General features: G+C 65.0%; 49 protein-coding genes and 1 pseudogene (1 of these 50 running past the window's edge). 21 read left to right on the top strand and 29 right to left on the bottom strand.

Going from position 1 to position 57,041, the window contains the following annotated elements; genetic code table 11:
* A protein-coding gene (locus ACDA63_RS14700) for a M3 family metallopeptidase (protein ID WP_373664022.1) crosses the window boundary here: on the top strand, nt 1-1,838 show its 3' portion. Its footprint begins 235 nt before the window's first position; the window shows 1,838 of its 2,073 coding nt (coding positions 236-2,073); its start codon lies off the left edge, out of view; it ends in the stop codon at nt 1,836-1,838.
* A 67-nt stretch (nt 1,839-1,905) separates the two neighbouring features.
* On the top strand, nt 1,906-2,373 hold the full coding sequence (locus tag ACDA63_RS14695) for a glutaredoxin family protein (protein ID WP_373664021.1): 468 nt from the start codon (nt 1,906-1,908) through the stop codon (nt 2,371-2,373).
* Between the two features lie 120 nt (nt 2,374-2,493).
* On the opposite strand, the gene ACDA63_RS14690 is transcribed toward ACDA63_RS14695, so the two are convergent.
* Both ACDA63_RS14690 and ACDA63_RS14685 read right to left on the bottom strand, forming a co-directional pair.
* Nucleotides 2,494-3,423, bottom strand: coding sequence for a PP2C family serine/threonine-protein phosphatase (locus ACDA63_RS14690; RefSeq protein ID WP_373664020.1), 930 nt, complete (start codon nt 3,421-3,423; stop codon nt 2,494-2,496).
* Entirely contained in the window at nt 3,420-4,373 is a 954-nt protein-coding gene (locus tag ACDA63_RS14685) for a serine/threonine protein kinase (protein WP_373664019.1), read from the bottom strand. The genes ACDA63_RS14690 and ACDA63_RS14685 overlap by 4 nt, the downstream gene beginning before the upstream one ends.
* 111 nt (nt 4,374-4,484) lie before the next feature.
* On the opposite strand from ACDA63_RS14685, the gene ACDA63_RS14680 reads away from it, so the two are divergent.
* The 6 genes and pseudogenes from ACDA63_RS14680 to ACDA63_RS14655 all read left to right on the top strand — a co-directional run bounded on the left by ACDA63_RS14680 (nt 4,485) and on the right by ACDA63_RS14655 (nt 10,338).
* Nucleotides 4,485-5,351, top strand: coding sequence for a YicC/YloC family endoribonuclease (locus tag ACDA63_RS14680; protein ID WP_373664018.1), 867 nt, complete (start codon nt 4,485-4,487; stop codon nt 5,349-5,351).
* 62 nt (nt 5,352-5,413) lie between these two features.
* A complete protein-coding gene (gene gmk, locus ACDA63_RS14675; RefSeq protein ID WP_373664017.1) occupies nt 5,414-6,022 on the top strand; it encodes a guanylate kinase in 609 nt (202 codons plus the stop codon).
* Nucleotides 6,023-6,116: 94 nt separating this feature from the next.
* Nucleotides 6,117-6,290 (top strand): annotated as a pseudogene (gene rpoZ, locus ACDA63_RS14670) (DNA-directed RNA polymerase subunit omega); the annotation flags it as partial.
* A gap of 153 nt (nt 6,291-6,443) precedes the next feature.
* A complete protein-coding gene (locus ACDA63_RS14665; protein WP_373664049.1) occupies nt 6,444-8,657 on the top strand; it encodes a bifunctional (p)ppGpp synthetase/guanosine-3',5'-bis(diphosphate) 3'-pyrophosphohydrolase in 2,214 nt (737 codons plus the stop codon).
* A 45-nt stretch (nt 8,658-8,702) separates the two neighbouring features.
* Nucleotides 8,703-8,891, top strand: coding sequence for a DUF3460 family protein (locus ACDA63_RS14660; RefSeq protein ID WP_373664016.1), 189 nt, complete (start codon nt 8,703-8,705; stop codon nt 8,889-8,891).
* 43 nt (nt 8,892-8,934) lie between these two features.
* Nucleotides 8,935-10,338 carry an exonuclease domain-containing protein gene (locus tag ACDA63_RS14655; protein ID WP_373664015.1) on the top strand — a complete coding sequence of 468 codons (1,404 nt, stop codon included), beginning with the start codon at nt 8,935-8,937 and terminating at the stop codon, nt 10,336-10,338.
* Nucleotides 10,339-10,351: 13 nt separating this feature from the next.
* Here ACDA63_RS14655 and ACDA63_RS14650 read toward each other — a convergent pair whose 3' ends face one another.
* From ACDA63_RS14650 to ACDA63_RS14630, 5 genes are all read right to left on the bottom strand, one after another.
* Nucleotides 10,352-12,484 (bottom strand): TonB-dependent receptor, encoded by a 2,133-nt coding sequence (locus ACDA63_RS14650; RefSeq protein ID WP_373664014.1) that lies wholly within the window; start codon nt 12,482-12,484, stop codon nt 10,352-10,354.
* Nucleotides 12,485-12,571: 87 nt separating this feature from the next.
* The gene (locus ACDA63_RS14645) at nt 12,572-12,904 is read right to left on the bottom strand and encodes a hypothetical protein (protein WP_373664013.1); all 333 of its coding nucleotides are present in this window, start codon (nt 12,902-12,904) and stop codon (nt 12,572-12,574) included.
* 16 nt (nt 12,905-12,920) lie between these two features.
* Nucleotides 12,921-13,970 carry a GTP-binding protein gene (locus ACDA63_RS14640; RefSeq protein WP_373664012.1) on the bottom strand — a complete coding sequence of 350 codons (1,050 nt, stop codon included), beginning with the start codon at nt 13,968-13,970 and terminating at the stop codon, nt 12,921-12,923.
* 7 nt (nt 13,971-13,977) lie between these two features.
* Nucleotides 13,978-14,781 (bottom strand): ZIP family metal transporter, encoded by an 804-nt coding sequence (locus ACDA63_RS14635; RefSeq protein ID WP_373664011.1) that lies wholly within the window; start codon nt 14,779-14,781, stop codon nt 13,978-13,980.
* On the bottom strand, nt 14,782-15,354 hold the full coding sequence (locus ACDA63_RS14630; protein ID WP_373664010.1) for a Fur family transcriptional regulator: 573 nt from the start codon (nt 15,352-15,354) through the stop codon (nt 14,782-14,784).
* A 266-nt stretch (nt 15,355-15,620) separates the two neighbouring features.
* Here ACDA63_RS14630 and ACDA63_RS14625 point away from each other — a divergent pair, with 266 nt between their 5' ends.
* Nucleotides 15,621-17,264, top strand: a complete 1,644-nt coding sequence (locus ACDA63_RS14625) for a hypothetical protein (protein WP_373664009.1) — start codon at nt 15,621-15,623, stop codon at nt 17,262-17,264.
* Nucleotides 17,265-17,274: 10 nt separating this feature from the next.
* On the opposite strand, the gene ACDA63_RS14620 is transcribed toward ACDA63_RS14625, so the two are convergent.
* From ACDA63_RS14620 to phoB, 3 genes are all read right to left on the bottom strand, one after another.
* The gene (locus ACDA63_RS14620; RefSeq protein ID WP_373664008.1) at nt 17,275-18,603 is read right to left on the bottom strand and encodes an O-antigen ligase family protein; all 1,329 of its coding nucleotides are present in this window, start codon (nt 18,601-18,603) and stop codon (nt 17,275-17,277) included.
* Nucleotides 18,604-18,754: 151 nt separating this feature from the next.
* Nucleotides 18,755-20,128, bottom strand: a complete 1,374-nt coding sequence (gene phoR, locus ACDA63_RS14615) for a phosphate regulon sensor histidine kinase PhoR (protein WP_373664007.1) — start codon at nt 20,126-20,128, stop codon at nt 18,755-18,757.
* A gap of 54 nt (nt 20,129-20,182) precedes the next feature.
* On the bottom strand, nt 20,183-20,887 hold the full coding sequence (phoB, locus tag ACDA63_RS14610; RefSeq protein ID WP_373664006.1) for a phosphate regulon transcriptional regulator PhoB: 705 nt from the start codon (nt 20,885-20,887) through the stop codon (nt 20,183-20,185).
* Nucleotides 20,888-21,061: 174 nt separating this feature from the next.
* Here phoB and ACDA63_RS14605 point away from each other — a divergent pair, with 174 nt between their 5' ends.
* Nucleotides 21,062-22,666 (top strand): methyl-accepting chemotaxis protein, encoded by a 1,605-nt coding sequence (locus tag ACDA63_RS14605; protein ID WP_373664005.1) that lies wholly within the window; start codon nt 21,062-21,064, stop codon nt 22,664-22,666.
* Between the two features lie 111 nt (nt 22,667-22,777).
* On the opposite strand, the gene ACDA63_RS14600 is transcribed toward ACDA63_RS14605, so the two are convergent.
* The 4 genes from ACDA63_RS14600 to ACDA63_RS14585 are packed head-to-tail and all read right to left on the bottom strand — an operon-like array spanning nt 22,778 to nt 25,771.
* A complete protein-coding gene (locus ACDA63_RS14600; RefSeq protein ID WP_373664048.1) occupies nt 22,778-23,512 on the bottom strand; it encodes an amino acid ABC transporter ATP-binding protein in 735 nt (244 codons plus the stop codon).
* Nucleotides 23,513-23,569: 57 nt separating this feature from the next.
* Nucleotides 23,570-24,400 (bottom strand): transporter substrate-binding domain-containing protein, encoded by an 831-nt coding sequence (locus tag ACDA63_RS14595; protein WP_373664004.1) that lies wholly within the window; start codon nt 24,398-24,400, stop codon nt 23,570-23,572.
* 41 nt (nt 24,401-24,441) lie between these two features.
* A complete protein-coding gene (locus ACDA63_RS14590; protein WP_373664003.1) occupies nt 24,442-25,098 on the bottom strand; it encodes an amino acid ABC transporter permease in 657 nt (218 codons plus the stop codon).
* Between the two features lies 1 nt (nt 25,099).
* Nucleotides 25,100-25,771 carry an amino acid ABC transporter permease gene (locus ACDA63_RS14585; RefSeq protein ID WP_373664002.1) on the bottom strand — a complete coding sequence of 224 codons (672 nt, stop codon included), beginning with the start codon at nt 25,769-25,771 and terminating at the stop codon, nt 25,100-25,102.
* A gap of 230 nt (nt 25,772-26,001) precedes the next feature.
* Between ACDA63_RS14585 and rapZ the strand changes: the two genes are divergently transcribed.
* Together rapZ and ACDA63_RS14575 are read left to right on the top strand one after the other, a co-directional pair.
* Nucleotides 26,002-26,841, top strand: coding sequence for an RNase adapter RapZ (gene rapZ / locus ACDA63_RS14580; protein ID WP_373664001.1), 840 nt, complete (start codon nt 26,002-26,004; stop codon nt 26,839-26,841).
* A 2-nt stretch (nt 26,842-26,843) separates the two neighbouring features.
* Nucleotides 26,844-27,227, top strand: a complete 384-nt coding sequence (locus tag ACDA63_RS14575) for a NusG domain II-containing protein (protein WP_373664000.1) — start codon at nt 26,844-26,846, stop codon at nt 27,225-27,227.
* Nucleotides 27,228-27,233: 6 nt separating this feature from the next.
* Here the strand turns inward: ACDA63_RS14575 and ACDA63_RS14570 are convergent, their stop codons facing one another.
* The 6 genes from ACDA63_RS14570 to ACDA63_RS14545 form a co-directional block, all read right to left on the bottom strand.
* Entirely contained in the window at nt 27,234-28,253 is a 1,020-nt protein-coding gene (locus ACDA63_RS14570; protein WP_373663999.1) for a septal ring lytic transglycosylase RlpA family protein, read from the bottom strand.
* 15 nt (nt 28,254-28,268) lie between these two features.
* Nucleotides 28,269-29,408, bottom strand: a complete 1,140-nt coding sequence (rodA, locus tag ACDA63_RS14565) for a rod shape-determining protein RodA (protein WP_373663998.1) — start codon at nt 29,406-29,408, stop codon at nt 28,269-28,271.
* Nucleotides 29,405-31,291, bottom strand: a complete 1,887-nt coding sequence (gene mrdA / locus ACDA63_RS14560) for a penicillin-binding protein 2 (RefSeq protein WP_373663997.1) — start codon at nt 31,289-31,291, stop codon at nt 29,405-29,407. The genes rodA and mrdA overlap by 4 nt, the downstream gene beginning before the upstream one ends.
* 98 nt (nt 31,292-31,389) lie before the next feature.
* Nucleotides 31,390-31,917, bottom strand: coding sequence for a rod shape-determining protein MreD (mreD, locus tag ACDA63_RS14555; RefSeq protein ID WP_373663996.1), 528 nt, complete (start codon nt 31,915-31,917; stop codon nt 31,390-31,392).
* Nucleotides 31,918-31,922: 5 nt separating this feature from the next.
* Nucleotides 31,923-33,011, bottom strand: coding sequence for a rod shape-determining protein MreC (mreC, locus tag ACDA63_RS14550; protein WP_373663995.1), 1,089 nt, complete (start codon nt 33,009-33,011; stop codon nt 31,923-31,925).
* 110 nt (nt 33,012-33,121) lie between these two features.
* Nucleotides 33,122-34,165: a rod shape-determining protein gene (locus tag ACDA63_RS14545; RefSeq protein WP_373663994.1), complete on the bottom strand. Its 1,044-nt coding sequence runs from the start codon at nt 34,163-34,165 to the stop codon at nt 33,122-33,124.
* Nucleotides 34,166-34,370: 205 nt separating this feature from the next.
* On the opposite strand from ACDA63_RS14545, the gene gatC reads away from it, so the two are divergent.
* The 3 genes from gatC to gatA are packed head-to-tail and all read left to right on the top strand — an operon-like array spanning nt 34,371 to nt 36,736.
* A complete protein-coding gene (gatC, locus tag ACDA63_RS14540; RefSeq protein WP_373663993.1) occupies nt 34,371-34,658 on the top strand; it encodes an Asp-tRNA(Asn)/Glu-tRNA(Gln) amidotransferase subunit GatC in 288 nt (95 codons plus the stop codon).
* A complete protein-coding gene (gene lpcA, locus ACDA63_RS14535; protein WP_373663992.1) occupies nt 34,655-35,236 on the top strand; it encodes a D-sedoheptulose 7-phosphate isomerase in 582 nt (193 codons plus the stop codon). The genes gatC and lpcA overlap by 4 nt, the downstream gene beginning before the upstream one ends.
* Nucleotides 35,237-35,284: 48 nt before the next feature.
* Nucleotides 35,285-36,736 carry an Asp-tRNA(Asn)/Glu-tRNA(Gln) amidotransferase subunit GatA gene (gene gatA, locus ACDA63_RS14530; protein WP_373663991.1) on the top strand — a complete coding sequence of 484 codons (1,452 nt, stop codon included), beginning with the start codon at nt 35,285-35,287 and terminating at the stop codon, nt 36,734-36,736.
* 94 nt (nt 36,737-36,830) lie between these two features.
* On the opposite strand, the gene ilvD is transcribed toward gatA, so the two are convergent.
* Nucleotides 36,831-38,690 (bottom strand): dihydroxy-acid dehydratase, encoded by a 1,860-nt coding sequence (ilvD, locus tag ACDA63_RS14525; protein ID WP_373663990.1) that lies wholly within the window; start codon nt 38,688-38,690, stop codon nt 36,831-36,833.
* A 100-nt stretch (nt 38,691-38,790) separates the two neighbouring features.
* Here ilvD and lgt point away from each other — a divergent pair, with 100 nt between their 5' ends.
* Nucleotides 38,791-39,678: a prolipoprotein diacylglyceryl transferase gene (gene lgt, locus ACDA63_RS14520; protein WP_373663989.1), complete on the top strand. Its 888-nt coding sequence runs from the start codon at nt 38,791-38,793 to the stop codon at nt 39,676-39,678.
* Nucleotides 39,679-39,684: 6 nt separating this feature from the next.
* Here lgt and ACDA63_RS14515 read toward each other — a convergent pair whose 3' ends face one another.
* Nucleotides 39,685-41,091, bottom strand: coding sequence for a PLP-dependent aminotransferase family protein (locus ACDA63_RS14515; protein WP_373663988.1), 1,407 nt, complete (start codon nt 41,089-41,091; stop codon nt 39,685-39,687).
* 147 nt (nt 41,092-41,238) lie between these two features.
* Between ACDA63_RS14515 and ACDA63_RS14510 the strand changes: the two genes are divergently transcribed.
* Both ACDA63_RS14510 and ACDA63_RS14505 read left to right on the top strand, forming a co-directional pair.
* Nucleotides 41,239-41,655 carry a hypothetical protein gene (locus ACDA63_RS14510; RefSeq protein ID WP_373663987.1) on the top strand — a complete coding sequence of 139 codons (417 nt, stop codon included), beginning with the start codon at nt 41,239-41,241 and terminating at the stop codon, nt 41,653-41,655.
* A complete protein-coding gene (locus ACDA63_RS14505; RefSeq protein ID WP_373663986.1) occupies nt 41,594-42,538 on the top strand; it encodes a DMT family transporter in 945 nt (314 codons plus the stop codon). The genes ACDA63_RS14510 and ACDA63_RS14505 overlap by 62 nt, the downstream gene beginning before the upstream one ends.
* A gap of 22 nt (nt 42,539-42,560) precedes the next feature.
* On the opposite strand, the gene xth is transcribed toward ACDA63_RS14505, so the two are convergent.
* A complete protein-coding gene (gene xth, locus ACDA63_RS14500) occupies nt 42,561-43,319 on the bottom strand; it encodes an exodeoxyribonuclease III (protein WP_373663985.1) in 759 nt (252 codons plus the stop codon).
* A 777-nt stretch (nt 43,320-44,096) separates the two neighbouring features.
* Between xth and ACDA63_RS14495 the strand changes: the two genes are divergently transcribed.
* Together ACDA63_RS14495 and ACDA63_RS14490 are read left to right on the top strand one after the other, a co-directional pair.
* Nucleotides 44,097-48,383: an autotransporter outer membrane beta-barrel domain-containing protein gene (locus ACDA63_RS14495; RefSeq protein WP_373663984.1), complete on the top strand. Its 4,287-nt coding sequence runs from the start codon at nt 44,097-44,099 to the stop codon at nt 48,381-48,383.
* 211 nt (nt 48,384-48,594) lie between these two features.
* Nucleotides 48,595-49,536 (top strand): methyltransferase domain-containing protein, encoded by a 942-nt coding sequence (locus tag ACDA63_RS14490; protein WP_373663983.1) that lies wholly within the window; start codon nt 48,595-48,597, stop codon nt 49,534-49,536.
* Nucleotides 49,537-49,589: 53 nt separating this feature from the next.
* On the opposite strand, the gene ACDA63_RS14485 is transcribed toward ACDA63_RS14490, so the two are convergent.
* Nucleotides 49,590-51,527, bottom strand: a complete 1,938-nt coding sequence (locus ACDA63_RS14485; protein ID WP_373663982.1) for a glycosyl hydrolase family 28 protein — start codon at nt 51,525-51,527, stop codon at nt 49,590-49,592.
* Here ACDA63_RS14485 and ACDA63_RS14480 point away from each other — a divergent pair.
* Nucleotides 51,517-51,789, top strand: coding sequence for a hypothetical protein (locus tag ACDA63_RS14480; RefSeq protein ID WP_373663981.1), 273 nt, complete (start codon nt 51,517-51,519; stop codon nt 51,787-51,789). The two genes, ACDA63_RS14485 and ACDA63_RS14480, sit on opposite strands and share 11 nt — an antisense overlap.
* 287 nt (nt 51,790-52,076) lie before the next feature.
* On the opposite strand, the gene ACDA63_RS14475 is transcribed toward ACDA63_RS14480, so the two are convergent.
* The 5 genes from ACDA63_RS14475 to ACDA63_RS14455 form a co-directional block, all read right to left on the bottom strand.
* Nucleotides 52,077-53,114, bottom strand: a complete 1,038-nt coding sequence (locus tag ACDA63_RS14475) for a hypothetical protein (protein ID WP_373663980.1) — start codon at nt 53,112-53,114, stop codon at nt 52,077-52,079.
* 7 nt (nt 53,115-53,121) lie between these two features.
* Nucleotides 53,122-54,033 carry a flagellar hook-associated protein FlgL gene (flgL, locus tag ACDA63_RS14470; RefSeq protein WP_373663979.1) on the bottom strand — a complete coding sequence of 304 codons (912 nt, stop codon included), beginning with the start codon at nt 54,031-54,033 and terminating at the stop codon, nt 53,122-53,124.
* A gap of 39 nt (nt 54,034-54,072) precedes the next feature.
* Entirely contained in the window at nt 54,073-54,807 is a 735-nt protein-coding gene (locus ACDA63_RS14465; protein WP_373663978.1) for a flagellar regulator YcgR PilZN domain-containing protein, read from the bottom strand.
* Between the two features lie 4 nt (nt 54,808-54,811).
* Complete coding sequence (gene flgK, locus ACDA63_RS14460; RefSeq protein WP_373663977.1) at nt 54,812-56,191, bottom strand: flagellar hook-associated protein FlgK; 1,380 nt, start codon at nt 56,189-56,191, stop codon at nt 54,812-54,814.
* A gap of 77 nt (nt 56,192-56,268) precedes the next feature.
* The coding region (locus ACDA63_RS14455) for a hypothetical protein (RefSeq protein WP_373663976.1) at nt 56,269-57,041 on the bottom strand (773 nt) is incomplete at its 5' end.

The raw sequence follows: 57,041 nt of genomic DNA, 5'->3' as shown, positions 1-57,041 counted from the left end.
CGCCCGCCTGGCGCGATGCCTACAACGAAATGCTGCCCGAGGTGACGCGCTACTACGCCGAGCTGGGCCAGAACCTCAAGCTCTTCGACAAATACCGCAGGCTCGCCACCAGCCCCGAATACGCGAAACTGCCGCCGGTGCGCCGCAAGATCGTCGACAACGAACTGCGCGATTTCCGTCTCTCCGGCGCCGAGTTGCCCGAAGACCAGAAGCCCCGGTTCCAGCAGATCCAGGAAGAATCCGCCGCACTGGCGGCCAAGTTCTCCGAGAACGTCCTGGACGCCACCAACGCCTGGCACGAGCACGTCGAAGACGAATCGCTGCTGGCCGGCATCCCTGCCGACGCATTGGCTGCCGCGCGCGCCGCGGCCGAACGCGCCGGCAAGTCGGGCTGGGTCTTCACGCTGCACATGCCCTCGTACCTGCCGGTCATGCAATACGCCGACAACCGCGAATTGCGGGCCCGCATGTATCGCGCGTATGCCACGCGCGCATCCGAGTTCTCGGCCGAAGTCGGTCACCCTGAATGGGACAACAGCCCCAACATCGACCGCATCCTCGCCCTGCGGGCCGAAGCCGCGGCCATGCTCGGCTACGACAGTTATGCCGATGTGTCGCTGGTCGCCAAGATGGCGCAGAGCCCGGACGAGGTCAAAGCCTTCCTGCGCGATCTGGCACAACGCGCCAAGCCGTTCGCCCAGCGCGACGTCAAGGAGCTGACTGCCTTCGCCGCCCGTGAGCTGGGCCTTGGCGAACTGCAACCGTGGGACGTTGCCTACGCCTCGGAGAAATTGCGCCAGGCGCGCTATGCGTTCTCCGAACACGAAGTGAAGCAGTACTTCCCGGAGCCGATGGTGCTGCGCGGGCTCTTCTCGGTCATCGAAAGCCTCTACGGCGTATCGATCAGTCCGGACAAGGCGCCGGTATGGGACCCGCACGTACGCTTCTTCCGTATCGAGCGGCAGGTCGCCGGCAAGGAGGAACTGGTCGGCCAGTTCTACCTCGATCTCTACGCCCGCGAAACCAAGCGCGGCGGCGCCTGGATGGACGAAGCCATCACCCGCCGCCGCCAGGGCACGGGGCTGCAGACGCCAGTGGCTTATCTGGTGTGCAACTTCCCCGGCCCGGTGGGCGACAAGCCCGCCACCTTTACCCACGATGACGTCATCACCCTTTTCCACGAATGCGGCCACGGCCTGCATCACCTGCTCTCGCGTGTCGAAGAACTGTGGGTATCGGGAATCCGCGGCGTGGAGTGGGACGCGGTCGAACTGCCCAGCCAGTTCATGGAAAATTTCTGCTGGGAGTGGGACGTGCTACAGGGCATGACGGCCCATGTCGACACCCAGCAGCCACTGCCGCGTGCGCTCTATGACAAGATGATCGCGGCCAAGAACTTCCAGAGCGGAATGCAGACCGTCCGGCAGATCGAGTTTGCCCTGTTCGACATGCGCATCCACCATGAGCACGTGCTCGGCAAAGCGCGTCCGGTCATGCAGATCCTGCAGGAAGTGCGCGACGAAGTCGCCGTGTTGATGCCACCGGCGTGGCACCGCTTCCCGCAGAGCTTCAGTCACATCTTCGCAGGTGGTTATGCGGCCGGTTACTACAGCTACAAATGGGCCGAGGTGCTGTCTGCCGATGCCTTCGCCGCGTTCGAAGAAGCCAGCGGCGTGGCCGGTTCGGTGCTGGACCGCGCAACGGGCGAGCGCTTCCTGGCCGAAGTACTTTCGGTCGGCGGGTCGCGCCCGGCGCTGGAGAGCTTTCGCGCATTCCGCGGACGCGATCCGAAGGTCGACGCGCTGCTCCGCCACAGCGGCATGGCCCAATCAGCCTGAACCAGAGCGGGCCGGAAACACGGACGCCCGCACCGGCGGCGGGCGTCGAGCTGAAAGGTATAGATCGATGTATCGAACGACAGTGGGTTTTGTCTGCGTCATGCTGGCGCTGGTTGCGGCCAGTGTGGCGAGCGCCGAGGTCTATCGCTGGGTCGACAAGAACGGCAAGGTCAATTACTCGGACAATCCGCCACCGGACGCCAACATCGAACAACGCAAGCTCAATGACAACAAGATGGGGGCCGACAAGTTGTCATTCGAAACCCGCCGCGCGATGGAGACCTTCCCGGTCACGCTCTATACCAACCCTGACTGCAAGGAGTTCTGCGACAAGGCCCGCGCGCTGCTGGCCGCGCGCAAGGTGCCCTACTCCGAGAACAGCGTGGTGACGCAGGACCAGATCGATGCCCTGCTCAAGCTCACCGGCAATAAGGAGCCGCGCGTACCGGTGCTGACCGTCGGCCGCAAGACGATCGATGGTCTTGAGCCGAATTCATGGAACGCGGCGCTCGATTCGGCGGGGTACCCGAAGTAAATGGCGAGCGGGCCGACGCATCTGCCGACGGCCCTTTCTAATGCGCGCTCGTGTTGCGAGCGTGGTCGGGCAAGCAGTTTCGAGACAGCCTGTGGCCGCAGAACATTCGGCGTGCGGTTCTCACCTGCCCGGATCGAACCGGCTGTATTTCTTGATCGCCTGGTTGATTTCCTGGATCGCCTGTTCGATTTCGTTATCGGACAGATTGGCCGCATCCGGCGCGCGACCGCGCGCGAAACCTTCCATCTGGGTGGTGACCGAATCGACCGGCATGGTCGCCGTGGAAATGCTCGCCGGCAGGCCGTCGGCGTAGTCCTCGTGCCAGCGCATCGACAGCATCGACAGGTTGTCGCAGGTTTCCCCTCCGGTGTGCTGCGCCTCATCGAGAAGGCGCGGCGACACCTTGAGGATGTCCGCTTCGCCCATCTGGTGGGCGATTTCGTCATTGGGCAGATTGCCCCAGACACCGTCCGAACACATCACGATCAGGTCGTTGGCGAACAGCGGCATCGGCGAGGAAAACTCGATCTGCGGCGAATGGCTGCCGCCCAGGCAGCTGAAGATGCGGTTGCGCGCCGGGTGGCGGGCGGCTTCTTCCTCGGTGATCAGGCCCTGGTCGAGCATCAGTTGCAGGCGCGAGTGGTCGCGCGTCTGCGCAATCGCCCGGCCGCGCCGCACCAGGTAAAGGCGCGAGTCACCGGCATGCGCCCAGAAAGCCACGCTGTTCTGCACCACGCAGGCCACGATGGTGGTGCGCGGTGCTTCGGGCAGCCCCTTGTCGAAGGCGTAGTCGAGGATGGCGTTGTGCGCGTTCGACAGCGAGCGCGACAGGAACATCAATTCATCGCGCAGCAGCGGCTGCGCATTACGCTGGAAGGCTTCGATGATGTATTGCACCGCGATCTGGGCGGCGATTTCACCGTACAGATGACCACCCATGCCGTCGGCGACGACCATCAACAGCGCTTCGCGGGTGTAACTGTAGGCGACGCGGTCCTGGTTGTTGGGCCGGCTGCCGGCCCGGCTCTCTTGGTAGATCGTGAATTTCATGATTTGCCGATGAGTGCGCGCAGACGATTGCCAACGATGTCGATGAGGCGGGCGGGCGGCTCGGGGGCCGCCACGCGGGCGCGCGTGAGCAGGGCCTTTTGCAGGGCGTAGACGCTCTGCGGGCGGTCAAGCGGGTTCAATTGCAGGCACCAGTCGATGGTTTCGAGCAAATGCGCGGAGTACTGGCCCGCGAAACGCTTGGTCGCCCACTCGATGGTGTCCTTTTTGATGCGTTCGTCCGAACGTTGCGGAGCATGGCCGGCCAGACAGGCATACATGGCGGCACCCGTGCTGTAGATGTCGCTCCACGGGCCCAAGTGTTCGCGGTCGTTGAACTGTTCGGGCGGCGCAAACCCCGGCGTGTACATGGGCTTGAGCATCGGCGTGTCGGCGGCCAGCGTCTGGCGGGCCGCGCCGAAGTCGAGCAGTACCGGCGTGCCGTCGTTGCGCAGGTAGATGTTGGAAGGCTTGATATCCAGGTGCAACAGCTTGTGTGCATGGACTTCCCGCAGACCATTGAGCAGCCGGGTGAATACGCCGCGGATCAGGCGCTCCTTGACCTCGCCGCGGTTGCGCTGGATGAAGTCCTGCAGCGTACGGCCGCGCTCGAACTGCATCACCATGTAGACGGTGTTGTTGGCGCGGAAGAAATTCAACACCCGGACGACGTTCGGATGCATCAGCTTGGCAAGCGCGCGGCCTTCCTCGAAAAAGCACTTCATGCCGTAGCGGAATGCCGCCTGGTGTTCTTCGGTGATTTGGGGCTCGATCTCGCCTTCCTTGCGCAGCGCCAGCGAGTTGGGCAGGTATTCCTTGATCGCGACGGGCGTGCCGTCGGCGTCCATGGCGAGGTACACGATCGAAAAGCCGCCCAGGCTCAATTGCTGTTCGATGCGGTATTGCTCCAGCTGAAAGCCGGACGGCAGTGGGCTATTTGCTTGAGACGGCATGTGTCTGGGCGTTATGATCCGACAAGCGGCGGCTTTTTCAGGTTGTACAGCTATTCGGGCAGTGCGATTTCGGCCTCGCCCGCCGCTCATTCGATCACACGGATAATTCCAATGGTATATAGCATGACGGGCTACGCGGCCCTCTCGCGCGACGTTGGCCGCGCGGTGATGCAAATCGAACTGCGTAGCGTCAATTCTCGTTATCTCGACCTCGCCTTCCGCATTGGAGAGGACCTGCGCTTCGCCGAGCCCATCGTTCGCGAACTGATCGGCGCGAGCCTAACACGGGGCAAGGTCGAATGCCGCATGAGCCTACAGGCGGCGACCGCCGGCGAAGCCTCCATCTCTGTTAACGGCGACGTACTCGAACAACTGAAGCTGGCGCAGGCGCAGGTGCAGGCTGCGTTTGGTCAGGCTACCTTGCTGTCGGTGGGCGAAATCCTGCGCTGGCCGGGCGTATTGGCCGAAGACGCGCTGCAGGCCGAGGCCCTGGCGCCCGAAGTACAGGCGCTGGCGCGCGCCGCCCTCGACGAACTCCGCGCCACCCGCGCTCGCGAAGGCGAAAAGCTCGTCGTCATGCTGCTCGACCGTGTGTCGCTCATGCGTGAACGCGTGGCCGCTGCCGAACCCATCGTGCCCGCTGCCGTGGCTGAATATCGCGAACGCATGACGCAGCGCCTGCGCGAAGCGGTGGCATCGCTCGACGAAGACCGTATCCGGCAGGAAGTCACCCTGTTTGCCCAGCGCGTCGACGTGGCCGAGGAAATCACCCGCCTGTCGGCCCACCTCGACGAAGTCGAACGGGTGCTCAAGAAAGGCGGCGCGGTCGGCAAGCGGCTCGATTTCCTCATGCAGGAACTCAACCGCGAGGCCAACACGCTGGCGTCGAAATCTGTGTCGACGGAACTGACCTCGATCGCCGTCGACCTCAAGCTGTATATTGAACAGATGCGCGAACAGGTCCAGAACCTCGAGTGACATCCGCGCCGGCTTGTGGCGACGTCGTCGCGACAGGTCTGACGCGACGACGCAACGGATATATGACAGGCATTCTCTACATCGTTTCGGCGCCTTCCGGCGCCGGCAAAACCACACTGGTCCGCGGGCTTCTCGCGACCGACCCGGCAGTACGGCTGTCCATTTCATACACCACGCGGGCCCCGCGTACGGGCGAAGAACAAGGCGTGGCCTACAACTTCACCGATGTGCAGCGCTTCATGGCGATGCGCGAAGCGGGCGAATTCATCGAGTGGGCGGAGGTCCATGGCAACTACTACGCCACTTCCGCCCCTTGGCTGCGCAGCCAGCTTGAAATGGGCCAGGACGTCCTGCTCGAAATCGACTGGCAGGGCGCCGAGCAGGTAAAGCGCCAGTTTGCCGACGCGGTGGGCATTTTTATCATGCCGCCGTCGTACGAAGTACTCGAATCGCGCCTGCGCGGACGGGGTACCGACCACCCGGATGTGATCGCCCGCAGGCTCGATGCCGCCCGCGACGAGATGCGCCGGGTGAACGACTTTGATTACGTTATAATTAACAATGACTTGCAGGAAGCAACTGCGGATCTGTGTGCGGTGGTACGTGCAGCACGCCTCAAAACGGCCATTGCACGGGCCCGCCACCCCGGTGTCTTCCTTCCAGACGCCTAGCGCGTTATAAGGTTTGTAGGCCATGCATTGCGCTCCCCGGAGCGCTTGAAGTGGCCGCCGCGGACCCCAACTGTTTTTTCTTCAGGAGTTCTACATGGCCCGTATCACGATCGACGACTGCCTGCGCAGGGTTCCCAACCGCTTCCAGCTCACCCTGGCTGCGACCTATCGCGCCCGTCAACTGGCCGCCGGCAGCTCGCCCCTGATCGAAGCCGACCGCGACAAGCCCACCGTGACCGCGCTGCGTGAAATCGCCGCCGGCAAGGTCGGCCTGGAAATGCTCAACCGAGGTCAGGCGTAAGCCTGGGGCGGGACGGGAGGAACCTGTATGGAGCCGGCTCCCCGCGTCCCGCATGCGCCTGCCAAAACGACCAAGTCGACGGGGCCCCGCCTGACGGTCATCGAAGGCGAAATCACCGACATGGCGCCCGCCAACAACGGCGAAGGCGCGGTCAGCCTTGAAGCGTCGGAGTTCGCTCGCCTCAAGGCGCAGGCCAGTCGTTACCTCAAGCCGGAAGAACTCGACCGGCTCGAAGCGGCCTATCACTTGTCGGCGGATGCCCATTCCGGGCAGTTCCGTATCAGCGGCGAGCCCTACGTCACGCACCCACTGGCCGTCACGCAGATGCTGGCGACCTGGCACCTCGACGTGCAGGCGCTCATCGCGGGCCTGCTGCATGACGTGATGGAAGACACCGGCGTCACCAAGGACCACATCGCGGGCGAGTTCGGCAAGACCGCCGCCGATCTGGTCGATGGCGTCTCCAAGCTCGACAAGCTCGAATTCCAGTCATACAAGGAAGCCCAGGCCGAGAACTACCGCAAGATGTTCCTGGCCATGGCGCGCGATGTGCGCGTCATCCTCATCAAGCTGGCCGACCGCCTGCACAACATGCGCACGCTCGATGCCGTGCGGCCCGACAAGGCCCGCCGCATCGCCCGCGAGACGCTCGAGATCTACGCCCCGATCGCCAACCGGCTCGGGTTGAATACGATCTACCGCGAACTGCAAGAGCTGTCGTTCCGCCACATCCACCCGATGCGCTACCGCGTGCTCAGCAAGGCGCTGCGGCAGGCGCGGGGCGATCGCCGCGAGATGGTGGCGCGCCTGATGGGCAGCATCCAGGAACGACTCGAACAGTGGCACGTAGAGGCCGAAGTCCACGGCCGCGAAAAGCATCTCTACGGCATCTACCGCAAGATGGTCGACAAACACCTGTCGTTCTCGCAGGTGCTCGATATCTTCGGCTTCCGCATCATCGTCAAGAACGTGCCCGAGTGCTACCTCTCGCTGGGTGCGTTGCACGAGCTCTACAAGCCCGTGCCCGGCAAGATCAAGGACTACATCTCGATCCCCAAGGCCAATGGCTATCAGTCGCTGCACACCACGGTGATCGGCCCCGGCGGCACCCCGGTCGAAATGCAGGTGCGCACGGTCGACATGCACACCGTGGCCGAAAGCGGCGTGGCTTCGCACTGGCTGTACAAGGACGATTCCCAACCGCTGTCCGATCTGCAGCGCAAGACGCACAACTGGCTGCAATCGCTGCTCGAACTGCAGACCGCGTCGGGCGACTCGGCGGAGTTCCTCGAGCACGTCAAGATCGATCTGTTCCCCGGCGATGTGTTCGTGTTCTCGCCCAAGGGCAAGATCTTCAACCTGCCGCGCGGCGCCACGCCGGTCGACTTTGCCTACGCGGTGCACACCGACGTCGGCAACCGGTGCGTCGCATGCCGTATCAACAATGAGTTGATGCCGCTGCGCACCGAGCTGTCCAACGGTGACCAGGTCGAAATCATCACCGCCGTGCACGCCAGCCCCAATCCCGCGTGGCTGTCGTACGTGCGCACCGGCAAGGCGCGCGCCGAAATCCGCCACTTCCTCAAGTCCGTCCAGCACGAAGAAGCCACCGCGCTGGGCGAACGTCTGCTGATCCAGGCGCTACGCAGCCACAGCTTCGTGCTGGCCGACATCGGCGACCCGGCGTGGGAACGACTGCTGCGCGAAGTCGGCCTCAAGCATCGCAACGAACTGCTCACCGACATAGGCCTGGGCAAGCGCCTGGCTGCGGTGGTCGCCAAGCAACTGGTGGATGCACAGGGCGCGCAGCAGGCCAGCCATGGCGACGAGCCACGTCCGCAGCGCACCGCCAGCCCGATCCTCATCCACGGCGGCGAAGGCATGGCGGTGCAGATGGCCCGTTGTTGCCGGCCGATTCCGGGCGACCCCATTGTCGGCATGATCCGCAAGGGGCAAGGGCTGGAAGTCCACGTCAATGATTGCCCGGTACTGACCCGCAACCATTCGTCCGAGCGCGACCGCTGGGTCGACGTCGAATGGGAACTCGGCACCGAACGCATGTTCGACGCCAGCATCCGCGTGATTGCCGAGCAGCGCCGCGGCGCGCTGGCCCGAGTGGCCGCCGCCATCACCGACCAGGAAGCCGGCATCCAGAACGTCAGTATGGAATCCGAGCGCGGCGCACACATCATCATCAATTTCACGCTGCAGGTGCAGAACCGTCTGCATCTGGCGCGCATCATGCGGGCCATCCGCCGCATACCCGACGTCGTGCGCATCAACCGCACGCGTGGCGACAACAAGATCGCCGACAAGAACGAACGCCGTAGCTAGCGGCCCCGACCAACCCCATCAAAGCAATCCCTGGAGTCTGACCAAATGGCGATGTACGAGTCCGAACACACCAAGTTCATGCGCGAATTCCTCGACAAGCACCCGGAAGAGCTGACCGAGCAGCGCAAGGGCCGGGCCCTGTGGTGGGACAAGCCGCAAGACGTCGAGACCACCAAGGCCAACGCCCAATCGCTCGTCGCACAGAAGCCCTACGTCTACCAGACCGAGGTCTGACCCCAGCCATTGGCCGGCGGCAACAGCCGCCGCGGCCGCACAGATGATCTTTCCGCGCCTTGCCATCGTCGACCTCGAAACCACCGGGGCCGACGCCACCACCGAACGCATCACCGAGATCGCCATTCTCATCACCGAGGGCGACGTTCTGATCGAAGAATGGTCTTGCCTGGTCGACCCGGGCATTCCCATTCCACCGCGCATCCAGGCGTTCACCGGCATCACCGACAACATGGTGTCGGGGCAGCCGCGCTTTGAAGACCTGGCGGAAGAGGTCCGCGCGCGTCTCGCAGATGCAGTGTTCGTGGCCCACAACGCGCGCTTCGACTACAACTTCCTGCGAGCGTCGTTCGAACGCATCGGCCAGAGCTTCGACGCACCCATCATGTGCTCGGTGAAGTTCTCGCGAGCACTCGACCCCCAATTCCCGCGTCATGGGCTCGACGCCCTCATCGAGCGCGGCAACTACATCATCGAATCGCGCCACCGGGCGCTGGATGACGCGCGCGTCGTGTGGCAGTTCCTGCGCGACACGGTAGGTCGACGCGACGCGGATACGGTGCGCCGCGCGTGGTCGCGCGCGTATTCCACGTCGACCGTCCCGCGCCTGCCAACGGGCGAACTCGAAGCGTTGCCCGACAGCCCCGGCGTATTCGTTTTCTACGGCGGCGACGGTCGTGTATTGCAGATCGGGCGCGCCCGCGATCTGCGCTCACAGGTGCTCGGGCTGTTCACCGGCACGCGCAACGACAACCGCAGTCGCAGCCTTGCGGCACGCGTGCGCAACGTCGAAACCTATCCGACGGCTGGCGAGCTTGGCGCGCAATTGATGGAGCTGGCCATCGCACGCCAGTTCGAGCCAGAAAAGCGCCCCGGCGCTTACGGCTGGCGCTGGCATCGTCAAGTGCTGCCGGGCCTGGGGCCGCTGATGCACCTGGAAGACCTTGCGGCGTCCGACCCTGGCGACTGGAACGGCGTGTACGGTTGTTTCCGTGGTGAGCGCGAAGCCGACACCGTGCTGCGCGAACTGGCACGCCGACATAAGTTATGCCTGTCGCGCCTCGGGCTGGAGCACGCATCGCCGTGTCAGGCGCTCGCCTTCGGCCGCTGCAACGGCGTGTGCGTCGGACAGGAGAGTGTTGAAGCGCACGACGCACGCCTGGCGGCGGCGCTCGCCACCCTGAGCGCCCGCGCGTGGCCGTTCGCCGGCCCGATCGTGGTGCGAGAACATCACGAAGCCTCGGCGCGCAGCCAGGCGCACGTCTTCGATCGCTGGTGCCATCTCGGCTCGGCGCTGTCCGAAGAGGAGATCGGCGACAGCCTCGCGGCGCCGCGCGTTTTCGACGCCGACATCTATCGCCTGCTGCAACGCTGGCTGGCCGCGCCCGGCCACAGTCTGCAGATCGAGCGCGTCGGCGTGCCCGAGCCCGCCGACGCACAGCGCTGACCGCTCGGCAGCGTCAGAACGTCCCCTGTATCCCCAGCATCGCGCTGCGACCGCCTTGCGGCGCGATGTCCTTGAGCACCGAGCTGTGCTCGCGCACCTCAGCATCGAACAGGTTGTTCAGCTTGAGGAAGGCCGACAAGGTCGCTCCATGCACGGGTAGCGCGTAGCTGAACACCGCGTTGACAACCGTGTAGTCATCGGTGGGCAGTTCGTTTGCCGCCACACGCCGCTGCGCCGCTCCGTACTTGATGTCTACGCTCGCCCCCCAACGCCCGAACCCGTAGTCAGCGCCCACGCCGAGATGCATCGGCGAAATGCGCGGTAGCGGCTGGCCCGTGTCGACATTGCTCGCGCGGATGTAGTCGGCCATCGCCTGCAGGTCGACGACGCCATGGCGTCCTTCGTAGGCGCGATACGTGCCTTGTGCTTCAAGTCCTGCGAAACGTGCGCGTACGCCGCGTTGCTGCGCCTCAGGCAGGATGTCGGCGCCACTGGCATCTGCAATGCCGTCGCCGTTGACGTCGACCGGATTCAACTCGCCGTCCGAGCCACGCGTATTGCCGGTGTTGTACAGCGCAATGTAGTTGGCAAAGCGCGTGTAATAGGCGCTGACGCTGGCCGAGTGTTTGTCCTTCTTCCAGCGAAGCTGCGCGTCGACGCCGTTGGATCGCTCGCGCGACAGGTCCGGGTCGCCCACTTCGTACTGACTGGTGGCGACGTGCGGGCCATTGGAGAACAGTTCGTTGTAGGTCGGCGCACGTTCGGTGTGCGACAGATTGGCGCCGGCCGAGAAGCCCCGGCCAAGATCATAGAGGCCACCCAGCGCTCCGCTGGTGGGCGTGAACGACCTGCGCTGCGGATCGCCGAAGCGCGACGTGCCCGGCACGTTGAGGTCCTCCGGCCCGCCGCCGGCCGAATCGATGTCCACGTTTTCGACGCGGCCGCCGAAAGTGAGCTTGAGCTTGCCGACCGGCATCTCCTCATACACGTAGCCAGCCTGTGAACGTGTGCGCACATCCGGCAGCAGCGCCTCGTCGCCGAGCGCGTTGAAATCGCTGCGCGCCAGTTGCAGCCCGACCACGCCCATCAACGGGCCGATTGCGCCATGCGTGGCTTCCAGGCTCGCTTCCCACCCCTTGTTGTTGAAGATGGTACCCACCTCTCCGTCTTCGATCTCGCGGTGCTGGTAATCGGTGTATGCAGCGCGCACGCGGACCTTGCTGATGGCGCTGCCAAGGTCCGAGAACTCCGAAGCGAAATCCCAACGGTTGCTCTTCATGCGGATGCGTACGTCCTCTTCTGCCACGGTGCCGTAGTCGGTGTTAAAGCCTGAGTACGACACGCCGGCATAGCCGTGATCCAAGGTCACCGATGCACCCGCCGCACCACCGTTGCTGGTCGAGTCGCTGTTCGGCAGCTTGTCACGCGCTTCTTCGTCTTGCGGGGACTGCCCGCGCAGGCGGGCCGAACGCGCATAGCCGGGGATCGACAGATCGTCCGTGATACGGCGATAGCCATCCACGTGCAGTGCCACGCGCCCGTCCCCGCCTTCGAGGACGACCGCCCCGCTACGCTCAATGGCGGCACCTCCAAGCCGGGCTTCCGCGCGGCCGGTCAAGCCCTCGATGGCGGCGGTGGGGACGCGGCTGTCGATGCTGTTGACCACGCCGCCGACGGCGCTGCCGCCGTACATCAATGCGGCCGCGCCGCGTACGACTTCGATGCGATCGACGACGAGCGGGTCGACCGGCACGGCATGGTCGGGGCTCAGCGCGGAGACATCGAGTGTGCCGACACCGTTCTGCAGAAGACGGATGCGGTTTTCGTCCAACCCCCGAATGACCGGGCGCGAGGCGTTCGGCCCGAAGTCACTCGATGCCACGCCGGGCAGCCCATTGAGCGTTTCGCCGAGCGTACTGGCGCGGCGCCGGAACAGCTCCTTGCCGGCCAACACGCTGGTCGGCGAGACAAGGTCGAGCAGATCGCTGCCCAGCGGATTGGCTGTCACCACGATAGGCGGCAGCACGGCGATGTTGTCGTTGTTCTGTTGTGCGATGGCTGCCAGCGGGAAGGCGCCAGTCAGCGCCAGGACGAGTCGGTGCAGCGCTACCGGGCGCGTGGCCCGGCGGCGATCAAAGCGGTTCATGTGGTTCTCTCCGGTCATGGCGCACGCGTGCGCCGGCCTCGCCGGACGTCGCGCAGCGAAGCGATTGAATATGGGCAAGGGGTACGGCTAGGCGCTCAGGGGTGGCGCGCGAGCGTCGCCATGACGGAAGAAGACAGCGGCATGACCGCTGTGGATGGGATGGTGGGGCGTGTGCGAGCGCGGCTCGCTGCCAATGGTCGCGGCCACCATCGGCACGGGTACGTGACCATGGGCCGCGTGCTCGCACATCGCGCACAGCGCATCGCTGGCTGACGTGTCGTCGCGGGGAGAGCCATCATCCGCCGTGGCGAAGGCGTGGCTGTCGGCAACCACGTGCCCGATGCTGTGCATCGAAGCGGCGGCCTGCGTGAGCAGCAGGCACAGCGCGAGCAGCCACGGAAGCCAGCGGCGCGATGACATGGCGGATCTTGACTGATCAGTGGGGCGTATCGGAAGCGACGAGCGCGTTGAAGGCATGCTCGATCACGGCACGCGGCAAGTCGCGCACGATAAAGACGAGCCGCGTGTCGCGGTCGTCATCGGGCCACGCCGCCAATGACTCGGTCGGATAGCGTTCGTGCTGCACGGCGTGAAAAAGTCGCGGAGCGTGTTCGCCCTCGATGGCAACCAGCCCCTTGATGCGCAGTAACTGATCGCCCACGGTCGATTGCAGCAGGTCCACCGCGCTGGAAAAGTCACCCCACGCAAAAGGCTTGTCGAAGCGCAGCACGTAGGTGGCGATGCGCCGATCGTGCAGAACTTCCGGCGCGTCATAACCAAACGCACCAAAAACACCTGCGCGGGCGACCAACCGTTCTTGTTCGGCAGCGGCCGCCTCGTTGAGCCAGCGCGCGACATCGGCGGGGCGGGCGTCGGCATCGTAGGCGCCCATGCCGGCCACGAGGCTGGCGTCGTTGGCGTCGACCGCATGCAAGACACGTGCGGTCGGATTCAACGCGCCGACGACGGCTTCGGCCGAGTGTGTCGTCGCCGCGTCAGCGATGTCGGTCTTGGTAAGTACGATGCGGTCGGCGACGGCGATCTGCTTGAGCGCCTCGGGCTGGCGCTCGATCTGCTCACGCACGTGGCCCACGTCGACCGTGGTCACCACACCGTCCAGTACGAAGCGCGGCGCAAGGAAGAAGTCGTTCATCAGGGTATGGATCACCGGCGCCGGATCGGCGAGGCCGGTGGTCTCGATGATCACGCGATCCAGCGCCGGGATCTCGCGCCGCAGCCGGCGCATGAAAAGGTCGCGCAGGCTGCGCGACAGATCGCCCCGTACGGTACAGCACAGGCAACCGGATTCGAGCAGCACGATTTCTTCGGCGACCTCTTGCACCATGTGGTGATCGAGGCCGACCTCCCCCACTTCGTTGATCAACACGGCCGCGCCCGACAGTGCCGGATCGTGCAACAGGCGCTGCAAGAGCGTGGTCTTGCCGCTGCCGAGAAAGCCCGTGAGGAGCGTGACGGGAATGCGCATGGCCGACTCAGTGGCCGTGGCCGCCGAGCAGGCTGGGCAGTCCGATGGCGGCAATGCCCGCGAGCATGGCGGCGATCTGCCACACCGAGGTGTGGAAGTGCGCTTCGCGACGCAGCAGCGGCAGCAAGTCGGAGATCGATATGTACAGGAAGCTCGCGGCCGCGATCGTCAGACAGTACGGCAGCATGTTCTGCATGTGCGACAGCGCGAAGTAACCCAGCACGCCGCCCGCGATCGACATCAGGCTCGAAACGCCATTGAAGGTCAGCGCCTTGCGGGTGCTCATGCCGGCCGCCCGCAGGATGGCGAAGTCACCGGCTTCCTGCGGGATTTCGTGCGCGATCACGCCCAGCGCGGTGCTCCAGCCCAAAGCCGGGCTGACGAGAAAGCTCGCCGCCAGCAGCACGCCGTCGACGAAGTTATGGAAGCTGTCGCCGATCATGACCGACAGCGCGGTGTCGTGACGGATATGGTGGTGATGGTGCCCGTGCGAATGCGCCGATTCCTCGTGGTGACCCTCGCCTTCCGGATGCGAGTGGCGCCACAGCGCGACGCGCTCGGCGCCGAAAAAGGCCAGCACGCCAACGAGCAGGGTGGCAAAGATGGCGTGCGGCTCGATGTTCATCTCGGCTGCGGATTCAATGGCCTCCGGCAACACATCGAGCAGCGCCACGGCCAGCAGCACACCAGTGGCGAAGCCAACCAGGCGCGGCAGCCAGCGTTGCGGAAACCCCGCCACGATGAGCCCGGCCACGAGCATGCTCAGCACGCCGCCGAGCAAGGTGGCGATCACGATCGATCCGAGCAGCATTTATTGTTGTCCTTGCTTTTTCTTGTATTGACGAGGGGTGGCGGCAGCGCCCGAACGACACTGCGCGCAATGGCCGCTGACGTTGAAGTCGATGGCGCGGCCGACAAAGCCTTGTGGCAGGCGCGGTTCGGCCACGCTGACGTCTTCGAGGCAGAACACACGCCCGCAATCGTCGCAGCGGAAATGCGCGTGCGCCGTGTGTTGCGCAGCCTGCTGCGCGGCCGAAAACCGGAACACGCGCTGGCCGTCGGCCACGCGATGCGCCAGCCCTGTTTCCACCAGCCAGTCGAGCACGCGGTACAGCGTGACGCGATCGAACCCGCTGTCGGCGAGTGCTGATTCGATGTCGTGGTGCGACAGCGCATGTGCGCTCGATTCGAGCAGCCGCATGACCGCCACGCGCGCAGGCGTCGCACGTGCGCCAAGTGCGCGGATACGGTCGGCCAGTTGCGAAGGGGAAGGCGATTGCGACATGCCGCGCATTTCAACACAACTGCATTGCTTGTGCAACAGTGTTGCATTAATGGAGCCGCGACGCATCGGAACGAGAATGACGTTGTCGTCCTGGTGCATGCGTGTACCCGCCTTGGCGCATTGCACCGCCGGGCGCACAAACCATGTCGGCGCAAGGCACGCATTCGGTACATGAACGGTCGAGCCACGATTTGCCCCGACGGGCTACACGCAGGCCGCCCGGCGGGCCGTTTGCCATACTTCACAGCATAGGTAGTTCCGACAACGGGCCTGCGCGCGTCGCCGTGTCATCCGGCACGCCTCTTGCACGTCATTTGCATACATCATTCAATCGTCGGGAACCTCCCCTGACTGGAGTTTCAGCCATGAACAGCGTCGCGCAGCGTTCTCTCGCCGCCATGGACTTCTCGCAAGGCAACCAGTGCCTGAGCGCACTGCATGCGCTCAATGCGACCGCCTCGGACGATGCGCAGGAAACACTCGTGCGGATGCTCGCCGGCATGGCGCTCACGCCGCCCGAACCTGCTCTGCATCTGCAGGTACTCGAAGAGATGCGGCCGACGCTCGACTTCGTCATCGCGCAGGCAGCGCAACGGTACGCCTCGCGTGCCCTGCCCCCGTCCAGCCGGGAAGAAGACACGCTTCGTCGCGCCGTCGGCTTGTGGGAGGCGATGTCCGCCAATTACAGCGTGGTGTACCGGCGCTCGCTCACCGACCCCGCCTTCCTCGAACGCCGCGCCCTGCTGGCGCAACGTCAGTTGCAGTACACCGGACTGGCGATGATCGAGTTGTTCCGTGCCCGCCGCGAAATGTCCCGCGATCGCTGGCGCCTGTTGCACGGGCAGTTGCTTGAAGCCGAGCGTGCCGGCGTGGCCGATGTGCGCGTGGCCGACCCGCTCAACGAGACCTGGGGCGCGCAGAGCGCGCAGGAAGCCTACGTGGCGATGCTGCTCATCGATGCCGCCGGGCCCTTCAGCCGCTCGCCGCGCGAATTCACCTGGCTGGTGCGCTGGGCGCAGCGTTTTGCGCCCTATTGTGTGCTGCGCGCGATCGGCAACGACGAAGATCGCCACGCGGTGTATGCCATCGATATGACGGCGGACCATGGGCTGCGCCCACTGGTGCAGCTCGAACCCGCGACAGGACTGCGCGGCCTCGATACGCACAAGCTCGCCGCCCACATCCATGCCGTGCTGGCGCAGCTCAAGAAGGGCGTGGCGGCCGCATCGCTGGGGCTTGGCGACGATTGCGTGCAGCCGGCCTGTGCGCGGTTGCTGGTGTCGCTATACCGGCCGTGGGGACTCGCCAGCGCAGGGCGCAAGTTCCCGCGCCGCCGCCACAACGGACAGGTGCGCCTGTGCACCGATCTGCAAGGCATCGCGTTCTTTCTGGAAGGGCGCGAATTCACTCAGCCGAATGACCCCAGGCGGACCAGCTTTTCGCAGACCCAGGTGTTCCGCGTCTTTGGCGATCGCGTGGGCGACGATGACAGTAACGAAGAGCAGATCGAGCAGCGCGCGCGCCAGCTTGGATTCGCGCAGGAGAGCTGGGACGTGCTCGACCAATCGGTCGCGGGTTATCGCCTCGCACGCGAGATCGGCGAGTCGCGTATCGAGCATCGGCAGATCGTCGGCCTGCGGCCCGGCAACGGTGAGCGCATGCTGCTGGCCGAGATCAGCTGGATGCAGTACCTGCAGAGCGGCGCGCTGCAGGCCGGCGTGAATATCATGCCGGGCCCGCCGCAGGTGGCGGCGGTCAAGCTGCACCTGAACGAACGCTCGGCGCGCGAACGTTACCGCCTGGGCTTCCTGATTCCCGCCATCCCCGCGATGAAGACCGACATGACCATCGTCGTGCCGGCGGGCTGGTTCATGGCCGACCGCCTGGTCGAAGTGCAGCATGGCGAACGGCCGTGGTTCGCCCGCATGCACAAGCTCGTCTCGCGCGGCAGCAACTTCGACCGCGTGAGCTTCATCCGCGACACGGAGCGCAACTCGGCCGAGATGTGAGCGGTGCGCGTCAGCCGGCGGCGTCCGCTGCGCTGTCCTTCCTGCGGCCCGGCGGCCACGCTGCCGCACCGATCAGCAGGCCGGTGTACGAAAAGAAGGTATTGGCGAGCTCGCGATCGTAAAAATCGTCGGTCAGGTTCTTGGCCATCAATGCCGCGATGAGCATGAAGAACGCCATGCCGGCGATACGGTCGCGCGAGCCCGGCTGCGCGATGACGATGCTGTGATAGAGCATGCCGCCGACGAACAATACGAACAGGGTCAGCCCTGCCCAGCCCAGTTGCACCCACATGCTGAGGAACACGTTGTGCGGATGCCAGCCGAGGTTGTCGCGCGTACGCTGATAGAGCGGATGGCTCGGGTCGTTGGCAACGGAAGCAGCGCGCTTGCCGAAGCCGGTACCGATCCACGGCGACTTCTTGCCCATGTCGATCCAGTAACTCCAGATCACCTGGCGGGGGTCCTGCTGCACGGCGCTCACCGCACCTGTCACATCGACCGCGCTGCCCGTGGCCTGCACGGTGGCCGGCGCCCGCAGGTTGAGCAGCACCACGAACATCACCGCACACAGCGCCACGAAGCCGAATGCGCCGAGCAGCGCACGTGGCGTCACGGCGCGGCGAACGCCGCGACGATGAACGCGGAACAACAGCGCGCACGCGCCGAGCGTAAGCAGGCACACCCAGAACATGCGATTCTGCGTCGCCGCGCCGCAAAGCAGCGCAACGACCAGTGCGACCGAACCGACCGGCCGCGAGATCACGCGCGCGCGAATCGCCCACACCAGCAAGGGCAGCATGGTGATGATCATCGTCGACGCCTTGCCGGGGCCCGGGAACCACTTCACCACGGCGGCGTTGCGCAGTTCGGGGGGCAGGCCGCGCGCGAGGGTTTCCGGCCCCACCATGGCGATGGTCGCGAGCGAGGTCAGCAGAATCAGCGCCAGTCCGATGAGCGCACCCCATACAGGCGCCCGGGTCCGCCCGGCGTTGCCGAGCAGGAACGCACCGTAGAAACAGGCCACCGGCATCCACAGGTCGGACGCCAGGTTGTTCAGCGTGGCGGACGGACGCATCGACCAGGCAATCGACAGCGTGGCGAAACCGGCCCACGCCAGCAGCGGTATCCAGATGGCGGGCGGCACGGTCGGCAGTTGGCGTTCGCCGCGGCGATCGACGAAAACGATGGCGAGCACGCACAGCAGGATCAGCACGCCGCTGGTGAGATGCCCGCCCTGGGTGCGGGAGATGTGCGCGAGCACGATCTGCAGGGCCATCAGCCCACCAAGGGTGGCGAGTAGCTTGCCCTTGAAGGTCGATGCGGTCTGGGTGTCGGTCATGACAGATGTCGGAATGGGTGTGGGCCCCGCTCGTGGCAGGGCATGGCGCCGTTGTTCGGCGCGCCAATGATACGCTCGTCACCCGCCCCGGGTTTCCGCACCCGCCGATCGGTAGGGCGGGAGCGAATCGTGGCTCCGGCCCGGTGTACGGCTACGCCGTGACGCGCGCCGCCGCCTGCACGCGCGCCGCCGGGAAGTGCGCGCTGAAGGTACTGCCCTGGCCGGGCGCGCTCTTGATTTCGAGCGAGGCCTGATGGCGCGTGAGGATGTGCTTGACGATCGCCAGCCCCAGCCCCGTGCCGCCGGTTTCGCGCGAACGGCCGCGATCGACGCGATAGAAACGCTCGGTCAGGCGAGGCAGGTGCTGTGGGTCGATGCCGATGCCGCTGTCTCGCACCGCGAAGGTGGCGCTGCCGTCGGCTTCGACGTGCCAACGCAGCCGGATATGCCCGCCGTCCGGCGTATAGCGCACGGCGTTGCTGGCCAGGTTGGCCATGGCGCTGTGCAGTTCTTTCGGATTACCGATCAGGCGCGCGGGCTCGCCGAGGTCGACCTCGATCTCATGACGACCGCCGGACAGGATCTGCGCTTCCTGCACGATGGTGCGCACCAGTCCCTGCGCGTCGACCGATTCGTCCTGCGATTGAGCGCCTGCAGTTTCCAGCGCGGACAATGCCAGCAGGTCATCGATCAATCGCTGCATGCGGCCGGATTGATCGAGCACGAGTTGCAGGTAGCGGCGCGCCTCGTCGGGCGTGAAGTCTTCCAGCCCATCGAGCAGGGTCTCGGCAAAACCGTTGACCACCGTGAGCGGCGTCTTCAACTCGTGGGACACGTTGGCGACGAAATCGCGGCGCATCGTTTCGAGCTTTTCGAGCTGGGTGATGTCGCGCGACAGGATCATCTTCTGATCCTCGCCGAACGGCACGATCTGGATCGACAGCAGCAGCCCGTCCGGGCGCGTGGTCTTGAGCACCAGCGGCTCGGAGTACGACTCGGCTTCGATGTAGCGGACGAAATCCGGATTGCGCACAAGGTTGGTGATGGCCGCGCCAATGTCCCGCTCGCCATCGAGCCCGAAGTGATGGCCGGCGGCCACGTTGATCCACTCGATCAGGTTGTGGTGCGACAGATAGACCACGCCGTCCGGCATGGCCTGGCTGGCCTCGCGGAAACGCGACAGCGCCTGCGCCAGCCGCTCGCGCTGGTCATAGGCCACCCGTGTGCGCCGCGCGAGGTTGGTGAAAACGTAGTCCCACAGGCCGAACGCGCGGGGCGTGGGTGTGCCCACGGGGTCGCGTGACCAGTTCACCAGTTTGACCAGCCCGCGCAACTGGAACACGAACAACCCGATCATGCACAGCAGGAAGACGACCAGGGCCGTATCCAGACCGAACAGCGCCCAGGCAAGCCCGGCGGCGATGAACAGGATGGCCAGCGTGGTGGCGGCCGATCCCCAGATGACTCTGCTTGGGTAAATGATGTGCTCCGTTTGAATCCGTTCACGGCTGCGCGCGGGTGGCAACAGGCGTCGAACGGGCTTGCCGCGATGCCGGCGCCGAGGACGCCGCCCCGCCCGTCAGCTCGCCATGGCGGAGACGTCCGCCGACAGGCGATAGCCACTGCCGCGCACAGTCTGGATCAGGCGATCGAACAGGCTTGGCTCGAGCGCGGAGCGCAGACGGCGGATGTGGACGTCGACCGTGCGCTCTTCCACGAATACGTGGTCGCCCCAGACCTGGTCGAGCAGTTGCGAGCGGGAGTGTACCCGTTCCGGGTGCGTCATCAGGAAATGCAGCAGGCGGAATTCGGTCGGCCCCAGGTTGACCAGCTCGTCGCCCGCCATCACGCGATGGGTGACGGGGTCCAGGCGCAGGCCGGCGATCTCCACCACATCTTCGGTCACCTGCGGTGCGCGACGGCGCAGCACGGCCTTGATGCGGGCCACCAGTTCACGCGGCGAGAAGGGCTTGGTGATGTAGTCGTCGGCGCCGGTTTCCAGGCCGAGCACCTTGTCGGTCTCTTCGGCGCGGGCCGTCAGCATGATCAGCGGGATCTCCCGCGTGCGCTCCTCGGCGCGCATGCGGCGGGCCAGTTCGACACCCGACATGCCGGGCAGCATCCAGTCGAGCAGGATCAGGTCGGGCAGCGCCTCGCGTACCAGACGCTGAGCGGTTTCGGCGTCCGACGCGCGCAGCACGGTGTGGCCGGCGCGGGTCAGATTGGCAACGATCAGCTCCTGGATTGCCGGTTCGTCTTCGACCAGCAGGATGTTGGCGGGCATTGGCGCACCTCGTGCGTAAGAATCTGGCGGCAGTGTATTACCGGTTCTTGAAGGATTTATGACACGTCACGCGCGTGCAATACAAGGTGCCGGCCGATCACCGAACGCATAGCCGTAACACTGTACTGGAATGATGGCGCTGTCCCCGCTTCGCTACACCTGTCGCCATCGGTCATGAAAATCGCGCGTCAACTCACATTACTGAACCTCGTCAATGCGGTCAGCCTCGTCGCCGTCATCGCCCTGACTGCATTCCAGCTCGCCCAGCTACGCAGCACGCTCGCCACCTGGCGCCACGAACAGGCGCTCATGCAGGCGCTGGCGGACATCAAGGCCAGCGCGCTGGCGGCCTCGCGCGCCGACCTGCTGGCCGAAAATACGCCAGTCCAGTTGAAGGCCTTCGATGCCCGCGTCAAGAAGCTCGCACCGCAAGTGCGCGCCGCGCTGGCCCCCGCGCAGCAAACCGCTTTCGACGCCGGCGTCGTGCGCAATTGGCAAGCGTTCGAGCGCAACTATGCCAGTGCGCTCAAGATCTTCGCCACCGCGCCACAGGATGCGCTGAGTATCCCGGAGCGCGCTTACGGTTTATACGTCGCGCCGATGATTACCGCCGTCGATGAGCTGGCCGCGGCCGGTGAGCAGCGCGCCCATGTCGCCGGCGCCGCCGTCGATGCCCGCATCCGGGCTCTGCTGTGGGCGGTACTCACGCCGCTCCTGGTGGCGACCGTGGTCGTGGTCGGCCTGCAACTGCGCTTCGGCACGCGTCTCAAGCGCAGTCTGGCCAGCATGCTCGAGGCCGCCGCCGTGCTGGGCGCGGGCGACCTTACCCGTCGCATGCCTCAGTCCACCGACGAGTTCGGCACGCTCGGGGTCGCCATCAACCGCTTCGTCGACCGCCTCGAAACACTGCTCGGCCAAGTGAAAACCGCGGCGGCGGAGGTGCATGACGAAGCTGCACTCATCGAAGACAAGGCTGGCCGCGTCGCGGAAGACACGCGCCAGCAGGCCGATCGTGTAGAAGCCGTCGACGTCGCGCTGGTCCAGATCGGACAGGCCGTGAATGAGATCGTCAGCAGCACACAGGACGCCGGCGCGCTCGTGCAATCGGCTGGCGCCCTGACAGAACGCGCCTACGACACTGGGCGCAGCGCGGCAGAGGAACTGGCCGGGCTGGACCACGCCGTCGGCGACCTCGCGCAGCGCATCGACGCACTCAGCGTGTCGGTTCGCCAGATCGGCGAGGTCAGCGCCTTCATCCGCAACATCGCCAACCAGACCAACCTGCTGGCGCTCAACGCCGCCATCGAAGCGGCGCGTGCCGGCGAGCATGGTCGCGGTTTCGCCGTGGTAGCCGATGAGGTTCGCACGCTGTCCGAACATACCGCGTCGTCCACTTCGCGCATCGAAGACTTGCTGGGTGTGGTCGGCAGCGCTGTGGCCGATGTTTCGACCGCCGCCGCCATCGCACAGCGGGTCGCTCATTCGGGCGCCGATCACGGCCGCACCATCGCCGAAACCGTCGGCGAGGCCGCCAGCGCAATGACGCGCGTGCGCGGGCTGTTGCAGGAGGTGGCCGAGGCCACGGCCCAACACTCTTCCGCAACCGACCACATCGGCGCCAACGTGGGGCAAGTGGCCATCACGGCGACCGAAACCGCGCAGTACATGGCCGACACTGCCGCCCGGATCGCGGTGCTCAGCGCGGTGGCGGAGCGTCTGCGCGGGTGTACGGATCAGTTCAGTGTGACCAACGCGATGGAAGAACAGGCGGCGGCCTGAGGGCCCGTCTTTGTCGTATGCCCGGCCCGCAGTCAAGCCGCTCGCTGACCAAACGGATCGCTCCAGGCAGGACCTTTCCGGGCAGAAAGGCCCGGCCCCTTGCAATGCCGCCTATGCGTGCGTGTGCAGGATCTGCCCAAGGAACTGCCGGGTCTTTTCGTGCTTCGGCTGGCTGAAGAACACATCCGGCGAGGCCTGCTCGAGGATCTGCCCCTCGGCCATGAACACCACCCGGTGCGCCACCTTGCTGGCAAAACCCATCTCGTGCGTCACGCACAACATCGTCATCCCGTCCTCGGCCAGGCTGACCATGGTGTCGAGCACTTCCTTGACCATCTCGGGATCGAGCGCCGAAGTCGGTTCGTCGAACAGCATGATCTTGGGCTTCATGCACAGCGCGCGCGCGATTGCCACGCGCTGCTGCTGGCCGCCCGACAATTGCGCCGGGTACTTGTTGGCCTGCTCGGGAATGCGCACACGGCGCAGGTAGTGCATGGCGGTTTCTTCCGCCTCTTCGCGGCTGACCTTGCGCGTGCGGATGGGCGACAGGGTGCAGTTTTCCAGCACGGTCAGGTGCGAGAAGAGATTGAACTGCTGGAACACCATGCCGACTTCGCGCCGCACGGCATCGACGCTCTTGCCGCTGCCGGTGAGGTCGGTGCCATCGACGACGACGTGCCCTTGCTGGAAGGTTTCCAGCCGGTTGATGCAACGGATCAGCGTCGACTTGCCCGACCCCGATGGGCCGCAGATGACGATACGCTCGCCGGGACTGACATCGAGGTTGATGTCCTTGAGAACCTGGAAATCCCCATACCACTTGTTGACACCCTCCATGCGGATGATGGAGGTGCCTGCGCTGGGGGATGTCGTTGCGAGCGTATCGGTCATGCGAATGTCACCTCACTTGAGGGCGGCTTCCAGGTTGTCGGGCATGTCGGGCATCGGGATGCCAAGCCACTTCTGGTAGAGCCTGGCAAATTCGCCGTTGGCGCGGTTCTGCGCGACGAATGCATTGACGGCCTTGAGCAGATCGTCCTGACCCAGGCGCATGACGATGCCATGGTATTGCTGCTTGAGCGGGAACTTGCTTTCGAACTTACCGGGCATGCGCTTTTCGATCTGCGACAGCACGGTCGTCGAACTGCCGATCGCGTCCACCTGCCCGGAGAGCAGCGCCTGGACCGCCGAGGCGTCGTCGTCGAAACGATGAATCAGCGTACCTTCCGGCGCGATCGCGCTCAGCGCCACGTCCTGCGTGCTGGCACGCGCCACCGCGACCTTCACCCCCTTGAGATCGGCCGGCACCTTGATCTTGGAGGTCTTCGGCGCGTTCAGCATGATGCTGGCGCTGGCATACGGTGCCGAAAACTGCACCTGCTTGGCGCGCTCCGGGGTGATGGCGAGCGAAGCGATGAGCAGATCGACCTTGTTGGTCTGCAGGTACGGAATGCGGTTCGGCCCCGTCACGGGAACCAGATTGAGCTTGACGCCCCATTGCTTGGCGAGCAGCCGCGCCACGTCGGCGTCGTAGCCGTCCGGCTCGTTACTGCTGTTGAGAATGCCGTAGGGCGGGAAGTCCACCAGCATGCCGACGGTAAGTTCGCCCTTCTTCTTGATGTCCGCCACGGTCTGCGCGCCGGCCGTCGCGCTGAAGGTAAGCCCAATGAGCGCCAGCGCGCCGAGCATGCCGCAGGCACGCCCGAAGAAGCGACGCGAAATCGATGTACGCATGGTAAGTCTCCTGTTCTCGTAGACCTGCAAAAAGAGCCGCGTCAGCGAGCCAGCGCGGCCGCGTATCGGCGTTCGAGCCGCGCGCTCCAAAGCGACAGCGGCCAGCACAAGATGAAGTAGATGCCGGCCACGAGGCCGAACACGATCAGCGGTTCGAAAGTGGCGTTGTTGATCACCTGCCCCGCGCGCGTCAGCTCGACGAAACCGATGATGGCTGCCAGCGAAGTGCCCTTGATGACCTGCACCAGATAGCCGACGGTGGGCGGCAAAGCAATCTTGAGCGCCTGCGGAAGCACCACGAAGCGCATGCGGTCCGTGTAATGCAGGCTGAGCGCATCGGCGGCTTCCCACTGGCCGCGCGGCACCGCCTGGATGCAGCCGCGCCAGATTTCGCCAAGAAAGGCGCTGGTGTTGAACGCCAGGGCGATGGCCGCAGCGATCCACGGATTGATGTTGATACCAAGTACGGGGGCACCGAAAAACACCAGGAACAACTGCATCAGCAGCGGTGTGCCCTGGAATACCTGGATGAACAGGCTCGCCGCCCATTCCAGTGCGCGCACGCGCGAAGTCCGTGCCAACGCCAGGATCAGCCCGCCAAACGCACCGCCGACGAAAGCCACCAGAGACAGCAGGATCGTCCAGCGTGCGGCGAACACGATGAACCAGAAATCGCCCATGCCGAAGTCGCGCAACATGTCAGCGGCCCTCCGGGTAGTTGAAATTGGCGCGGTAGATGACGCGGAAGAGCAGCGAGAACAATTGCGACAGCACGAGGTAGATCGCCGTCACCACGATGTAGATCTCGAAGCTCTTGAAGGTATCGGACTGCAGTTTGGCCGCCACCGACGTCAGGTCGTTGGCCGAGATGGCCGACACCACGGCGGAAGTCAGCATCAGCAGGATGAACTGGCTCGTCAGCGCCGGATAGATCGCGCGCAATGCAGGCTTGAGGATGATGAAGCGGAACACCTGCAGCCGACTCAGATTGAGCGCCAGGCCGGCTTCGATCTGCCCGCGATTGATGGACTCGATGCCCGCGCGGATGATTTCCGTGGCGTATGCGCCCACATTCACGAACATCGCAATCAGCGCGGCGGTGTTGGGCGACAGCGTCACACCCATGGCCGGCAGGCCGAAGAAGAAAAAGAACAGCTGCACGAGGAACGGCGTGTTCCGGATCAGCTCTATGTAGACATTGACGATGAAGCGCAGCCATTTCGGCCCGTTGGTCTTGCACAGGGCGCCCACGATCGCGATGCACAGGCCGATCACCATCGCCAGGAGCGACAGCTTGACCGTCAGCCACGTGCCGCCCAACAACAGCGGCCAGGCCGCGAAGACCGATTGAAAATCGAAGGTGTAATGCAAGTGAGTGTCCCCCGACATCCCCGCAACGTACTCACGAGTTCCGGACCGTTCTGAATCGGTCCAGACCATAACATCTGAATGTAGCGTGGGCGTTTCTTTTTCAAATAGGGAGTAGCACCAATGACGGAAAATTCCGGCGCGTGCCTGCGGTGGCCCGGAGACGGTTCCTGTTTTCATGTCCCCGTCGTAACATCGGCACGCTGTCTCAATGCCATCAACCGGTTTCTGCCATGCAACTCACCCTGATCAGCGGCCTGTCCGGCTCCGGCAAGAGCATCGCGCTCAACGTGCTGGAAGACGCGGGCTACTACTGTGTCGATAACCTCCCCGTGGCCCTGCTGCCGGGGCTGATCGACAATCTCGATGCGGCCGGTTACCAACGGGTGGGCGTAGCGGTCGATGTGCGTTCGGGGGCGTCGATCGAAAACGTGCCCGAAGCGGTGGCGGCACTGCGGGCCCGCGTGGGCGACCTGCGCTTCATCTTCCTGGATTCGCGCGATGAAACGCTGGTGGCGCGCTTCTCTGAGACACGGCGGCGCCATCCGCTGTCCGAGCTCGGACTGACCATTGAAGAAGCCATCGCGCGCGAGCGCGACCTGCTCGCCCAGGTCGGCGAAATCGGCCACCGCATCGATACCAGCGACCTGCACCCCAATACGCTGCGCACCTGGGTCAAGGACATCATCAACGCAGCCCCCGGCGCCGGCCTGACGCTGTTGTTCCAGTCCTTCGGCTTCAAGCATGGCATCCCGGTCGACGCCGATATGGTCTTCGACGTGCGCTGCCTGCCCAACCCCTATTGGGACCCGAGCCTGCGGCCCTTCACCGGCAAGGACCGCGAGGTGATCGATTTTCTCGAAGCCTCGCCGGACGTGCACCGCATGGCGCAGGACATCCACAAATTCGTCGGGGACTGGTTGCCCAGCTTCGTGCGCGACGGGCGCAGCTACCTCACCGTCGGCATCGGCTGCACTGGCGGCCAGCATCGCTCGGTGTATCTGGCCGAATGGCTGGCCCGGCAATTCACCGGACAGGTCAAGGTGCTGGTGCGCCACCGCTCGCTCAAGTAACCATGGCTGCCCGCGACTGGCATCGCTACATTCGCGCGGGCGACGTACTGGTATTTGTGGCCGGGGCGAGCCTCACCGTGGCGCTGGGCGCGACGTTCTGGCGCGGCGACGCGCCGCAGGTGGCGGTGGTCCGGGCGAGGGGGCAGATCGTGGCAAAGCTCCCGCTGGACCACACCGCGCATTTCGATGTCTCAGGGCCGATCGGACTCACACGGATCGAAGTGGCCCCGGGGCGGGCGCGCGTGCAGTCGGACCCCGGCCCTCGACAATACTGCGTCAAACAAGGGTGGCTGGCGCGCAGCGGCGCCGTGGCGGTGTGCGCACCGAACGAGGTCACGCTGTCGCTGGAAGGCCGTCGGCCCACCTACGATTCGATGGCTTACTGAGTCCGCTCAGCGCTGGACGAGAAACGGCTTGAGCTTGAGCGACTGGGCGATGCGGTCGGCGGTGGTGCGTGCCGACTGCGTGTCATCGAACGGACCGAGCTGCAGCCGATAGCGTCCGTCGTCGCCATTGAACACCGCGAGCGTCTTGGGCAGCCACTTCAGTTCGGTCTGCACGTAATCGCGGAAGCTATCCGCGTTGCGCGAGTCACTGAACACACCCAGTTGCAGGAATATGCCGCGTGCGATGGACGCGCCGCTCGGCTCGCTCACCGCCACGGCGCCAGCATCCGCCGCGATCAACTGCGCGATGGGGTCGGGCGTGTCGGCGGACGACTTGCCGGCAGGCGTCTTGTCCGGCGTCGCGGCGATGATGGCCACATCACCGGGCACGATTGCCTGGACCTCCACGCGCGTGGAGCCTTTGTTCACGTAACCCAGCTTCCACGCGGCGGTGTATGACAGATCGATGACGCGGCTGGAGTGGAACGGGCCTCTGTCGTTGATGCGCACGATGACTGAGCGCCCGTTATCGAGGTTGGTGACACGCGCATAGCTCGGAATCGGCAGCGTCGGATGCGCCGCCGTCATGGCATACATGTCGTACGGTTCGCCGCTCGACGTGTTGGCGCCGTGGAATTTCTTGCCATACCAGCTGGCCACACCGCGTTCGGTGTAGGGGCCGATCTCGAGTCGCGGCGTGTAGTTCTGGCCGAGCGCCGTATAGGGTCGATTGGCAAAGCGATGCAGCGGCTCCAGCCTGGGCACCGCGTCGGGCACGTCGGCAAGATTGTCTGGCGGATTGTCGTCCGGACCGTCGTCCTTGTAGTAACCGCCGCCGCGCTTGGCGGTGCCTTGTGCGGGCTTGGACGGCGCCGGTTTGGTGGCGGACGGTGCGCCGCTGCTACCCGAGTCGGGCGTGGTCGGTGCGGTGGAACAGGCAGCCAGCAAGGCGGCAATGCACAGGGCGGGGACAAGGGCGCCACACGCCGGAAGGCTCGTTCGTCGCTGCTGGCCGGACTGCTTCATGCGCGCTCCAGACAATCACTCGGACAGTCGCACGCGCTGGCGCTGGATGCTCATCAACAAACCCATGCCGATGCACAGGGTGACCAGTGCGGTGCCGCCGTAGCTTACCAGCGGAAGCGGCACGCCCACCACCGGCAGGATGCCGCTGACCATCCCCATGTTCACGAACGCATAGGTGAAGAAATTCATCGTGATGGCACCGGCCAGCAGCCGCGCAAACATCGTCGTGGCATTGAGCGCAATGGCAAAGCCGCGCGCCAGCAACAGCAGGTACAGCACGATCAACACGCCTACGCCGACCAGCCCGAACTCTTCGGACAGCACGGCGAGGATGAAGTCGGTATGGCGTTCGGGAAGGAAATCGAGATGCGTCTGCGTGCCCTGCCGCCAGCCCTTGCCGACGATGCCGCCGGACCCCACCGCGATGGTCGACTGGATGGTGTGAAAGCCCTTGCCGAGCGGGTCGGACGAAGGGTCGAGCAGCGTACACACGCGATGCTTCTGGTATTCGCGCAGGCCTGGCCATTCCACGCCCGGCGCACAGATCTGGGTTTCGTAGCTGATGATGCCGATGATGGCCACCACGCCGAGGATGCTGACCGGCACGATCAGCTTCCACGACAGGCCCGCGAAGAAGATCACGAAGAAACCCGCGCCCAGCACGAGGATCGCCGTGCCCAGGTCGGGTTGCTTGGCGATCAGCGCCAGCGGCACGCCGAGCAACACGATGGCGGCGACAAAGTCGTAGAACCGCAGGCTGCCCTCGCGCTTCTGGAAATACCACGCCAGCATCAGCGGCATGGCGATCTTCATGAGCTCCGACGGCTGGATACGCATGATGCCGATGTTGAGCCAGCGCTGCGCGCCCTTGCTCACCTCGCCCACCGTCGCAACCGCCACCAGCAGCAACACTCCCACCACGTACAGGGGCAGCGCGAGCGAAGACAGGCGCTGCGGCGGAATGCTGGCGACCACCCACATCGCCAGCAGCGCGACGACGAGATTGAGCGTGTGCGACTCCAGCCGCTCAGGCGACGCGCTCATCATCAGCACGTACGCGAAACCCAGCAGGACGGCGAGGATGCCGAGCAGCCACGGATCAAGCGGCGAGACGATCTTCTTCAGGTAATAGAGCGGATTGAGATTCGCGTTCATTCGTCCACCGCTTCCGGATCTTCCGGTGCCGGCCCTTGCGGCTTCTTGCCGGTCAGGTAGTAATCGAAGATCTGGCGCGCGATCGGCGCGGCGGCCGAAGCCCCCCAGCCGCCATTCTCGACGATCACCGCCACGGCAATGGTCGGATGGTCGGCCGGCGCGTAACCGATGTACAGCGCGTGATCGCGCAGGCGCTCATGGGTGGAGCTTTCCTGGTACTTGGCGCCCTTGAGGGAGAACACCTGAGCCGTGCCGGTCTTGCCCGCGGATTCGTACTTGGCGCCGGCAAACACGCGCGCGGCCGTTCCCCATTTGGTCACGCCGACCATGGCCTTGGTGATGACGTCGATGTTCTGAGGCTTGTAGGGCAGCGTCTTGACGGGCGTGGGCTCGACCACGCGGCGCTGGCCGTTCTGCGCGCTGTCGATATAGCGCACCACGTGCGGCTTGAACATGACGCCGCCGGCAGCCAGCGTGGCGGTAGCGTGCGCGAGCTGCAGCGGCGTGTACGAGTTGTAGCCCTGCCCGATCCCGATGGAGATCGTCTCGCCCGCGTACCACTTCTGCTGCTCGGGCTTCTTGAAGCGGCGCTTCTTCCATTCCTGCGAGGGCAACACGCCCGTCGATTCGCCGCTGATGTCGATGCCGGTCCGGGAACCGAAACCCATCTCGCCCATGAACTTGGCAATCAGGTCGATGCCCATGTCGTTGGCGAGCATGTAGTAATACGTGTCGCACGACACCACGATCGATTTGATCATGTCGACCATGCCGTGGCCGCCCGGCTTGTCGTCGCGGAAACGGTTGTTGCCGAAGATGAAATAACCAGGGTCGGCGATGGCCTGCTCGGGCGTGCGCTTGCCGGTTTCGAGCGCGGCCAGCGCCATAAAGGGCTTGAAGGTGGAGCCCGGCGGGTAGGCGGAGTAGATGGCGCGGTTGAGCAGCGGATGATCCGGCGAATTGTTCAGCGCGTTCCAGTTCTGCGTATCGATGCCATCGACGAACAGGTTCGGGTCATAGGTCGGCTTGGACACCAGCGCCAGCACCCCTCCCGTGCCCGGCTCGATGGCCACCAGGGCACCGCGCCGGTTGCCGAAGGCCTGTTCGGCGATGCGCTGCAACTCAGCGTCCATGGTCAGCACGAGATTGTTGCCCGGCACCGGAGGAATGCTCGATAGCGCGCGCACGGCGCGACCGGCGGCGTCCACCTCGACCTGCTCGAAGCCGGTCGTGCCGTGAAGCTCGCGTTCGTAGAACTGTTCGACACCCGCCTTGCCGATGTGCTCGGTGCCGCGATAGTTGGCCTGGAGATCTTCGTCTTCTTCGATCTTGGCCATTTCGGTCGCGTTGATCCGACCGATGTAGCCCAGCACGTGCGACGCGAACTCGCCGTTCGGATACTGGCGGAACAGCCGCGCCTTCACGTCCACGCCGGTAAAGCGGTAACGCTGGGCGATGAAGCGCGCGACCTCTTCGTCGGTCAGCCGCGTGCGGATGGGCAGCGAATCGAAGTTCTTGGACTCTTCCAGCAGCTTCTTGAAGCGGCGGCGATCCTTGGCCTGGATGTCGACGATCTCGGCCAGATCATCGATCGTTGCGTCGAGGTTCTGCACCTTGCCGGGCGTGATTTCGAGCGTATATGCCGAGTAGTTGCGCGCCAGCACCGCTCCGTTGCGATCCATGATGAGGCCACGGTTGGGCACCACCGGCACCAGCGAGATCCGGTTGTTCTCGGCGCGCGTCGCGTAGTAATCGTGACGCAGGACCTGCAGATAGACGAAGCGCGAGACGATCAGGCCGAAGCAGACGAGCGCCACCAGCGCGGCCACGACGACGCGGGCGCGAAAGCGCGAGACTTCCTGTTCGGCGGGTTTGAATTCCATGGTTCAGCGATGCGCACCGGCGACAGACAGCGCCAGAGAGACCGGCCCGCGCATCCGGATGTTCCCGGTGCGCAATGAGCGCGCGAAAAACATGTGGTTCACAGCGGCCGGTTCTCGTCGCGGTCGATGGGACGCATCTGCGGAATCAGCAGCAGATAGTGCATGGGCAGCCACAACGCGGCGGTGGTGAACGTCGAAAAGAAATACTCCCAACCGGGGAAGCGGCCGCCCGCCATCAGGCGAATCAGCAGCATGACGACCTGCGTCATGAGGAACAGCGGGGTCATGTGCAGCGCCTGCGCCGACGGCCCGAACCACAACAGGCGACGCGAACTCTCTCCTGCAGCATAGGCGAGCAGCACGTAGGCCATCGCATGCTGGCCCATCACCGATCCATGCGCGACATCGACCACCATGCCGAGCAGAAAACCGGTGCCCATGCCCACGCGCAACGGCTCGCGCACGCACCAGAAGGCCAGCACGAGCGCCACGAAGTCAGGCACAGCGTAGAAACGGCCCACCGGCACGAAATGCAGCACCAATGCCAGCAGCAGGCTGAGCACGACAAAGCTCATGCGAACCGGAAGCAGAATGCGGCTGGAACTGTGGGTGGCTTGGGTCGGCATGGCGATCAGGGAATCGGTTGTCGCGCCACCGGGGCGGAGGCATTGGGGCGTACCGGACGTGCGGCCGGCGCCGAGGCATTTGGACGCTGCGCGGGGCGGGCCATCGGGCGCGACTGTGCGGCGACAGGAGCCGCCGGGGCTTGCGACGCAGACGCGACGGGCGCGGAGGCATCGGCAGCGTTGGCCGGACGATGGATGCGGCCCGAGATCGAGCGCTGCGGATCGGCGGTGTCTTCCTGCGGGCGCATCGGCGCGCCGGTGGAACGGCCGAGCACCAGCACCGAACCGGCCTGCTCCACGCCACCGATGGGCTTGCAGATGATGCGTACGAAGGGCTCGCCCGCGCTGTGCGTGCTGCCAACCACGGTTGCCACGGGCAGCCCCGGCACGAAGACGCCATCGAGACCCGAAGTCAGGATGCGGTCGCCGGGACGCACATCGGCGTTTGCGGCCAGATAGCGCAGCTCCATCAGCCCGCCGCCGGTGCCAAACATCACCGCGCGCAGGCCGCTGCGCTCGATGACGACCGGAATCGCCTGATTCTTGTCGGTCAGCAGCGTGACTTCGGCATTCATGGGAAACACGCGCGTCACCTGTCCGATGACGCCTTGCCCATCGACGACCGCCAGCCCCGATTCGATGCCGGCGTTGCCGCCCTTGTCGATGATGACCTTCAGCGAGAACGGGTCGCGCGCCGAGAACAGCACTTCGGCCGCCGTCGAACTGACCGGCACGCGTTCGCGCATCTTCAGCAACCCGCGCAATTGGTCGTTTTCGTGCTGGAGCTGCGACAGGCGCAGCAGGTCGCGCGCGTCGGTCAGTTGCTCGGCCTTCAGGCGCTTGTTTTCGGCCTCCAGCCCGACGAGCCCCGAAAAGTACTTGCCGGCGTTGTGCAGGAATTCGCCCGGCGTAGCGGCAGCGATCTGGAGCGGATAGGTAAGGATCGCCACGCCCTGGCGCAGATTGTCGAGGTACCGCAATTGCAGGTCGCCGACCAACAGGCCGAGCGAGAGCGCCAGGTACAGCGTCAGCTTGGCTGCAGGCGGCAGACCGCGTCGAAAGAACGGAGGCGGCTGATGGCCGACGACAGACATGGGGAGCTCAGGCGGGGGAGGAAGAGGACAGCGGGCGGGACATCGGTGTCTTCAAGTGCGCCAGACCGATGATCTTCACCCTGCTGCCTCCTTGTTGCGTACTTCGTGTGTTACTCGGAGGCGAAGATCGAACCGAGCTTGTCCATTTTCTCGAGCGCCATGCCCGAGCCGCGCACCACGCAGGTCAGCGGGTCTTCGGCCACGATCACCGGCAGGCCGGTCTCTTCCATCAGCAGGCGGTCGAGGTCGCGCAGCAGCGCACCGCCGCCGGTCAGCACCATGCCACGTTCGGCGATGTCGGCGCCCAGTTCCGGCGGAGTCTGCTCAAGCGCGATCTTGACGGCCGACACGATCGAATTCAGAGGATCAGTCAGCGCTTCGAGGATTTCGTTCGACGAGATGGTGAAGCTGCGCGGAATGCCTTCGGCCAGGTTGCGGCCCTTGACTTCCATTTCCTTCACTTCCGAGCCCGGGAAGGCCGAGCCGATCTGCTTCTTGATGAGTTCGGCGGTGGTCTCGCCGATCAGCATGCCGTAATTGCGGCGGATGTAATTGACGATCGATTCGTCGAACTTGTCGCCGCCGACGCGCACGCTGCCGGCGTACACCATGCCGCCCAGCGAGATCACGCCGACTTCGGTCGTGCCGCCGCCGATGTCGACCACCATCGAGCCCGTCGCGTCCGCCACCGGCAGGCCGGCGCCGATCGCGGCGGCCATCGGCTCTTCGATCAGGTACACGTTCGATGCACCGGCGCCCAGGGCCGATTCGCGGATGGCGCGGCGCTCGACCTGGGTCGAGCCACAAGGCACGCAGATGATGATGCGCGGGCTCGGCGAGAACATGCGCGAGTCGTGCACCTTCTTGATGAACTGCTTGAGCATCTGCTCAGTGACGGTGAAGTCGGCGATCACGCCATCCTTCATCGGGCGGATTGCGGTGATGTTGCCGGGGGTCTTGCCGAGCATCTGCTTGGCGGCGTGGCCGACGGCCTGGATGGTCTTCTTCTGGTTCGGGCCGCCTTCGGTGCGGATGGCAACCACGGACGGCTCATCGAGCACGATCCCCTTGCTGCGCACGTAGATCAGCGTGTTGGCGGTACCCAGGTCGATGGCCAGGTCATTCGAAAAATAGGAGCGGAGGAAGCCGAACATGTATAGGTCCAGTGGCGCCGGACGCGGCAGCAGGTCGCGCTGAGGGGTGCCGGGTGGTTGGAAAACAAAATAGGCGGGTATGTTACCCTATTGCGCTTCAAGATTTGTGGTCGCATGTCGGCCCCAAGTGCCCATCTGACACAAGGTTTTGAACTGATTTGTCAGGAAAATTACGTAGCCGGGCATAACTTAATCGTCACCACCCATGTCCCTATCCCTCGATCAGGTTTATCGCATCGCGCGCCTTGCTCGCCTGGAACTATCGGCCGGTGAAGCGGAAGCCACCGCCAGCAAACTCAACGGCATCCTCGGGCTCATCGAGCAGATGCAGGCTGTCGATACCACCGGCGTTGCGCCCATGTCGCATCCGCAGGACGTGCATCAGCGCCTGCGTGACGACGCCGTGACCGAAACCGATCGCCGCGAAGCCTTCCAGGCCGTGGCTCCGGAGGCCGAAGCGGGTCTCTATCTCGTACCGAAGGTAATCGAATGAGCGCACGTTTCAGCCAACACTTGACCGAAGCCGCCGATCTGCTGTCGCGCGTACTGGCCGACCCGGGCATTCTGGCGCAGGCCGAAAAGGCCGGCGATCTCTTCGTCGAGGCGCTCAAGGCCGGCAACAAGGTCATCACCTGCGGCAATGGCGGCTCGCATTGCGACGCCATGCACTTCGCCGAAGAGCTGTCTGGCCGCTACCGCGACAATCGCCCGGCGCTGGCCGCGCTGTGCGTTTCCGATCCGTCGCACATCACCTGCGTGGGCAACGACTACGGTTTCGATTCCATCTTCTCGCGTCAGGTCGAAGCACTCGGCCGTCCCGGCGACGTGCTGCTGGGCATTTCGACCAGCGGCAACTCAGCCAACATCCTGGCGGCCATCAAGGCCGCCCGCGAGCGCGACATGAAGGTCGTGATCCTGACCGGCAAGGACGCCGGCAAGATGCGCGGGCTGGCCGACGCCGAGATCGTCGTACCGCACTTCGGCTACGCCGACCGCATCCAGGAAATCCACATCAAATTCATCCACGCCCTGATCGACCACATCGAGCGCGGCATGGGTTTCGTACAGTAACCATCGGCCGACGACGCGGGCCGCCAACGCGCCCCGCCGAAGAACAACATGACCGTCACCTCCGTCAAGACGCTTGCCGAACGGCTCGCCCAGAAAAAAGTCTCCAGCCGCGAGCTGACCGAGGACTACCTCGCCCGCATCGCGCGAACCAACGGCACCATCAACGCCTTCATCACGGTCGATCGTGACGGCGCATTGGCTGCGGCGGATGCCGCCGATCGCCGCATCGCAGCCGGCGAGGCCGGCCCGCTGACCGGCGTGCCTATCGCGCACAAGGATCTGTTCTGTACCGAAGGCGTGCTGACCACCTGCGGCTCGAAGATGCTTGGCAATTTCGTCAGCCCGTACGACGCGCACGTTGTCTCGCGCCTGAAGGAAGCCGGCACGGTCTGCCTGGGCAAGACCAACATGGACGAGTTCGCCATGGGCTCGACCAGCGAGAACCCCACTTTCGGCGCGGTCCGCAACCCGTGGAACGTCGATCGCGTGGCCGGCGGCTCGTCGGGCGGCGCAGCGGCCGCCGTGGCGGCGGGCATGGTCCCGGCCGGCACCGGCACCGACACTGGCGGCTCGATCCGCCAACCGGCGGCATTCACCGGCATCACCGGCATCAAGCCGACTTACGGCGTGGTATCGCGCTATGGCATGGTGGCCTACGCTTCGTCGCTCGATCAGGGCGGGCCGATGGCCCACACGGCCGAAGACTGCGCCCTGCTGCTCGGCGCCATGGCGGGCTTCGATCCGCGTGACTCCACCAGCCTGGACCGCCCGCTCGAAGACTACACGCGCGATCTGGCCCGCCCGCTCGACGGCCTCAAGATCGGCCTGCCGCGCGAGTATTTCGGCGACGGTCTGGCCGACGACGTACGCACGTCGGTCGAGGCCGCTCTGGCCGAACTGCGCAAGCTGGGCGCGACCACCGTCGAAGTAAGCCTGCCCAACACCAGGCTGGCGATCCCGGCCTACTACGTCATCGCGCCGGCCGAAGCCAGCTCCAACCTGTCGCGCTTCGACGGTGTGCGCTACGGTCATCGCGCCAGCGACTACAAGGATCTGGCCGAGATGTACGAGAAGAGCCGCGCGGAGGGCTTCTCGGCCGAAGTGAAGCGCCGCATTCTCATCGGCACGTATGTGCTGTCGCATGGCTACTACGACGCCTACTACATCAAGGCGCAGCAACTGCGCCGACTGATCGCCGAAGACTTCCAGCGCGCGCTGGGCCAGTGTGACGTCATCGCCGGCCCGGTGGCGCCGACCACGGCATGGGAAATCGGCAAGATGGCCGACGACCCCGTGCAGATGTACCTGTCGGACGTCTTCACGCTGGGCGTGAACCTCGCCGGGCTGCCGGGCATGTCGGTGCCGGTCGGGTTCGGTGCGGCCAACATGCCCGTCGGCATGCAGCTCATCGGCAATTACTTCGCCGAGGCACGCCTGCTCAACGTGGCCCACCGCTTCCAGCAAGCCACCGACTGGCATCTGCGCGCACCGTCGCTGTAAGCACAGGCGTCACCCGAGCCGCCACGCGCGGCGTCGGACGAAAAAAAGCCCCGGACCGCCAAGCGGCCGGGGCTTTTACTTTGTGTGCTGCCGATCAGCGCTGCACTTGGGTGACGTCGCGCACGGCGCCCGTGTCGGCACTCGTGGTGAGTGCGGCGTAGGCCTGCAGGGCGGCAGAGACCGAACGTTCGCGCGAAACCGGCTTCCAGGCCTTGGCGCCGCGGGCGTTCATGGCGGCACGGCGACGCTCCATTTCTTCGTCACTGATGGCCAGGCGGATGGTGCGATTCGGGATGTCGATCTCGATCGAGTCGCCGTCTTCGACCAGACCGATTTCGCCGCCCATCGCGGCTTCGGGCGATGCGTGGCCGATCGACAGGCCCGAGGTGCCGCCGGAGAAGCGACCATCGGTGAGCAGCGCGCACTGCTTGCCCAGCCCGCGCGACTTCAGGTACGAGGTCGGGTAGAGCATTTCCTGCATGCCCGGGCCGCCCTTCGGGCCCTCGTAGCGGATCACCACCACGTCGCCGGCATTGACCTTTTCACCCAGGATGCCGTCGACCGCGTCTTCCTGACTTTCGAACACACGGGCCTTGCCGGTGAACTTGAGAATGCTGTCATCGACGCCAGCGGTTTTCACGATGCAGCCGTTGCGGGCGATGTTGCCGTAGAGCACGGCCAGCCCGCCGTCCTGCGAGTAAGCATGCGCCTTGTCGCGGATGCAGCCCTTTTCGCGGTCGAGGTCGAGCGACTCGTAGCGGCGCTCCTGGCTGAAGGCCACCTGCGTCGGCACACCGCCGGGGCCGGCCTTGTACAGCGTATGGACCGGGCCTTCGGCGCAGCGCACGTCCCATTGGTTCAGCGCGTCACCCAGCGTCGGCGCGTGCACGGTATTGACCTTGGTGTTGAGCAGGCCGGCGCGGTCCAGCTCGCCCAGGATGCCCATCACGCCGCCAGCGCGGTGCACGTCTTCGATGTGGTACTTGTCGGTGGCCGGTGCGACCTTGCACAGGCACGGCACGTGGCGCGACACATCGTCGATGTGCTTCATCGTGAAATCCACACCGCCTTCGCGCGCGGCGGCCAGCAGGTGAAGCACGGTGTTGGTGGAGCCCCCCATGGCCACGTCCAGGCTCATGGCGTTGCGGAAGGCGTCGAAAGTCGCGATCGAGCGCGGCAGCACCGAGGCGTCGTCCTTCTCGTAGTAACGCTTGGCCAGGTCGACGATCAGGCGGCCGGCGCGCAGGAAGAGCTGTTTGCGGTCGGCATGCGTGGCGACCACCGTGCCGTTACCCGGCAACGACAGGCCGAGCGCTTCGGTCAGGCAGTTCATCGAATTGGCGGTGAACATGCCCGAGCACGAGCCGCAGGTCGGGCAGGCGGAACGTTCGATTTCAGCGACTTCGGCATCGGACACATGCGTATCAGCCGCCTTGACCATGGCGTCGACGAGGTCGAGCTTGATGATTTTTTCGGCGCCGCCAGTGTGGGCGATGACCTTGCCGGCTTCCATCGGGCCGCCCGACACGAACACCGTCGGGATGTTCAGGCGCATGGCGGCCATCAGCATCCCGGGGGTGATCTTGTCGCAATTGGAGATGCACACCATGGCGTCGGCGCAGTGGGCGTTGACCATGTATTCGACGGCGTCGGCGATGAGTTCGCGCGAGGGCAGCGAATACAGCATGCCGCCGTGGCCCATGGCGATGCCGTCATCGACGGCGATGGTGTTGAATTCCTTCGCCACGCCGCCGGCGGCTTCGATCTCGCGGGCGACGAGCTGGCCGAGGTCCTTGAGGTGGACGTGGCCGGGCACGAACTGGGTGAAGCTGTTGGCGACCGCGATGATCGGCTTCGAGAAGTCTTCGTCCTTCATGCCGGTGGCGCGCCACAGGGCACGGGCGCCGGCCATGTTGCGACCCTGGGTCGAAGTGCGGGAACGGTACTGCGGCATCGCGGCTCTCCTGGGGGTGCCGTGCTGGCGCAATGCGGGCGCGCGACACCTTGGTGTGGTTCAATGAGAAGATTTCAATTCTAACCGACCGTTCTGGCTCATGCTCGTCCATCCACAATTCGACCCGATAGCGCTGTCACTGGGCCCCCTGCACGTCCGCTGGTATGGGCTCATGTATCTGGTGGCCTTCATCCTGTTCCTGGTGCTCGGCAAGTACCGTGCACGCACCCAGCCCGCATTGGGCTGGAAACCCACCGACCTGGACGATCTGCTGTTCTACGGTGCGCTCGGCGTGGTCATTGGCGGCCGTCTCGGTTATGTGTTGTTCTACAAGGCCGACTACTACTTCTCGCATCCGCTGGAAATTTTCGCTATCTGGCAAGGCGGCATGAGCTTCCACGGCGGCTTTCTGGGCGTGCTGACGGCGTTGTGGCTCTTCGGTCGCCGCACCGGGCGTCACTTCCTGCAGGTGGGCGACTTCGTCGGTCCTCTGGTGCCGCTGGGCCTGGCGGCCGGGCGCATGGGCAACTTCATCAACGGAGAGCTTTGGGGCCGCGTGACCTCACCCTCGGCACCGTGGGCGATGGTGTTCCCGCAAGCCCGCGGAGAGGACCAGGCCGCAGTACAGGCCATGCCGTCACTGCAAGGCGCACTGCAGCCGTATGTCGACAGGCTCGATCAGCTTCAGCATTTCGGGCTCGCGCGCCATCCGTCGCAGCTCTACCAGTTCGCGCTCGAAGGCCTCTCGCTATTCCTGATCCTGTGGCTGTTCTCGCGCAAGCCGCGCCCGATGGGCATGGTCTCGGCGCTGTTCCTGATCGGCTATGGCGTGTTCCGCTTCATCGCCGAATTCGCCCGCGAGCCCGACGCCTTCCTCGGCCTGCTGGCGGCGAATCTGTCCATGGGCCAATGGCTGAGCCTGCCGATGATCCTCATCGGCATCGCCATGCTGGTGTGGTCGATCAAGCGCAAGCCAGCCACGGCATAACGATTTTCACCCGCGCGCGGCGAGCGCTTCGTTCAGGAAGCGCTCCAGCCGCACGTCATTGGCATACGCCACGTTGATGCGCAGATAGGGCGAGGGCTGCAACTGCGGCCGGAACACCTTGCCCGGCGCGAGCATGATGTCGTGCCGTTCAGCCTGTTCGGCCAGCCAGCTCACGTCTTCCTCGCCCGGCACCTTCGCCCAGATGAACACCCCCGAATCGGGAAAGCGGAACTCCAGCCCCGCCGATTCCAGCATGCGTGCTGTACGCACCGTCGCCTCGCCCAGTCTGCTACGCAAGCGTTCCACATGTTTGCGGTAGTGCCCGTCGCTCAGCAAGCGATGGATGATCTGTTCGGTAAACTCCGAAGTCGATACCGCCGTCAGCAGCTTGATGTCGGCAAGCTGCTCGGCCAGTGCGGGCGAACTGGCGACAAATCCAACCCGCACATTCGATGACAGTGTCTTGGAAAAGCTGCCGACAAACATCACGCGATTGAGCTGATCGAGCGACGCCAGTCGCGTAGCGGCCGCGGGGGACAGGTCACCGTAGGTATCGTCCTCGACAATCAGGAAGTCGTGGCGCTCGGCCGTCTGCAGCACGCGGTATGCAGTGGCCGGCGACAGATTGCTGCCGGTCGGGTTGTGCAGCACCGAATGCGTGATGAACAGGCGCGGCTTGTACTGCGCGGCCAGCGCTTCCAGTGCCTCGGTGTCGGGGCCGTCTTCCAGCCGCGGCACGCCGATCAGGTGCGCGCCCAGCAAACGCAGCGCGCCAAACAGATTGAAGTACCCGGGGTCGTCCACCAGCACCGTGTCGCCGGGCCGGACCATGAAGCGCGAAATCAGATCCAGCGCCTGCGTGGCACCCAGCGTCAGCACCATCTGGTCGGGCGCCGCTTCGATGCCCAGGCCGCCGAGCATGATGCGCAACTGCTCGCGCAGCGGACGATAGCCGTTGGGCTCGCCGTAGCACCCAAAGCGGGCCCCCTCCCCCGCCCGCGACATCAGCCGTACCGCTTTCTGCACGCCTTCGCTGTCGAGCCAACTCGGCGGCAGCCATCCCACGCTCGCCTGCAGCAGTCGCGGATCGGTCGACAGCGCGCGTCGCATCAGCCACGCCACATCGATGGCCTGCTGGCGCTGTGTCGCCGGCACGGCGCTGGTCACCGCGTCCTCGCGCGCCGCGACGAAGAACCCCGCGCCGCGCCGCGATTGCAGATACCCCTGCGCCACCAACCGGTCGTAGGCCTCCACTACCGTGAAGCGGCTCACCCCATGGCGTTCGGCAAGCTGCCGGATGGCCGGCAGGCGCGCGCCCGGGCGCAGCAGGCGGTCGTCGATGTGGCCGCGCACCGCTCCTACGATCTGGTCGACGAGAGGAACGGCGCTTTCCGGCGAGAGCGAAAGCTGCATGGATGGTTCTCCTGCACTGGCATGGCGAACCGACCGGTACAGTGCATTGAATCGATCGGCGAGGTGTATCGGTTAATACTCAGAATTGTCCGGTAGTGTCTGCTCCATACCGGCAAATCGTCAAGCCGGAACAACCGGAGCCTGATCATGGAACCTCCCCGAGACTTCATCCTCACCGCCGACGCCTTCGATCACCTCGCCCCGCTGTCCGCATGGCGCGGCGTGCTGGCCATCGTCATCACCGCCATCCTGCTGGGCGCCGTGACCTGGATCGGCCGCACGCTGCGTGTCGAAGACGCCGGCTCGCCCCTGCGCGTGGACGACGCCACGCAATCAGTCAGTTACATCGCCGACGCTGCCACGGGGGACATTCGCGTCATCAAGCTGCGCAACGGCATCGGCGAGTTGGCGCGCCTGCACGACGACCGGCGTGGCACCGTCACCGGGCTCGGCCTGTCGGCGGACGGGCGCGTGCTGACGGTGAGCGCGGCGGCCGAGCAATATGAATACGACACTCGCACGCATCAACTCATCCGCGCCCAACATGCCGACGCAGACAACTGAGCTGCGCGCAGTCAGCGTGCCCGCCACGAGCAACTTGTCCGGCCTCGGGCTGGGCCTGCTGGCCGTCGCAGCATTCAGCCTGACGCTGCCCGCGACGCGGGTGGCGGTGGAGAGCCTGTCTCCGGCCTTCGTGGGCGTGGGCCGATCGTTCGTCGCGGCCCTGCTCGCCGCGCCGCTGCTATGGATCACGCGGCAACGGCGCCCCTCGGCAGCGCAATGCAGACGCCTGGGCTATGTGATCCTCGGCGCCATCTTCGGCTTTCCGCTGCTCACGGCGTGGGCCATGCAGCACGCCAGCGCATCGCACGGCGCTGCCATCATCGGCTTGCTGCCTCTGGCCACCGCCATCATCGGCGCATGGCGCGCCGGGGAACGTCCGGGGGGCCGCTTCTGGCTGGCGGGTGTTGCGGGCAGCGCAATCGTCGCCGGGTTCGCCCTGTCGGCCGGTGCCGGCAGTCTGAGTCTTGCCGACCTCGCCATATTCGCCGCCGTGCTGATGGCCGGCATCGCCTACGCCGAAGGCGCACGCCTGGCGCGCGAGATGGGCGGATGGCAGGTGATCTGCTGGGCCTTGGTGCTGGCGCTTCCGCTGTTGGCGCCGCTGACGATCTGGTTCGCCTGGCAGCACGGATTGCCGCCGCCGTCGCGCGCGTGGCTGGGCTTCGGCTACGTGAGCCTGGTGAGCGCATTTCTTGGGTTTTTCGCGTGGTACCGAGCACTGGCCATCGGTGGCGTGTGCCGTGTCAGCCAGGTGCAGTTGCTGCAACCGTTCATGACGATTCTGTTCAGCGCGGCATGGCTCGGAGAACGCATCGACGCGGCCACCATCATCTGCGCGCTGGCCGTCGCGGCATCCGTCGTGATGGGTCGTCGCGCGAGCTGACCCATCACGCGCAGCGGCGCCGTCAGGTCAGTTCGACCACCACGGGTGCATGATCCGACGGACGCTCCAACGCACGGGGCGTCTTGTCGACGTGGCACGACTTGACTGCCGGGACCAGGGGCTGCGAGACCAGCAGGTGGTCGATGCGCAGCCCGAAATTGCGGCGGAAAGCGAACATCCGGTAGTCCCACCACGAATAGCAGCGTTCCGGCTGCTCGAACAGGCGGAACGCATCGGTCAGCCCCAGGCCGATGAGCGCACGGAAAGCCTCGCGTTCGGGCGGAGAGACGTGGATCTCATCCTTCCAGTCCGGATGCGCATCGCGCTCGTCCGGCGCAATGTTGTAGTCGCCCGCCAGCACCAGCGCCGGGTGGCTTTCAAGTTCTTCCTTCAAATAGCCTGTCAGCGCCGCCAACCAACTGAGCTTGTACGCGAACTTGTCCGTGCCCGGTGCCTGACCGTTGGGGAAATACGCGCATACCACGCGCGTGTCGCCCACCGTTGCAGCGATCACACGCCGCTGTTCGTCATCGAACCCGCGAATGCCGAAGGTCACGTCAGTCATCGGGCGACGGCTCAGGATCGCCACGCCGTTGTACGTCTTCTGCCCGAAGAAAGCGGACTCATAGCCAGCCTCGACCAACGCTTCGACGGGGAATGCCTTGTCCTCGCACTTGAGCTCCTGCAGGCACAGCACGTCAGGCTGATTGGCCGCCAGCCATTCAAGTACGTGGGGCAGGCGGACCTTGAGTGAGTTGACGTTCCAGGTGGCTATTTTCATATCCGGCATTTTTACGTTGGGGTACGGGTCCGCAAGCATACGGTCTTCATAGCGGCTGCGCATATAGAAAGGCCTCACGCCGCAATGTGGCGGAATGCACAGTGCGCCATCACGTATGCAGTGGGACGGTCGCGCCAGGTATTTTGTTGCTGGCGAGCGCACCCTCGTCGCCGCTCCGACCGATCGCCACCGCTCGATAGCTGCCACATGTGCCTGTCGAAAGATCTCCGGCGCACATCCTAAGGATGACCATCCGATGTCGAGAGCCCTACGCACGATTCGCCTTGTTGCGGCGGACATTGCGCGATCGGGCCTCGGCAGCCACGTCAAATGTGACGGATCGAAAAAATCGCAGGCACCGGACCGCGCCTTTGGCCTGATGCGCCCTGTACTCGTTTGGGGCGCACCACGTGCGATGCCATGAGCGCTCCGCCCCGCCATACAAGCATATCGCCCCGTGAATCGGCTCGCGCGGTCCTGCTTCCGAGCGGCGCAGTTACGATTCGCGATATTTTCGCCAGCGGAACAGTTACGCACAGCCCCAGAAGTTCAGTCTGACAAGCTCAGACCTGTCCGAGATACAACATTTGTCGCCCTCTCTACACTCCGCGCGATTCAGGACTACGAGCACATCAACATGACCCGCTCCGCATTGGAGCCACGTCGATGTCGCCGGTCAGCAACGCAGTCGTTTCGCGGCCCAATGAACACAGACCCCGGGCCGGCCCGATTCGATTCCACACAGTACGTGATCGTGAAAGGTAGAGGACATAGACGATGAACCGCTCGTATAGAACCGTTTTCAACCAGAGCCTGGGCGTCTGGCAAGCTGTCTCGGAAGTAGCAGTCGGTCATGGCAAATCGGGGCAAGGCTCGCAACGTGGCAACTCCGAATCCATTCCCTCCGGCCGCCGTGGCCGAAGCCTGCTTTGCGCGACGTCGATAGCGGGGCTCATGGCGATCCTGCTGGGCACGACCCCCGCGCAGGCGGTCACGACGACATGGTCGAGCAGCGCATCCACCAGCGATTGGTTCACGGCAGGCAACTGGGTCCGTTCCCCGAGCGGCACGCCGGTCGCGGGCGACATTACCTATATTGGCAACACGACACCGGCCGGCGCCGCGGCCAGCGGCAACGTAACCATCGGTTCGGGCAGTGCGGCCGCCAGCCAGATCTGGCTTGGCTACGCAACGGGCACGGAAGGCCTGCTGACGGTCCAGTCCGGCGCAAACCTCAATGTGACGAGCTCGCTCTCGGTCGGACGCCTGGGCAGCGGCACGCTGAACATCGCCGGGGGTACGGCCAGCGTCGGCGGCACTTTCAGCCTGGGCGGCTACAGTGGCTCGGCGGGCGGAGACGGCCACCTGCACATCAGCAACGGCGGCACGCTGAATACGACCAGCACCAGCAGCGTGGTCGTTGGCTATCTGAGTGGCACGCCGCAGAGCACCGTCCTGATCGAAGGCCCAGGGTCGACGTGGAACGCCAATAGTTCCGTGATCCTGGGTGGAAGAGGCTCCGGCTCGGGCGACATGGTCGTCCGGGACGGTGGCCTGCTCAACCTGACCAACCCCTCGAACTCGGGTACCAATCTGGGCCTTGGTCTTGCCGACTACACGGGCTCGACCGGTTCGTTGACGATTACCGATCCGGGATCGAAAGTCGTTTCGACCCCCGGCATCATGGTTGGCATCCAGGGGACCGGTACGGTCTCGGTTGTCAACGGCGCGACGCTCGAAACGGGCTCCGACCTGGTCGACTACGACTATCTCGGCTACCTTGCCGCCAGTTCGACCGCCCCTCGCGCGGAAGGGCACGTGGTCGTCGACGGAGAGGGCTCATCGTGGATCAATCACACGGGACTGGTCCTTGGATACACCGGCATCGGCACCCTTACCGTCAGCAACGGAGCCAGCGTCACCAGCACCTATGACAGCTACATGGGCATCAACGCCATCACCGGCGCGGCCAACGCCGCGCATGGCGAGGCCCTGATCACCGGCGACGGGTCCATCTGGACGACCGGAACGCTCGACATGGCGCTGTACAACGGCGCCGATGCCGTGCTCACGGTGACCGACGGCGGCACGCTCAAGACGACGGATGCCGCTGGCATCAACAGCGTCGGCACTGGCGGCCAGGGCACCATCAATATCGGCGCCGCACAGGGAGAGGCTGCAGCCCGACCCGGCACGCTCGACACCTCGATCGTCAACCTCGGCGCGCAAGGTACGCTGGTCTTCAACCACGACAGCGCCGACTACGTCTTCGCACCGCAGATCGGCAGCGTGGCCGCAACGAACGGCACCGTGGACCAACTCGCCGGCACGACGATCCTTACCGGCGACAGCAACACGTTCGAAGGCCAGACCAACGTCAACGGCGGCATCCTGCGCGTTGACGGCACGCTGGGCAACAGCGTCAGTTCCGTCGTGGTCGCATCTGACGCCACACTCGGCGGCAAGGGGACCATCGGCGGCAACGTGACGATCGAAGACGGCGGCATCCTCGCGCCGGCCGCGGCCGGAGATGTGAGCACGCTGACCATCAACGGGAATCTCGCGCTCAATAGCGGCTCGATCCTCAATTACGGATTCGGCCAGGCCGACACTGTCGGCGGTACCTACAACGATCTCACCGTGGTCAACGGCGACCTGACGCTGGCGGGCACGCTGAACGTGGCGGTCACGCCCGGCGGCACTTTCCTCCCGGGCGTCTATCGCGTCATCAGCTACGGCGGCAGCCTGACCGACAACGGCCTCGCGCTCGGCACGATGCCTGAAGACAGCATCGAAACCGTCCAGACCTCGGTCGCCGGGCAGGTCAATCTGGTCGTCGGTTCCGAAAGCCAGCCGCTGACGTTCTGGGACGGCGACGCCGGACCGCATGGCGACGGTGCCGTCAATGGCGGCAACGGTACGTGGCAGAGCGGCGCCGGCAACGACAACTGGACGGACAGCACCGGCGGGCAGATCGGCCATTGGGCTGACGAAGGCTTCGCCGTGTTCATGGGCACGCCGGGCACGGTGACGGTCGACAACAGCCTGGGGGCGGTCAGCGCTTCGGGCATGCAGTTCGCCTCCGATGGCTACCTCGTCCAGGGCGATGACATCACCCTGGTGGGTGCGGCCTCCACCCCGGGGCAGGCGATCATCCGCGTGGGCGACGGTACGTCGCTGGGCGGCGGATACACGGCGACCATCAACGCCAACCTGACCGGTGACGCACAACTGGTCAAGGCGGATCAGGGCACGCTCGTGCTGAACGGCAACAACAGCTATTCGGGCGGCACAGCGCTCGATGGCGGCACGCTGCAGGTCTCGGCGGACCACAATCTCGGCGCGGCGTCGGGCGCGCTCAGCTTCGACGGCGGCACACTCAACACCACGGCGGACTTCGCCACGGCCAGGGACGCTACGCTGAATGCGGGCGGCGGCACGCTCGACATCAATGCCGGCACCACGCTGGCAATGAGCGGCGCGATCGATGGCAGCGGATCGCTGACCAAGACCGGCGACGGCACATTGCTGCTGACGGGTACGGCCAATCGCTACACCGGCGACACGAACGTCTCGGGCGGCACGCTGCAGGCAGGCGCGGCCAACGCCCTGGGGGCGAACTCGGCGGTGACGGTGGCAGCAGGCGCCACGCTGGACGCCAACGGCCTCGACCAGACCATCGCCGGCCTTGCCAACGCAGGCAAGGTGAACATCGCAAGCGCCAACACGGCCGCCATGCCAGGCGCGGTGCTGACGGTGACCGGCGACTACGTCGGCAACAACGGTAGCGTGGCACTGGGCACGCAATGGAGCGACGACAGTTCGCTCCATGATCAGCTCGTCATTGGCGGCAACGCCTCGGGTTCGACCGCGCTGCAGGTATTGCACCGGGGCGGCGGAGACGGCGCCCGCACCGAAGTGGGCATCAATCTGGTCAAGGTGGGCGGCACCAGCACTGCCGATGCCTTCTCGCTTTCGCCGGACTCAGACGGCTATCGCGCGGGTTCGACGGGCGTCATCGCCTCCGGCCCCTTCAACTACACCCTGCGTCAGGGCGGCAACGGCGGCAATGCCAACGACTGGTATCTCGTGTCCGACGGGTATCGCCCGGAGGCTGGCTCCTATCTGGACAACCAGTTGGTAGCGATGCAGTCGCAACTGCATACGCTGCACGATCGGCAATCGCAGGCACCGGGAATGATCGGCGACGCCTCGAACAATCCCGACGCGAATAGCTGGGCAAGGGTGCAAGGCGCCTTCAGTCATCGTAACGCCGGCGACTTCACTGCCAACGATGACACCTACCTGCTGCACCTGGGCAGCGACGTGGCACGCTGGAACGTGGGCGAGGAAGGCAGCCTGCGCGTGGGGGCCATGGGCATGTTCGTTCATAGCTCGGGAACCACCACCGCGCAGGGTTCCGATCGGTCGAACCAGAAGGTCGACGGTGCGAGCCTGGGCGCCTACGCAACCTGGTATGGCCGCAAGGACACGCTTACCGGCCCCTACGTGGATGCCTGGCTCATGGGCGGCGCATTCGACAACAAGGTGACGGGCAGCGGCCTGCCGGAAGAAAAGTATCGCTCGAACACGTATACGGCTTCGCTGGAAACGGGCTACGGCTTCGAACTGCACCGGAACGCGAACGAAAACGGCAGCACGCAGGTGATCCTGCAGCCGCAGGTACAGGTGACCGCCTCGAAGTACGATGCGGACGATCACGTCGAGCAGGGCGGCACCGTCGTCTCGGACCTGAACGCCAGCGCGGTGACCACGCGCCTGGGTGCGCGCCTGTATGCAGACATCCAGAAGGGGGCCGGAAACGACGCCAGCCGCACGCGGCCGTTCGCCGAAGTGAACTGGCTGCACTCTCCGGACTCGCACAGCGTGAGCCTGGACGGGATCGGCGTGCGGGACAAGCTGCCGAGCGATCTGGCTGAACTCAAGCTCGGGGTGGAAGCCAATGTCCGTCCCAACCTTTCGCTGTGGGGCTGGGGCGGAGTGCAGGCAGGCAATGGCTACACCAATGCGAGCATCAACGCGGGGCTGCGCTACTCCTGGTAACGGCAACACCTGAGCGATCCGTCGCCATCACTTGCACGGCGCCTTCGCGTGAGCGGAGGCGCCACTGCACCAGACGCGGCCGCCCAGACACACAGGCAGCGGGGAATCCTGCGCACCGCTGCGACGTAGCGCACACCGCTGCTCACATGGTCTATTGAAGCGCCAAACCGGCCTCGCTACGCTTGGTGCCCCACTCCATGTGGTCGCCAACATGCACGATTCACGCGCTGTTCCTTTTGTGTGCCCCATCGACCATGGCGTGCTTGAAGCCCACGGCGACTGGCTGGTATGCGTGCAATGCGCCCAGCGCTATCCAGTCGTCGGCGGCAAGCCGGTGCTGCTCAACGAGGCCAACAGCGTCTTTCGCATCGCCGATTACACCGGCGGCAACGCCTACGGTGGCGCCAGTGCCTATGGCACGGCGGGCGACGGCAGCCGTGGCCTCAAGCGGCTGTATCACCGGATTGTCTACACCTTGTCCGAATCCGGCGCAGGTCCCGCTGCGCCGTTCAGCGCGAGCGATGCCGTGGCCGCAGTGCAGGCGGCGGACCCCGATGCGCAGATCCTCATCATCGGCGCGGGTGAAACCAGCTATGCCGGCAACATCACCTATACCGACGTCGCCTTCGGCAAGAACGTGCGGTGCATTGCCGACGCGCACGACCTGCCCTTTGCCGACGGCTCGTTCGACCTCGTCGTGGCCTGTGCCGTGCTCGAACACGTGGCCGACCCGGCGCGCTGCGTGGCGGAAATGTGGCGCGTGCTCAAGTCCGACGGCCGGGCATATGCCGAGACGCCCTTCCTCCAGCCCGTGCACATGCGCGAATACGACTTCACGCGCTTCACTTTCCTCGGCCACCGGCGCCTGTTTCGCTTCTTCGATCAGATCGAAGCCGGCATCAGCAGCGGCCCCGGCATGTCGATCGCATTCGTGCTGCGCACCACGCTCGCCAATAGTACCGAGCATCGTGCGCTGGGGGCGGTGCTGCATCTGGCCGGACTCGTGTTGAGCTATCCGCTGAGACTGCTCGACCACATCTTCACACGGAGCAACGGCGCCTACGACTCGGCGTCCGCGCATTACTTCTTCGGGCAGAAGCGCGAGACCGCCATCCCGGACCGCGACATCCTCCAGTTCTATCGCGGCGCCTAGAAAAAAACGGGCTCCCGAAGGAGCCCGTCGCACCACGTTGAACTACGCCTCGGTCACGGCGCAGTCGGCGTGACGTTGGTGAACGTGAGCCCCGGCGAATTGGAGATCACCCACGGCGACGCGGTCGCGCCCCAGTTCGTGATCGTCATGTTCGTGAAGCTGCTGTTCTTCAGACGGCTGATGCTGGTCGGCTTGGCGTTGGTGACCTTCACCGTGTCGAACGCGACGTTCTCGTGGAACGTCTCGGCATAGCCCAGCGTGGCGTCCGCTCCGTCGTAGCCGTCCACCGAGATCAACGCACCCCCGGTCGCGCTGCTGCCGTTGTCCACCGTCACGCGCTTCACGGTGATGTCGCGGAACTGCGCGGAGTTGGCGGCGTTCTCGAACACGTTGCTGCCGGCGCTGTACGACAGCGTCATGATGAACGGATTGCCGTTGGTGTTGTTGGTGAAGCTCTTGCCACCCGCGGTGACCGCGTTCTTGGTGCCCACTTCGCGCATGGCGATGTCGCGGAAAACGATGCGACGCGCGCCACCACCGGTCGCCGGCGTGCTCTTCAGGCGCAGGCCGTTGTCGGTCATGAACATCACGTTGTCTTCCGCGAGAATGTCCTGGATCCACGCGCCCGTGTGGCTGCCGGCCACCACGCCGCCGTGGCCTTCGCGCATGTAGTTGTTGAAGATCCACGCATTCTGCTGCGGCACCACGTTCTGGTAGTTCTTGCCCTGGCCGGCCGCGAAGTTGATGTTGTCATCCCCGCTGTCGACGAAGTTGTTGAACACCACCGCCATGTTGCTGTTGCCGAACTCAACGCCATCGGCGTTGTTGATGTCGAACGTCTGCGTCGTCGTGTTGGTGAACACCACGTTCTCGCTCTCGACGAACATCACGCCGTGGTAGGCCGGGTTGATCAGCTTGAGGTTGCCGAAGTACATGTTGGTCACACCCCGGAAGGTGGCCAGGCTCGAACGGCGGTTGCTGTAGAAGTTGGCGTTCTGCTCGCTGGTCAGCGTGCCGCCGACTTCCGCTTGCGCCGCCAGCATCTGGTTCTTGGCCAGCAGGCCCAGCGTGGACCACGTGCTCGAACTGCCCGCCTTGAATGCGGCCAGACCGTTGCCGAGCTCATCGACCGTGTCGGTGGCCGTGCGCGTCCAGCCGTTGCCATCCAGCGTCCCCTTGCCGGTCACGCGGATGTTCTGGAACACACCGCGCGTCTCGTCGTAGCCCTGGTGATCGGTCAGCGCGGCGGCGCCGTTCATGTGAGCCGGGTTCAGCGTGTTGAGCAGCGACGGCGGACGACGGTCATCCGTACTGTTGGTGAAGTAGCTATAGAGCTGGTAGCCCTTGCTCAGCGGGAACTCCGCCGCATCCGTCGTGCCGCGCAGCGTGGCGCCTTCGGCGATTTCCAGCGTCATGTTGCTCTTGAGGAACAATGCGCCGGTCAGGAAGACCTTGCCGCTCGCCGCATCCGCCGGGACCACCACCTTGCAGCCGAAGGCCGACGTCGAACCGCTCGAACATTCGTCGATGGCGTTCTGGATGACGGTTGTGTTGAGCGTCGTGCCGTCGCCCTTCGCGCCGAGCGTCGCAACGTTGTAGACGCGCGTGATGGTCGGCGCCGTCTTGACGACGACCTTAGCGCTGTCGGCAGATTCCTTGCCCGCGCCGTCCACCGAACGCACGGTGAGGGTGTAGTACGTATCGGGTGTCAGACCGGTCACACGGAAGTTCTGGAAAGTGACCTTGGTGTGGAAACCGGCCGTGTCATCCGCGTAGAAACTATCGATGTACGGCTTGGCCACCGAATTCGTGGTGTTGTTCTGTGCGGCGCTGCCCAGCTTGGCGCCGTCCAGGTACACGTTGTAGTCGACCACGTCGGTGTAGACGTCCGGCTTGTTCCAGACCAGCGTCACGCTGGTGTCGTCGTACGCCAGCGCCGGTACGCACGGATTCTGCGGCACGGTATTGTTGGTGCCGTTGGTGGCCTTCACGTTGATGGCCGAGCAGGCCGCGCTGATGGTCGGCAGGCTGCTGGACGAACTGGAAGACGACGAGGACGAACTGCTCGAAGACGACGAACTGGACGTGCTTGAAGAACTCGATGAGCTGGAAGCGCTCGATGAACTGACTGAACTGGACGAACCGGAGGACGACCCCTCGTCGTCATCCGATCCGCACGCCCCCAGCAGACCCGTGATGATTGCAGCCAGCAGCAAAGTCTTGCCGTGGCGGCCTTTTTGCAGTGCCATGTGATTCCCCTTTGGTGAGATGACGCGAGCCCCAGGCGCCACGCGGCGCAGCGGGCCTTCTCTTGCAATCCATTTCCGGACCTCCATGGCGGACGTCGAGAAACGTCCTGCCGGCCCTACAGGGCGTCGGACTGGCAATCCATGTGCCGGAATGTTGTTTGGCAAAATGTAACACCAAGTTACAGCTTTTTCCGGCCGGGCAACCGATTTTGGTGGTGCACAACCGGACAGAGGGGATTTTCGTGGGAAGAAAACGACAGCCGCTCGGTGCGCCCATCGTCGGGGGACAAATCAGTCAGGCAAACGCATGAGGGCGGCGACGCGTTCGCGGCTCACGCCGGCCGCCGCCGGCGCCACCGCTGCGACGGCTTCGAAGCCGCCGCGCGAGGCCAGCGAGCGGAAGGACTCCGCCATCGCCGCCGCGCGGGCCGCACCCTCCGCGCCCGTCACCGCCTCGCTGTCGCGCGCCATCGCAACCAGTCGCTCGCCGGCCTGCCGACCCGCGGCATCCAGCAGCATGCTGGCCTGGGCGGCGGCGTGCAGCGTCTGGCGCTGGGCCGACGTGGTATCCACGCGCCAATTGTCAGGCTGCAGTGTTTCGGCGACGGCGTCGGTCCGCGGCCGATTGAACTGGCCGGTCGGAAAGCGCTGGCCGCCCCCTTTGACCAGCAAGCTGTCGCGCACTTCCGGCCACGCTGTTTCAGCCGTGCGGAATTGCAGGCTGCCCTGAGCGTCGCGCTCCACGCGCACACCCAGCGGCGACAGCGCGCGGTCCAGTCGCGATTGCGTCGCCTGGGGCGCAGCCTCGGCATCCAGCACGACCGGCGCAGACAGCTTGCCGCGCACCGAAAACTGCAAGGTTTCGCGTTCGGCTCCGCCCACGCCATTGCTGTCGTCGAGCCCGCGAATGCGAAACCGTTGCTGCGCGCCGCCCGCATCCACGACGTTCAACGCACCGTCGAGCCCGCCGCCCGTGGCCGTTGCTCGCGTACGCCACAGCGCACCGAAGTCATCCAGTGCCTGTTGTGCCGGACGGTCGGAAAAAGCCTGCCCGGTGAGCGTGTCGCTCAGAGCACTCTTGAGCGTGCCAAGACTGCTCCGGGCGCGCTCTATGAATGCCAGCGTCCGCTGCGTACCCGCAGCCTCGGCGTTGCGCGCGGCGTCCTGGCTGCGCAAGCCGCCGCGCAGCGCGGCCGTATTCGTCGTCAGTGTGGTACGTACCGTCGACCGACCGCCCGTGGCGGTGGCGCTGCCGGCTGCCTGCGGGGCGGCGGACGACGCGGTGCCCGCGGCGGGCGACTGGCGCGTGGCGAGAGCGGAAACCTGCATCACGACCTCAGATGATGTCGAAGAGCGACAGCTTGCTCACCTGCGCATACGCCTTCTGCGTCGCCTGCAATGCCGTGGTGTAGCCGTTGAGTTTGACCGCCGCGTCGCCATAGTCGAGCTGGCCGAGGTCGATCAGCGCCTGCTGGTTCGACAGACTCACGTTGGCGTGATTGGTGTCCATCGTCTCGAGAATGTTCTGCATGCCGCCCAGGCCGGCGATCTTCGCACCCAGCGTACCCATGCTGGCGTCGATGCTCCCGAGCGTGGCATTGAGCTGCGCGCGCGTGGTGGCGTTGTTCACGTCCGCGCCCGGCGCCTGCAAGGCCTCGACCGTGCTTTCGAGCTGGTTGAGCGTGTCGGCCAGTTCTTCGACGGTGACGTTGGCAGCCTGCGTCACGCCATTGCCGACCACCACCATCTGTTTGCCCAGGTTGCCATTGAAGCTGTAACGCATGCCCAGGGGTGCGGCCGAATCGTAGGTGATCGCCGCGCTGCTGGTCGCGGTGCCGGAAAACAGATAACGCCCTTCCTGGTCGCGGCTGTTGGCGTTGTAGAACAGGCTCTGCGCCAGCGCCGTGAGTGATGAGGACATCGCCGCCACGTCGTCTTCGCTGTTGGCGCCATCGAGCGCCCACACCATCAGGTCGCGCGCTTCTTGCAGATCGGTCGTCATGCCGTCCAGGCTGGTCTCGTTCTGCTGCAGGCGAACGCGCAGCGCGCCGATGTTGTCGCGGTACTGCGTCAGCGCGGCTTCTTCACGCGTCAGGCGCGACAGGCGCACATGCGTGACGGGGTCGTCCGACGGCAGTTGCAGCTTCTGGCCGGTGGCCATCTTCTGCATGATCTGCTCCAGACGGGAAGACGCCGCCTGCAGGGCGCTGTTCATCGTGCTGTGGTACTGCGTGCTGGCAATGCGCATGTCGCTGTATTCCTTGCTGTCTCTTTCGATCGCGGGCCTTCAGCGCCGCGTACTGCGTTGCGCCAGACGATCGAGCGCGTGGCGCAGAGGTTCTTCCGCCTCGGGCGCCAGCGCTTCGAAGCGGCACCCGACCAACACCAGCCGGCCCAGAAGATACGAATTCCACTGGCGGACCGAACAGACGTTCATATCTGCCACGATGTCGCCGTCATGCCCGAGCGCCAGGCGCACACTGCGCAGGTTGCGTCCGACGTAGACCAGCTTGCCGTCCACCGGCGCCAGCCGCAGACCGACGCCACCAAGGGCGAGGTTGTCGACGCCCGCTTCGCATTGCCGGGCACCGAGCATGAACTGTGCGCGGAACGGCAAGCCGAGCGGCGCCTCGAAACGCGAATACCGGCGCCGTTGCAGCCGGATGATGAACGGCGGCACCTTCAGCCCCAACCACGTCGCGGCGATGCCCTCGGGCGCGCTGTCGCACGTGAACTGCAACTTCACGCCGTGCAGCGTGGCCACGAACAACAAGGGCGCGGCCGGCGGCGCAATCGGCTCGACGGTCTCGAACACGAAGCGCCCGGTCGACATGTCCACCGCCGCCAGCCAGCCAAGCACCCGCTCGCCGCCCGCCGGGTAGAGCGTAACGATGCACTTGCTGTCGGCCAGTGCGCGCAGTGCCACTTCGATTTCGAGCGGATCGCTCACCTCGTAGGCGGACAGATCCGCCCCCGACTGCACCGGCTCGCTGACGCTCGTCTCCGGAATGACGACGGACATGCCGTCAGCCCATCATCGCCAGCGTGGCGTCGAACAACTCGTTCGCCACTGCAATCACCTTCAGGTTGGACTGGTACATCTGCTGATACTGGATGAGGTTGATTGCCTCCTCATCGCTGTTCACACCGCTGGTCGACTTCCAGCTTTCCTCGGTCTGGTCGCGCACGGTCTGCGCGGTACCGAGCGATGCCTGGTTCTGCTGGCTCGCCATGCCCAGGCGGCCCACCAGTTGCGTCACCGCGTCACCCAGGCTCACGCTGCCGAGAGTGCCGAGCGTGAGCGTCTGACCCTTGATGTCGATGACCTTGAGCAGGTTGCCGCTGTCGCCGGGCAACGTCGCGTCGGACGAAAATCCCAGGTCCTGCGCCACGATCGAAGCGTTCACTTTGAGCATGCCGACGGCGCTGGTGGCGTCGAACTCGAACAACGCCACGCCCGGCGTACCGTCCTGCGCGTAGCCGGCCATCAATTGCGTGTTCACCTTGCTCGCCATCTGGCTCGCCATATCGGTGATCGACTGCATCATCGGCAGCAGCACGTTCTGTTCAACGTCGTCGAGGCCGCCAAGCTGCCCCCCGAGACTGCTGCCGGTGAGCGTGTAGTTCTCTTTGCCGAACACCACCTTCAATGTTTGCGAACCGTCGGTGTTGCCCTCGGCGCTGACCGTCGCCGCCAGCCCGCCCACCACCAGCGGCTGGCCGCTCTTGAACGAAATGCTGCGCGAGCCATCGGCCTGGTCGATCACCTGCACCGACACCATGCTCGCCAGCGAATCGATCTTGCGATCACGCTCGTCGATCAGGCCGGACGCATTCACACCCGTCGCCTGCGTGGCGGCGATCTGCTTATTCAGAGCAGCGATATCGGTCGTCAGGGTATTGATCTGCGCCACCGCCGTGCTGCGCTGCTGCTGGATCGCCAGACGCTGGCTGGACATCACCTGGGTCAGGCTGTTGAAGCGCTGCGCCAGTGCGTCGGCGGCAGTGATGACCTGCTGGCGCAGCGGGCTCGACGTCGGCTCCACGCTCGCCGCGTTGAGTGCCGCAAAAAAGGCATCCACGCCCGCGTTCAGGCCGGAGGTATCGTCGCCCATCACCTGTTCGAGCTGCGTCAGGTACGGTTGCGACACCGTATAGCGGCCCAGGTTGGACGCCGCGTTCCACATCTGCACGCTCTTGTAACCATCGGAAAAGCGCAGCAGCGAGGACACCGCCACCCCACCGCCGGCCGCCAGCGGGCCGCTCTTGGCCGGCTGGATCGAACTGAGCAGCACGCCCTGGCGCGTGTAGCCCTCGGTCATCACGTTGGCGATGTTCTGGCTGGTCGTGTTCAGGCCGGCTTGCGCTGCCAGTGCACCGGTCAGCGCGTTGTTGATGGTGCTCATGCTCGGGCTTTCGTGTTGGGGTCGGAGGCGATGGTTTTTCGGCTCATCGTGGATAGGCGACCCATCCGGCGTTGGACTTAAGCGCGTGCCTTGTCGGCGGGGAGTATCTGCTTGAGGATGGCGTCGGCAATGCCGAACGCGCGCTGGCCGGCCATGACGTCGGCGAGTCTGGCGTCAGCCATCTCGAGCATGTCCTGGTTGATCGGGTCTTTCGACGGGCTGTCGTCATCGGCCAGCTCGCGGGTGGTGCGGCGCATTTGCTGGAGCATGCTGGCGATGAAGAAAGATTCGAACTTCTCGGCGGCGGCTTCGACCTTGGCTCGGTATTTGGGGTCGAGGGTATCGGGGCTATTCGCGTTGTCGGCCACGGCGGTGGCTGTGTCAGCAATGCGCGTATCGGCGGTGAGTTGTGGATCGATGTTCATTTGTTTTTTCGCGCGTTGTTGCGGGTTGAACGATTTCCTGTTGCCGACGGTGTAGGGCGGAAGAGTGAAGCGTCCGCCATTGCATCCCATGCGCGCAGCGTTGAAAGGCCCTTTCTTGCCTGCGCTTTCGTTTATCGACCGTCGTCTCGACTGCTCATGTACGTTGGCCGGGAGTTCGCCCCGGCGAGCGAGTAACTTCTTTGTTATCGACAAAGAAGTCACCAAGAAAGCGACCCCACAGCGTCGCCCGCCTTCGGCGGGTCCCCTGCGCTGCGCGGTCGAGAAGGCGGCTGCGGAACTCGCCTCCTGCGTCGGCTCAGACAGTCCTCGCCGACCCCGCTGCGCGGGGCAACCTTCTCGCCCTGTGCTGCTCGGCGACGCTGAATGGGGTGCCCACACCACACAACATGGTTGTTCGAGCGAAG

Source organism: Uliginosibacterium sp. sgz301328, assembly GCF_041807905.1.
Taxonomy (GTDB): domain Bacteria; phylum Pseudomonadota; class Gammaproteobacteria; order Burkholderiales; family Rhodocyclaceae; genus JBGVSA01.
The sequence above is the reverse complement of the archived record's forward strand: the minus strand, read 5'-3'. Positions and strand labels throughout refer to the sequence as shown.

What these genes read in the sequence shown, in the direction of transcription:
- ACDA63_RS14495 (WP_373663984.1), top strand. Translation starts at nt 44,097, where the DNA reads ATGAACCGCTCGTATAGAACCGTTTTCAACCAGAGCCTGGGCGTCTGG.
- ACDA63_RS14650 (WP_373664014.1), bottom strand. Translation starts at nt 12,484, where the DNA reads ATGAACCGCTTTGATCGCCGCCGGGCCACGCGCCCGGTAGCGCTGCAC.
- ilvD (WP_373663990.1), bottom strand. Translation starts at nt 38,690, where the DNA reads ATGCCGCAGTACCGTTCCCGCACTTCGACCCAGGGTCGCAACATGGCC.
- ACDA63_RS14595 (WP_373664004.1), bottom strand. Translation starts at nt 24,400, where the DNA reads ATGCGTACATCGATTTCGCGTCGCTTCTTCGGGCGTGCCTGCGGCATG.
- gatC (WP_373663993.1), top strand. Translation starts at nt 34,371, where the DNA reads ATGTCCCTATCCCTCGATCAGGTTTATCGCATCGCGCGCCTTGCTCGC.
- ACDA63_RS14465 (WP_373663978.1), bottom strand. Translation starts at nt 54,807, where the DNA reads ATGTCCGTCGTCATTCCGGAGACGAGCGTCAGCGAGCCGGTGCAGTCG.
- ACDA63_RS14475 (WP_373663980.1), bottom strand. Translation starts at nt 53,114, where the DNA reads ATGCAGGTTTCCGCTCTCGCCACGCGCCAGTCGCCCGCCGCGGGCACC.
- ACDA63_RS14680 (WP_373664018.1), top strand. Translation starts at nt 4,485, where the DNA reads ATGGTATATAGCATGACGGGCTACGCGGCCCTCTCGCGCGACGTTGGC.
- ACDA63_RS14510 (WP_373663987.1), top strand. Translation starts at nt 41,239, where the DNA reads ATGGAACCTCCCCGAGACTTCATCCTCACCGCCGACGCCTTCGATCAC.
- lpcA (WP_373663992.1), top strand. Translation starts at nt 34,655, where the DNA reads ATGAGCGCACGTTTCAGCCAACACTTGACCGAAGCCGCCGATCTGCTG.
- gmk (WP_373664017.1), top strand. Translation starts at nt 5,414, where the DNA reads ATGACAGGCATTCTCTACATCGTTTCGGCGCCTTCCGGCGCCGGCAAA.
- rapZ (WP_373664001.1), top strand. Translation starts at nt 26,002, where the DNA reads ATGCAACTCACCCTGATCAGCGGCCTGTCCGGCTCCGGCAAGAGCATC.
- ACDA63_RS14685 (WP_373664019.1), bottom strand. Translation starts at nt 4,373, where the DNA reads ATGCCGTCTCAAGCAAATAGCCCACTGCCGTCCGGCTTTCAGCTGGAG.
- xth (WP_373663985.1), bottom strand. Translation starts at nt 43,319, where the DNA reads ATGAAAATAGCCACCTGGAACGTCAACTCACTCAAGGTCCGCCTGCCC.
- ACDA63_RS14545 (WP_373663994.1), bottom strand. Translation starts at nt 34,165, where the DNA reads ATGTTCGGCTTCCTCCGCTCCTATTTTTCGAATGACCTGGCCATCGAC.
- ACDA63_RS14660 (WP_373664016.1), top strand. Translation starts at nt 8,703, where the DNA reads ATGGCGATGTACGAGTCCGAACACACCAAGTTCATGCGCGAATTCCTC.
- ACDA63_RS14665 (WP_373664049.1), top strand. Translation starts at nt 6,444, where the DNA reads ATGGCGCCCGCCAACAACGGCGAAGGCGCGGTCAGCCTTGAAGCGTCG.
- ACDA63_RS14575 (WP_373664000.1), top strand. Translation starts at nt 26,844, where the DNA reads ATGGCTGCCCGCGACTGGCATCGCTACATTCGCGCGGGCGACGTACTG.
- ACDA63_RS14515 (WP_373663988.1), bottom strand. Translation starts at nt 41,091, where the DNA reads ATGCAGCTTTCGCTCTCGCCGGAAAGCGCCGTTCCTCTCGTCGACCAG.
- ACDA63_RS14505 (WP_373663986.1), top strand. Translation starts at nt 41,594, where the DNA reads ATGAATACGACACTCGCACGCATCAACTCATCCGCGCCCAACATGCCG.
- flgL (WP_373663979.1), bottom strand. Translation starts at nt 54,033, where the DNA reads ATGCGCATTGCCAGCACGCAGTACCACAGCACGATGAACAGCGCCCTG.
- ACDA63_RS14630 (WP_373664010.1), bottom strand. Translation starts at nt 15,354, where the DNA reads ATGCACCAGGACGACAACGTCATTCTCGTTCCGATGCGTCGCGGCTCC.
- ACDA63_RS14625 (WP_373664009.1), top strand. Translation starts at nt 15,621, where the DNA reads ATGAACAGCGTCGCGCAGCGTTCTCTCGCCGCCATGGACTTCTCGCAA.
- ACDA63_RS14605 (WP_373664005.1), top strand. Translation starts at nt 21,062, where the DNA reads ATGAAAATCGCGCGTCAACTCACATTACTGAACCTCGTCAATGCGGTC.
- lgt (WP_373663989.1), top strand. Translation starts at nt 38,791, where the DNA reads ATGCTCGTCCATCCACAATTCGACCCGATAGCGCTGTCACTGGGCCCC.
- mrdA (WP_373663997.1), bottom strand. Translation starts at nt 31,291, where the DNA reads ATGGAATTCAAACCCGCCGAACAGGAAGTCTCGCGCTTTCGCGCCCGC.
- mreD (WP_373663996.1), bottom strand. Translation starts at nt 31,917, where the DNA reads ATGCCGACCCAAGCCACCCACAGTTCCAGCCGCATTCTGCTTCCGGTT.
- ACDA63_RS14635 (WP_373664011.1), bottom strand. Translation starts at nt 14,781, where the DNA reads ATGCTGCTCGGATCGATCGTGATCGCCACCTTGCTCGGCGGCGTGCTG.
- rodA (WP_373663998.1), bottom strand. Translation starts at nt 29,408, where the DNA reads ATGAACGCGAATCTCAATCCGCTCTATTACCTGAAGAAGATCGTCTCG.
- gatA (WP_373663991.1), top strand. Translation starts at nt 35,285, where the DNA reads ATGACCGTCACCTCCGTCAAGACGCTTGCCGAACGGCTCGCCCAGAAA.
- ACDA63_RS14645 (WP_373664013.1), bottom strand. Translation starts at nt 12,904, where the DNA reads ATGTCATCGCGCCGCTGGCTTCCGTGGCTGCTCGCGCTGTGCCTGCTG.
- ACDA63_RS14590 (WP_373664003.1), bottom strand. Translation starts at nt 25,098, where the DNA reads ATGTTGCGCGACTTCGGCATGGGCGATTTCTGGTTCATCGTGTTCGCC.
- ACDA63_RS14690 (WP_373664020.1), bottom strand. Translation starts at nt 3,423, where the DNA reads ATGAAATTCACGATCTACCAAGAGAGCCGGGCCGGCAGCCGGCCCAAC.
- flgK (WP_373663977.1), bottom strand. Translation starts at nt 56,191, where the DNA reads ATGAGCACCATCAACAACGCGCTGACCGGTGCACTGGCAGCGCAAGCC.
- phoB (WP_373664006.1), bottom strand. Translation starts at nt 20,887, where the DNA reads ATGCCCGCCAACATCCTGCTGGTCGAAGACGAACCGGCAATCCAGGAG.
- ACDA63_RS14695 (WP_373664021.1), top strand. Translation starts at nt 1,906, where the DNA reads ATGTATCGAACGACAGTGGGTTTTGTCTGCGTCATGCTGGCGCTGGTT.
- ACDA63_RS14490 (WP_373663983.1), top strand. Translation starts at nt 48,595, where the DNA reads ATGCACGATTCACGCGCTGTTCCTTTTGTGTGCCCCATCGACCATGGC.
- mreC (WP_373663995.1), bottom strand. Translation starts at nt 33,011, where the DNA reads ATGTCTGTCGTCGGCCATCAGCCGCCTCCGTTCTTTCGACGCGGTCTG.
- ACDA63_RS14640 (WP_373664012.1), bottom strand. Translation starts at nt 13,970, where the DNA reads ATGCGCATTCCCGTCACGCTCCTCACGGGCTTTCTCGGCAGCGGCAAG.
- ACDA63_RS14620 (WP_373664008.1), bottom strand. Translation starts at nt 18,603, where the DNA reads ATGACCGACACCCAGACCGCATCGACCTTCAAGGGCAAGCTACTCGCC.
- ACDA63_RS14570 (WP_373663999.1), bottom strand. Translation starts at nt 28,253, where the DNA reads ATGAAGCAGTCCGGCCAGCAGCGACGAACGAGCCTTCCGGCGTGTGGC.
- ACDA63_RS14655 (WP_373664015.1), top strand. Translation starts at nt 8,935, where the DNA reads ATGATCTTTCCGCGCCTTGCCATCGTCGACCTCGAAACCACCGGGGCC.